This is a genomic window from Mesorhizobium sp. LCM 4577 (assembly GCF_001854795.2).
In the GTDB taxonomy this organism is placed as follows: Bacteria; Pseudomonadota; Alphaproteobacteria; order Rhizobiales; family Rhizobiaceae; genus Mesorhizobium; species Mesorhizobium plurifarium.
Genome location: NZ_MDDU01000035.1, coordinates 285,711 through 343,381 on the forward strand (window position 1 = coordinate 285,711; position 57,671 = coordinate 343,381).

The 57,671-nt window shown below is 65.0% G+C and carries 46 protein-coding genes and 1 riboswitch (2 of these 47 cut by a window edge); of the genes, 26 read left to right on the forward strand and 20 right to left on the reverse strand.

The features are described from left to right. The 13 genes from LCM4577_RS26255 to LCM4577_RS26315 form a co-directional block, all read left to right on the forward strand. Positions 1 to 474 carry the 3' portion of an APC family permease gene (locus tag LCM4577_RS26255; protein ID WP_040990879.1) on the forward strand. The gene continues 933 nt to the left of window position 1, outside the view, so the window shows 474 of its 1,407 coding nt (coding positions 934-1,407); the start codon falls outside the window, past its left edge; its stop codon occupies positions 472 to 474. A gap of 46 nt (positions 475 to 520) precedes the next feature. Continuing rightward, entirely contained in the window at positions 521 to 1,210 is a 690-nt protein-coding gene (locus LCM4577_RS26260; RefSeq protein ID WP_071035397.1) for a hypothetical protein, read from the forward strand. Further along, the gene (locus LCM4577_RS26265; RefSeq protein WP_071074099.1) at positions 1,207 to 1,536 is read left to right on the forward strand and encodes a hypothetical protein; all 330 of its coding nucleotides are present in this window, start codon (positions 1,207 to 1,209) and stop codon (positions 1,534 to 1,536) included. Before LCM4577_RS26260 ends, LCM4577_RS26265 begins: the two co-directional genes overlap by 4 nt. Positions 1,537 to 1,620: 84 nt before the next feature. After that, positions 1,621 to 2,517, forward strand: a complete 897-nt coding sequence (locus LCM4577_RS26270) for a glutamine amidotransferase family protein (protein ID WP_071074100.1) — start codon at positions 1,621 to 1,623, stop codon at positions 2,515 to 2,517. 4 nt (positions 2,518 to 2,521) lie between these two features. Beyond that, positions 2,522 to 3,253 carry a GXGXG domain-containing protein gene (locus LCM4577_RS26275; RefSeq protein WP_040990872.1) on the forward strand — a complete coding sequence of 244 codons (732 nt, stop codon included), beginning with the start codon at positions 2,522 to 2,524 and terminating at the stop codon, positions 3,251 to 3,253. An 8-nt stretch (positions 3,254 to 3,261) separates the two neighbouring features. After that, entirely contained in the window at positions 3,262 to 4,590 is a 1,329-nt protein-coding gene (locus tag LCM4577_RS26280; protein ID WP_071035393.1) for an FMN-binding glutamate synthase family protein, read from the forward strand. Between the two features lie 36 nt (positions 4,591 to 4,626). Beyond that, the gene (glnT, locus tag LCM4577_RS26285; RefSeq protein ID WP_071074101.1) at positions 4,627 to 5,934 is read left to right on the forward strand and encodes a type III glutamate--ammonia ligase; all 1,308 of its coding nucleotides are present in this window, start codon (positions 4,627 to 4,629) and stop codon (positions 5,932 to 5,934) included. 38 nt (positions 5,935 to 5,972) lie between these two features. Next, positions 5,973 to 7,226, forward strand: coding sequence for a sarcosine oxidase subunit beta family protein (locus LCM4577_RS26290; RefSeq protein ID WP_071035391.1), 1,254 nt, complete (start codon positions 5,973 to 5,975; stop codon positions 7,224 to 7,226). 67 nt (positions 7,227 to 7,293) lie between these two features. Beyond that, on the forward strand, positions 7,294 to 7,569 hold the full coding sequence (locus LCM4577_RS26295) for a sarcosine oxidase subunit delta (protein WP_041009024.1): 276 nt from the start codon (positions 7,294 to 7,296) through the stop codon (positions 7,567 to 7,569). Next, a complete protein-coding gene (locus LCM4577_RS26300; RefSeq protein ID WP_071074102.1) occupies positions 7,569 to 10,550 on the forward strand; it encodes a sarcosine oxidase subunit alpha in 2,982 nt (993 codons plus the stop codon). Before LCM4577_RS26295 ends, LCM4577_RS26300 begins: the two co-directional genes overlap by 1 nt. Beyond that, positions 10,543 to 11,166, forward strand: a complete 624-nt coding sequence (locus LCM4577_RS26305) for a sarcosine oxidase subunit gamma (RefSeq protein ID WP_071074174.1) — start codon at positions 10,543 to 10,545, stop codon at positions 11,164 to 11,166. Before LCM4577_RS26300 ends, LCM4577_RS26305 begins: the two co-directional genes overlap by 8 nt. A 279-nt stretch (positions 11,167 to 11,445) precedes the next feature. Then, entirely contained in the window at positions 11,446 to 13,815 is a 2,370-nt protein-coding gene (locus LCM4577_RS26310) for a DUF1989 domain-containing protein (RefSeq protein ID WP_071074103.1), read from the forward strand. 240 nt (positions 13,816 to 14,055) lie between these two features. Next, positions 14,056 to 15,765 (forward strand): APC family permease, encoded by a 1,710-nt coding sequence (locus LCM4577_RS26315; protein ID WP_040988552.1) that lies wholly within the window; start codon positions 14,056 to 14,058, stop codon positions 15,763 to 15,765. Between the two features lie 53 nt (positions 15,766 to 15,818). Here LCM4577_RS26315 and LCM4577_RS26320 read toward each other — a convergent pair whose 3' ends face one another. From LCM4577_RS26320 to LCM4577_RS26340, 5 genes are all read right to left on the reverse strand, one after another. Further along, on the reverse strand, positions 15,819 to 17,168 hold the full coding sequence (locus tag LCM4577_RS26320) for an LLM class flavin-dependent oxidoreductase (RefSeq protein WP_071074104.1): 1,350 nt from the start codon (positions 17,166 to 17,168) through the stop codon (positions 15,819 to 15,821). A 195-nt stretch (positions 17,169 to 17,363) separates the two neighbouring features. Further along, a complete protein-coding gene (locus LCM4577_RS26325) occupies positions 17,364 to 20,510 on the reverse strand; it encodes an efflux RND transporter permease subunit (RefSeq protein ID WP_071074105.1) in 3,147 nt (1,048 codons plus the stop codon). A gap of 309 nt (positions 20,511 to 20,819) precedes the next feature. Next, positions 20,820 to 21,953, reverse strand: coding sequence for an efflux RND transporter periplasmic adaptor subunit (locus tag LCM4577_RS26330; RefSeq protein WP_371410080.1), 1,134 nt, complete (start codon positions 21,951 to 21,953; stop codon positions 20,820 to 20,822). Positions 21,954 to 22,038: 85 nt separating this feature from the next. Further along, positions 22,039 to 22,644 (reverse strand): TetR family transcriptional regulator, encoded by a 606-nt coding sequence (locus LCM4577_RS26335; RefSeq protein ID WP_040988547.1) that lies wholly within the window; start codon positions 22,642 to 22,644, stop codon positions 22,039 to 22,041. Positions 22,645 to 23,086: 442 nt separating this feature from the next. Beyond that, entirely contained in the window at positions 23,087 to 24,727 is a 1,641-nt protein-coding gene (locus tag LCM4577_RS26340) for an acyl-CoA synthetase (RefSeq protein ID WP_071074106.1), read from the reverse strand. A 202-nt stretch (positions 24,728 to 24,929) separates the two neighbouring features. Between LCM4577_RS26340 and LCM4577_RS26345 the strand changes: the two genes are divergently transcribed. The 3 genes from LCM4577_RS26345 (at position 24,930) to LCM4577_RS26355 (ending at position 29,308) form a co-directional block, all read left to right on the forward strand. Continuing rightward, the gene (locus LCM4577_RS26345; RefSeq protein ID WP_071074107.1) at positions 24,930 to 25,895 is read left to right on the forward strand and encodes a sugar-binding transcriptional regulator; all 966 of its coding nucleotides are present in this window, start codon (positions 24,930 to 24,932) and stop codon (positions 25,893 to 25,895) included. A gap of 81 nt (positions 25,896 to 25,976) precedes the next feature. Further along, the gene (locus LCM4577_RS26350; protein WP_071074108.1) at positions 25,977 to 28,031 is read left to right on the forward strand and encodes a bifunctional aldolase/short-chain dehydrogenase; all 2,055 of its coding nucleotides are present in this window, start codon (positions 25,977 to 25,979) and stop codon (positions 28,029 to 28,031) included. Between the two features lie 212 nt (positions 28,032 to 28,243). Next, the gene (locus tag LCM4577_RS26355; protein ID WP_071074109.1) at positions 28,244 to 29,308 is read left to right on the forward strand and encodes a D-alanine--D-alanine ligase family protein; all 1,065 of its coding nucleotides are present in this window, start codon (positions 28,244 to 28,246) and stop codon (positions 29,306 to 29,308) included. 13 nt (positions 29,309 to 29,321) lie between these two features. On the opposite strand, the gene LCM4577_RS26360 is transcribed toward LCM4577_RS26355, so the two are convergent. Next, entirely contained in the window at positions 29,322 to 30,827 is a 1,506-nt protein-coding gene (locus LCM4577_RS26360) for a winged helix-turn-helix domain-containing tetratricopeptide repeat protein (protein ID WP_071074110.1), read from the reverse strand. A gap of 235 nt (positions 30,828 to 31,062) precedes the next feature. Here LCM4577_RS26360 and LCM4577_RS26365 point away from each other — a divergent pair, with 235 nt between their 5' ends. Further along, positions 31,063 to 31,302, forward strand: a complete 240-nt coding sequence (locus tag LCM4577_RS26365) for a DUF1127 domain-containing protein (RefSeq protein WP_116390176.1) — start codon at positions 31,063 to 31,065, stop codon at positions 31,300 to 31,302. Between the two features lie 75 nt (positions 31,303 to 31,377). Here the strand turns inward: LCM4577_RS26365 and LCM4577_RS26370 are convergent, their stop codons facing one another. The 3 genes from LCM4577_RS26370 to LCM4577_RS26380 form a co-directional block, all read right to left on the reverse strand. Beyond that, the gene (locus LCM4577_RS26370) at positions 31,378 to 32,430 is read right to left on the reverse strand and encodes a substrate-binding domain-containing protein (RefSeq protein WP_040988534.1); all 1,053 of its coding nucleotides are present in this window, start codon (positions 32,428 to 32,430) and stop codon (positions 31,378 to 31,380) included. Positions 32,431 to 32,469: 39 nt separating this feature from the next. After that, positions 32,470 to 33,465 carry an ABC transporter permease gene (locus tag LCM4577_RS26375; protein ID WP_040988532.1) on the reverse strand — a complete coding sequence of 332 codons (996 nt, stop codon included), beginning with the start codon at positions 33,463 to 33,465 and terminating at the stop codon, positions 32,470 to 32,472. Between the two features lie 78 nt (positions 33,466 to 33,543). Then, positions 33,544 to 35,055 carry a sugar ABC transporter ATP-binding protein gene (locus LCM4577_RS26380; RefSeq protein ID WP_071074111.1) on the reverse strand — a complete coding sequence of 504 codons (1,512 nt, stop codon included), beginning with the start codon at positions 35,053 to 35,055 and terminating at the stop codon, positions 33,544 to 33,546. A 137-nt stretch (positions 35,056 to 35,192) separates the two neighbouring features. Between LCM4577_RS26380 and mtnK the strand changes: the two genes are divergently transcribed. The 7 genes from mtnK to LCM4577_RS26415 all read left to right on the forward strand — a co-directional run bounded on the left by mtnK (position 35,193) and on the right by LCM4577_RS26415 (position 44,779). Further along, the gene (gene mtnK, locus LCM4577_RS26385) at positions 35,193 to 36,461 is read left to right on the forward strand and encodes an S-methyl-5-thioribose kinase (RefSeq protein ID WP_071074112.1); all 1,269 of its coding nucleotides are present in this window, start codon (positions 35,193 to 35,195) and stop codon (positions 36,459 to 36,461) included. Further along, positions 36,458 to 37,552, forward strand: coding sequence for an S-methyl-5-thioribose-1-phosphate isomerase (gene mtnA / locus LCM4577_RS26390; RefSeq protein ID WP_071035374.1), 1,095 nt, complete (start codon positions 36,458 to 36,460; stop codon positions 37,550 to 37,552). Before mtnK ends, mtnA begins: the two co-directional genes overlap by 4 nt. 302 nt (positions 37,553 to 37,854) lie before the next feature. Next, a riboswitch (FMN riboswitch) is annotated at positions 37,855 to 37,999 on the forward strand. 80 nt (positions 38,000 to 38,079) lie between these two features. Further along, the gene (locus tag LCM4577_RS26395; protein ID WP_071035373.1) at positions 38,080 to 38,547 is read left to right on the forward strand and encodes a 6,7-dimethyl-8-ribityllumazine synthase; all 468 of its coding nucleotides are present in this window, start codon (positions 38,080 to 38,082) and stop codon (positions 38,545 to 38,547) included. A gap of 159 nt (positions 38,548 to 38,706) precedes the next feature. Then, positions 38,707 to 39,771 carry a class II fructose-bisphosphate aldolase gene (fba, locus tag LCM4577_RS26400; RefSeq protein ID WP_041005077.1) on the forward strand — a complete coding sequence of 355 codons (1,065 nt, stop codon included), beginning with the start codon at positions 38,707 to 38,709 and terminating at the stop codon, positions 39,769 to 39,771. Between the two features lie 135 nt (positions 39,772 to 39,906). Then, a complete protein-coding gene (locus tag LCM4577_RS26405; protein ID WP_041009007.1) occupies positions 39,907 to 40,065 on the forward strand; it encodes a hypothetical protein in 159 nt (52 codons plus the stop codon). A 117-nt stretch (positions 40,066 to 40,182) separates the two neighbouring features. Further along, positions 40,183 to 40,908: an MgtC/SapB family protein gene (locus LCM4577_RS26410; RefSeq protein WP_071074113.1), complete on the forward strand. Its 726-nt coding sequence runs from the start codon at positions 40,183 to 40,185 to the stop codon at positions 40,906 to 40,908. A 466-nt stretch (positions 40,909 to 41,374) separates the two neighbouring features. Next, positions 41,375 to 44,779 carry an acyl-[ACP]--phospholipid O-acyltransferase gene (locus LCM4577_RS26415; RefSeq protein ID WP_071074114.1) on the forward strand — a complete coding sequence of 1,135 codons (3,405 nt, stop codon included), beginning with the start codon at positions 41,375 to 41,377 and terminating at the stop codon, positions 44,777 to 44,779. Between the two features lie 75 nt (positions 44,780 to 44,854). Here the strand turns inward: LCM4577_RS26415 and LCM4577_RS26420 are convergent, their stop codons facing one another. From LCM4577_RS26420 to LCM4577_RS26470, 11 genes are all read right to left on the reverse strand, one after another. Continuing rightward, the gene (locus LCM4577_RS26420) at positions 44,855 to 45,814 is read right to left on the reverse strand and encodes a dihydrodipicolinate synthase family protein (RefSeq protein ID WP_041009134.1); all 960 of its coding nucleotides are present in this window, start codon (positions 45,812 to 45,814) and stop codon (positions 44,855 to 44,857) included. Positions 45,815 to 46,045: 231 nt separating this feature from the next. Then, a complete protein-coding gene (locus tag LCM4577_RS26425) occupies positions 46,046 to 46,996 on the reverse strand; it encodes an ABC transporter substrate-binding protein (RefSeq protein ID WP_071035370.1) in 951 nt (316 codons plus the stop codon). A gap of 37 nt (positions 46,997 to 47,033) precedes the next feature. Then, positions 47,034 to 48,086 (reverse strand): ABC transporter permease, encoded by a 1,053-nt coding sequence (locus LCM4577_RS26430; RefSeq protein WP_083354860.1) that lies wholly within the window; start codon positions 48,084 to 48,086, stop codon positions 47,034 to 47,036. After that, entirely contained in the window at positions 48,083 to 48,853 is a 771-nt protein-coding gene (locus LCM4577_RS26435) for an ATP-binding cassette domain-containing protein (RefSeq protein ID WP_071074115.1), read from the reverse strand. The genes LCM4577_RS26430 and LCM4577_RS26435 overlap by 4 nt, the downstream gene beginning before the upstream one ends. Continuing rightward, complete coding sequence (locus LCM4577_RS26440; protein ID WP_071074116.1) at positions 48,850 to 49,155, reverse strand: hypothetical protein; 306 nt, start codon at positions 49,153 to 49,155, stop codon at positions 48,850 to 48,852. The genes LCM4577_RS26435 and LCM4577_RS26440 overlap by 4 nt, the downstream gene beginning before the upstream one ends. Beyond that, the gene (locus LCM4577_RS26445; protein WP_071074117.1) at positions 49,152 to 49,886 is read right to left on the reverse strand and encodes a hypothetical protein; all 735 of its coding nucleotides are present in this window, start codon (positions 49,884 to 49,886) and stop codon (positions 49,152 to 49,154) included. The genes LCM4577_RS26440 and LCM4577_RS26445 overlap by 4 nt, the downstream gene beginning before the upstream one ends. Further along, positions 49,883 to 50,734 carry a BtpA/SgcQ family protein gene (locus LCM4577_RS26450; RefSeq protein ID WP_071074118.1) on the reverse strand — a complete coding sequence of 284 codons (852 nt, stop codon included), beginning with the start codon at positions 50,732 to 50,734 and terminating at the stop codon, positions 49,883 to 49,885. Before LCM4577_RS26450 ends, LCM4577_RS26445 begins: the two co-directional genes overlap by 4 nt. 32 nt (positions 50,735 to 50,766) lie before the next feature. Further along, a complete protein-coding gene (locus tag LCM4577_RS26455) occupies positions 50,767 to 51,660 on the reverse strand; it encodes a carbohydrate kinase family protein (RefSeq protein ID WP_071035365.1) in 894 nt (297 codons plus the stop codon). After that, positions 51,657 to 52,406, reverse strand: coding sequence for a GntR family transcriptional regulator (locus tag LCM4577_RS26460; protein ID WP_083354861.1), 750 nt, complete (start codon positions 52,404 to 52,406; stop codon positions 51,657 to 51,659). The genes LCM4577_RS26455 and LCM4577_RS26460 overlap by 4 nt, the downstream gene beginning before the upstream one ends. 214 nt (positions 52,407 to 52,620) lie before the next feature. Further along, entirely contained in the window at positions 52,621 to 54,111 is a 1,491-nt protein-coding gene (locus LCM4577_RS26465) for an aldehyde dehydrogenase (RefSeq protein ID WP_071035363.1), read from the reverse strand. Between the two features lie 64 nt (positions 54,112 to 54,175). Then, positions 54,176 to 55,633, reverse strand: a complete 1,458-nt coding sequence (locus LCM4577_RS26470; RefSeq protein ID WP_198540318.1) for an APC family permease — start codon at positions 55,631 to 55,633, stop codon at positions 54,176 to 54,178. Between the two features lie 158 nt (positions 55,634 to 55,791). Between LCM4577_RS26470 and LCM4577_RS26475 the strand changes: the two genes are divergently transcribed. Together LCM4577_RS26475 and LCM4577_RS26480 are read left to right on the forward strand one after the other, a co-directional pair. After that, entirely contained in the window at positions 55,792 to 56,556 is a 765-nt protein-coding gene (locus LCM4577_RS26475; protein WP_071035361.1) for an IclR family transcriptional regulator, read from the forward strand. 30 nt (positions 56,557 to 56,586) lie between these two features. Further along, a protein-coding gene (locus tag LCM4577_RS26480) for a Tm-1-like ATP-binding domain-containing protein (RefSeq protein WP_083354862.1) crosses the window boundary here: on the forward strand, positions 56,587 to 57,671 show its 5' portion. 175 nt of this gene lie beyond the right edge of the window; the window shows 1,085 of its 1,260 coding nt (coding positions 1-1,085); it begins with the start codon at positions 56,587 to 56,589; the stop codon falls past the right edge of the window.

The following is a 57,671-nucleotide window of genomic DNA, read 5'->3' on the forward strand; positions in this document are numbered from 1 at the left end:
AACGACGCGGCGCGCGCCTGGTTCTCGCTCGGCCGCGACCGCTACCTGCCGAGCTGGTTCTCGGCGGTGCATCCGAGGTATCGCACGCCCTATCGCTCGATCCTGTTCCTGCTGCCGATCGCGCTGGCCTTCGCCTTCATCGCCGACCTCAACCAGGCGATCACCTTCTCGATCCTGTCGGGCGTGCTGCAATACACTTTCATGAGCATCAACATCATGATGTTCCGCAGGAAGTGGCCATTGGGCACGATCCGTCGCGGCTACACGCATCCCTTCCATCCGCTGCCGGCGATCGTGCTGTTCTGCCTGTGCATGGTGACGTTCTTCGCCATCTTCCTCGGCTTCGGCTCGCAGCTGATCGCGATGACGGTGTTCTACTTCCTGATCTCGCTGTGGTTCCACTTCTACCGCTACAAGTTCGTGCGGCGCGGCGACCAGTTCTCCATGCCGTGGCCGAAGCCGCAGGGTTATTGAGTGGAGTGAAGGCCCGCCTGTCGACGGCGGGCCATGGCGTGTCGAAATGTCGGAACTGACATCAGTATTGCTTGCCGGGGCGATCGCATTGGGGGTCGCCGGCCATATTGCCTGGCTGGCGCGCGCCGGCCGCAACAGGGCGAAGGCGGCCTTGGCCGCCGATATGGCGAGCGTCCGCAGCGTCGTTCCCGATGCCGCCGACATTTCCGACGGCACGGCCGGCGTCGTCACCTGGGCCGGCTCCTGGAACGGTCAGCGCGTTCAGCTGCGCACCATCGTCGACACGCTGGCGACGCGAAAGCTGCCGACGCGCTGGCTCAGCGTTTCGATCACCGAGCCGGTCGCGGTGCCGGGTGTCTTCGACATGATGATGCGGCCGAATTCGGCGACGACATTTTCCAATTTCGATCATCTTGCGCACACGCTGCCGAAAGTGCTGGGCTTTCCCGCCGATGCGGTGCTCAAGACGGACCGCAAAGGCGTCGCGTTCCCGCAGGATCTGATCGCCACGCACACCGACATCTTTGCCGAAAGCCGCGCCAAGGAATTGCTGATCACGCCAAAGGGCGTGCGCATCGTGTGGCGGCTGGCCGAGGCCGAGCGCGCGCGCTACGGCGTGTTCCGGCAGGCCGCCTTCGGCGATGCCGGGATCGATCCGGCCTTGATCAAACGGTTGCTCGAGGCGGCCTCGACGCTTCGCCAAGCCATCAACCGGCGCGAAAGGCGGGCGGCATGAGCGACGGAACCGCCACCCCTGCCCCGATAAATCCCTATTTCGTGCTCGGCGCCGCGATCGTTTTGCCGGCAAGCGGCCACGTCATGCTCGGCGTGCCGGCGCGCGGCCTGCAGTTCCTTTTCTTCATGGTGATCCTCGGCTGGATAACGACCAAGATGGCGCCGGCCGACGCCAGCTTCATCGGCCGCCATGCCGGCGGCTTCCTGATCTATGCCTTCTCGATCCTCGACGCCTATCGGCTTGCGCGCATCCGCCATGCGATCTGGGTTCACAAGGCGCGTCCGGACAGCGATAGTGCCGACGGCAATGCGTCGCCCAATATATAACGACAGGAAAATTTCTTTCATACCATTGAATTTGGCAAACTCATTGGGTACATCATCAGAGAGCAAAAAACGCTGGAGGCTGGCATGTGCGGGATCGTCGGACTTTTCTTGAAGGACAAGGCGCTGGAGCCGAAGCTCGGCGCCATGCTGTCGGAGATGCTGGTGTCGCTCAGCGACCGCGGGCCCGACAGCGCCGGCATCGCCATCTACGGCGCGGCCACCGGCAATGAAGCCAAGATCACCGTGCAGTCGCCGAAGCCCGATCGCGATTTCCGCGGCCTCGACGCCGAGCTCGCCAAGGCGATCGGCGCACCGGTGAGCGTCGCGGTCAAGTCCACGCATGCGGTGATCCGGACCACGCCGGACAAGGTCGACGCCGCGCGCGAGACGCTGCAGACGCTCCGGCCCGACATCCGCGTCATGGGCGCTGGCGAGGCGGTGGAGATCTACAAGGAAGTCGGCCTGCCCGAGGCCGTCGTCGAACGCTTCGGCGTGCGCGCGATGACCGGCACGCATGGCATCGGCCACACCCGCATGGCGACGGAATCGGCGGTGACGACGATGGGAGCGCATCCCTTCTCGACCGGCGCCGATCAGTGCCTGGTGCACAATGGCTCGCTCYCCAACCACAACAATGTGCGCCGCGAGCTGATCCGCGACGRCATGACCTTCGAGACCGAGAACGACACGGAAGTGGCGGCCGCCTATCTCTCCAACCGGATGGCGCATGGCAAGAATCTCGGCGAGGCGCTGGAAGGCACGCTCTCCGACCTCGACGGCTTCTTCACCTTCGTCGTCGGCACCAAGAACGGCTTCGGCGTGGTGCGCGACCCGATCGCCTGCAAGCCGGCCGTCATGGCCGAGACCGACCAGTATGTCGCCTTCGGCTCTGAATATCGTGCGCTCACCAAGCTGCCCGGCATAGACAATGCGAGGGTCTGGGAACCGGAGCCCGCAACCGTCTATTTCTGGGAGCATTGAATTCATGCCTGCAACACCCATGCCGAAGGCGCAGCGCGAGCAAGGCCATGCGAGGGTCTTCGACCTCGGCCAACAGTCTTTGCGCGAGCTGAACCAGGCTCTGCACAATCTCGCCCCCGGCTCGAACGAGACGGCCTGGGAAGTGCTCAATCCGAAGGGCAGCCATTCCGTCGCCGTCGGCGTCGACCAGCCGGTCAGCATCGATGTGCGCGGCAGCGTCGGCTATTACTGCGCCGGCATGAATGACGGCGCGACGATCACCGTGCACGGCTCGGCCGGTCCCGGCGTCGGCGAGAACATGATGTCGGGCTCGATCGTCATCAAGGGCGATGCCAGCCAGTATGCCGGCGCCACCGGCCGCGGCGGCCTGCTGGTCATCGAGGGCAACGCCTCGTCGCGCTGCGGCATCTCGATGAAGGGCATCGACATCGTCGTGCGCGGCAATATCGGCCACATGTCAGCCTTCATGGCGCAGTCCGGCAATCTGGTGGTGCTGGGCGATGCTGGCGATGCCTTGGGCGACTCCATCTACGAGGCGCGGCTCTTCGTGCGCGGCAAGGTCGAGAGCCTCGGCGCCGACTGCATCGCCAAGGAGATGCGGCCCGAGCATATCGAACTCTTGCAGGGCCTGCTCGACCGCGCCGGCATCAGCGACGTGAAGCCATCGGAATTCAAGCGCTACGGCTCGGCGCGCAAGCTCTACAATTTCAACATCGACAACGCCGACGCGTATTGAGGACAGAAATGGCCTATCACAATCCTCCGACGACGCCGCGCAAATCCGCGACCTTCGACGACTACACGCTTTCCGAAATCCGCCGCGCGGCCGCGACCGGCATCTATGACATCCGCGGCGCCGGCGCGAAGCGCAAGGTTCCGCATTTCGACGACCTCCTGTTCCTCGGCGCCTCGATCTCGCGTTATCCGCTCGAAGGTTATCGCGAGCGCTGCGACACGAACGTGGTGCTGGGGTCGCGCCACGCCAAGAAGCCGATCGAGCTGAAGATCCCGATCACCATTGCCGGCATGAGCTTCGGCTCGCTCTCCGGCCCCGCCAAGGAGGCGCTCGGGCGCGGCGCCACGCTTTCCGGCACCTCGACCACGACGGGCGACGGCGGCATGACCGAGGAGGAGCGCGGTCATTCCAAGACGCTGGTCTATCAGTACCTGCCCTCGCGCTACGGCATGAACCCGCGCGACCTGCGCCGCGCCGACGCCATCGAGGTGGTCGTCGGCCAGGGCGCCAAGCCCGGCGGCGGCGGCATGCTGCTCGGACAAAAGATTTCCGATCGCGTCGCCGAGATGCGCACGCTGCCCAAGGGAATCGACCAGCGCTCGGCCTCGCGCCATCCCGACTGGACCGGGCCGGACGATCTCGAGATCAAGATCCTCGAACTGCGCGAGATCACCGACTGGGAAAAGCCGATCTATGTCAAGGTCGGCGGCGCCCGCCCCTATTACGACACCGCGCTCGCGGTGAAGGCCGGCGCCGACGTCGTCGTGGTCGACGGCATGCAGGGCGGCACGGCCGCGACCCAGGAAGTGTTCATCGAGAATGTCGGCCAGCCGACGCTTGCCTGCATCAGGCCGGCGGTGCAGGCGCTGCAGGACCTCGGCATGCACCGCAAGGTGCAGCTGATCGTCTCCGGCGGCATCCGCAACGGCGCCGATGTCGCCAAGGCGCTGGCGCTCGGCGTCGACGCGGTGTCGATCGGCACGGCGGCCCTCGTCGCGCTGGGCGACAACGATCCGCGCTGGGAGGCGGACTACAACGCACTCGGCACCACCGCTGGCGCCTATGACGACTGGCACGAAGGCAAGGACCCGGCCGGCATCACCACCCAGGACCCCGAATTGATGAAGCGGGTCGACCCGATCGCGGCCGGACGGCGGCTGGCGAACTACCTCAAGGTGATGACGCTGGAAGCGCAAACGATTGCCCGCGCCTGCGGCAAGAACAGCCTTCACAATCTCGAGCCCGAGGATCTCGTCGCGCTCTCGATCGAAGCCGCCGCCATGGCCGGCGTGCCTTTGGCCGGCACCAACTGGATACCGGGGAAGAACGGCTTCTAAGACAGACTTCCAAGACCACATAAGCGAGGAACTATAATGGGGAACGATCTCGCCGCATTCGCCAAGGAGAACGGCGTCAAATACTTCATGATCTCCTACACCGACCTGTTCAGCGGGCAGCGCGCCAAGCTGGTGCCGGCGCAGGCGATCGCCGACATGCAGAAGGACGGTGCGGGCTTCGCCGGTTTCGCGACCTGGCTCGACCTGACGCCGGCGCATCCGGACATGCTGGCGGTGCCGGACCCGGATTCGGTCATCCAATTGCCGTGGAAGAAAGACGTCGCCTGGGTGGCCGCCACCTGCGTGATGGACGACAAGCTCGTCGACCAGGCGCCGCGCAACACGCTGAAGCGGGTGATCGACGAAGCCGCCCGCGACGGCATGCATGTCAAGACCGGCGTCGAGGCCGAGTTCTTCCTGATCTCGCCCGACGGCAGCGCCATTTCCGACCAGTACGACACGGCCTCGAAGCCCTGCTATGACCAGCAGGCGGTGATGCGCCGCTATGACGTGATCGCCGAGATTTGCGACCACATGCTGGCGCTTGGTTGGGGCCCGTACCAGAACGATCATGAGGACGCCAACGGCCAGTTCGAGATGAACTGGACCTTCGATCACGCGCTGGCGACCGCGGACAAGCATTCCTTCTTCAAGTTCATGGTCAAGTCGATCGCGGAAAAGCACGGTCTGCGCGCGACGTTCATGCCCAAGCCCTTCCAGGGCCTTACCGGCAATGGCTGCCATGCGCATATCTCGGTGTGGGACGAGACCGGCAGGACCAATGTCTTTGCCGACAATTCGGAAGAGCTCGGCCTGTCCGCCAAGGGCAGGAACTTCCTCGGCGGCATCATGAAGCATGCCTCCGCGCTTGCCGCGATCACCAACCCGACGGTGAATTCCTACAAGCGCATCAACGCGCCGCGCACCATTTCGGGCGCGACCTGGGCGCCGAACACGGTGACCTGGACCGGCAACAACCGCACCCATATGGTGCGCGTGCCCGGACCCGGCCGTTTCGAATTGCGTCTGCCCGACGGCGCCGCCAATCCCTACCTCCTGCAGGCGGTGATCATCGCCGCCGGCCTCGACGGCATCCGCTCCAAGGCCGACCCCGGCAAGCGCTACGACATCGACATGTATCAGTTCGGGCATACGGTGACGGATGCGCCGAAACTGCCGCTCAACCTGCTCGACGCGCTGCGCGAGTTCGACAACGACAAATCGCTCAAGGCGGCGCTGGGTGAGGAATTTTCGTCGGCATACCTAAAGCTGAAGCAGCAGGAATGGAATTCCTATGCTTCGCACTTCACGCAGTGGGAGCGCGACCACACGCTGGATATCTGAAATCCAGCGTTGCGGGTGAGCGGCCTCGGAATGACGCAATGAAATATTCGATCTTCTCGCTCGCCCGCGCCGCTCTTTCCGGCCACAAGAACTGGCAGCCCACCTGGCGCGACGCGGCGCCCAAGGACCGCTACGACGTGGTCATCATCGGCGGCGGCGGGCACGGCCTCGCCACCGCCTGGTTCCTGGCCAGCGAGTTCGGCATCCGCAACGTCGCTGTGTTGGAAAAAGGCTGGATCGGCTCCGGCAATGCCGGTCGCAACACCACCATCATCCGCTCCAATTACGGCCTGCCCGGCAACACCGGCTTCTACGAATTGTCGATGAAGCTGTGGGAGCGGATGGAGCAGGACCTCAATTACAACGCGATGGTCAGCCAGCGCGGCGTCATCAACCTCTACCATTCCGACGCGCAGCGCGACGCCTTCGCCCGGCGCGGCAACACCATGCGCATCAACGGCATCGACGCCGAGTTGCTCGACCAGGCAGCGCTCAGGAAGATGCTGCCGTTCCTGAACTTCGACAACGCACGCTTCCCCGTGCAGGGCGGGCTGCTGCAGCGGCGCGGCGGCACGGCTCGGCATGACGCCGTGGTCTGGGGCTACGCGCATGCGGCGAGCGCGCTCGGCGTCGACATCATCCAAAATTGCGAGGTCACCGGCTTCACGCGCGACGCCAACGGCAAGGTGACCGGCGTCGAGACCTCGCGCGGCAAGATCGGCGCCGGCAAGGTCGGCATGGCGGTGGCGGGTTCTTCCTCGCGTGTCGCGGCGATGGCCGGGCTGCGGCTACCGATCGAAAGCCATGTGCTGCAGGCCTTCGTCTCCGAAGCCATCAAGCCGCTGATCCCCGGTGTCATGACGTTCGGCGCCGGGCATTTCTATGTCAGCCAGTCCGACAAGGGCGGGCTGGTCTTCGGCGGCGACATCGACGGCTACAATTCCTATGCCCAGCGTGGCAATCTGCCAGTGATGGAAGATGTCTGCGAAGGCGGCATGGCGCTGATCCCGATGATCGGCCGCGTGCGGCTGTTGCGCCAGTGGGGCGGCATCATGGACATGTCGATGGACGGCACGCCGATCATCGACAAGAGCCCGGTCGATGGCCTCTACATCAATGCCGGCTGGTGCTATGGCGGCTTCAAGGCGACGCCCGGCTCGGGTTTCGTCTTTGCCCATCTCATCGCCCGCGATCAATCGCACAAGGAGGCAGCCCGCTTCCGCCTCGACCGCTTCCAGCGCGGCGCCATGATCGACGAGAAGGGCCAGGGCGCCCAACCGAACCTCCATTAGGGATAAAGCATGACGTTCTCCAAGAACCGCTTCACACTTTTTGGCATCATGCTCTGAAGACCCAGCCATGCGCATAGTCTGTCCCTTCTGCGGCGAACGCGAACTCGGCGAGTTCACCTATCTCGGCGACGCCAAGCCGCAACGTCCCGCGGCCGATGCCGGCGAGGACGCGGTCTACGACTACGTCTATTTGCGCGACAACGTCGCCGGCCCGATGAGCGAGCACTGGTACCATGGCGGCGGCTGCCGGGCCTGGCTGAAGGTCACGCGCAACACGCTGACGCATGAGATTTCGGCCGTCGAGCCGGCGGCTGGCGCCGGCGCCGCCAAGGTTGGTGCGTGATGCGCGGCAATCAGGCAAACCGGCTGAACGATGGCGGTCTCATCGACCGCTCGGCACCGCTCAACTTCCGCTTCGACGGCAAGGCTTTCTCGGGCTTCGAGGGCGACACGCTTGCCTCCGCGCTGGTCGCCAACGGCGTCAAGCTCGTCGGCCGCTCGTTCAAATATCACCGTCCGCGCGGCATCCTGACCGCCGGCTCCGAAGAGCCCAACGCGCTGGTCGAACTGCGCAGCGGCGCCAGGCGCGAGCCGAACACCAAGGCGACGACGGCCGAGCTCTATGAGGGCCTCGAAGCCGCCAGCCAGAACCGCTGGCCGTCGCTCAATTTCGACGTCATGTCGGTCAACCAGCTGTTCGCGCCGATCTTCGTCGCCGGCTTCTACTACAAGACCTTCATGTGGCCGGCGAAGTTCTGGGAAGCGATCTACGAGCCGGCGATCCGCCGCGCCGCGGGCCTCGGCCGCGCGGCCGGCGTTCCCGATCCGGACCACTATGACAAGGCCTGGGCGCATTGCGACGTGGTGATCGCGGGTTCCGGCCCGGCTGGCCTGGCGGCTGCCCTTGCCGCGGGACGCAGCGGCGCGCGCGTCATCCTTTGCGAGGAGGATTTTGTCCTCGGCGGGCGCCTGCTCGCGGATGGCGGCACGATCGACGGATTGTCGGCCGCCGAATGGGTTGCGCGCACGGTCGCGGAACTTGAGGCATTGCCCGATGTGCGCATCATGACGCGCACGACTTTATTCGGTGTCTATGACGGCGGCACCTTTGGTGCGATCGAGCGCGTCAACGACCATCTGCCGGCGCCGCCTGAGCATCAGGTGCGCCAGCGCCTATGGCGGATCGTCGCCAAGCGCTGTGTCGTCGCGGCCGGCGCGATCGAACGTCCGATCGTCTTTGCCGGCAACGACACGCCCGGCGTTATGATGGCTTCGGCCATGCGCAGCTACATCAACCGCTACGCCGCCACGCCGGCGAGACGCATCGCGCTCTTCACCAACAACGAGGATGGCTGGCGGACAGCGGAAACGGCGATCGCCGCTGGCCTTCAGATCGCCGCCGTGATCGACGCGCGGCCGGACGTTTCGCCGGCTCATCGCTCGCTCGCCAGCAAGGGCGGCTTCCCCGTGCTGCACGGCTCCGTCAGCGGCGTCGATGGCGGCAAGGGCGGGGTGCGCAAGATTTCCGTCTCGCTGACCGGTGGCGCCCGCGCCGAGGTCGAGGCCGACGGCCTTGCCGTCTCGGGCGGCTGGAACCCGGCGGTCGGCCTCACCTCCTACCATCGCGGCCGGCCGAAATGGCGTGACGACATCGCTGCCTTCGTGCCGGACGGCGCGCCGCCCGGCATGGTGGCGGCGGGCGCTGCCAACGGCGCCTTCGGGCTTGGGGCGTGCCTACGCGAAGGGTTTGAGGCCGGCGCCACTGCTGCGCGCGATGCCGGACGCAGCGGCAGTACGGGCTCGATGCCGGCCGCAGATGACGCGGCTTTCTCGCTTGCGCCGCTCTGGCATGTCGCAGGCAAGGGCAAGGCCTTTGTCGACCAGCAACACGACGTCACCGCCTCCGATGTCGAATTGGCGCAGCGCGAGGGCTTTCAATCGGTCGAGCATCTGAAACGCTACACGACGCTCGGCATGGCGACCGACCAAGGCAAGACCTCGAATGTCACCGGTCTCGCCATCATGGCCGCCGTCAGCGGCAAGTCGATTCCGGAGACGGGCACGACGATCTACCGGCCGCCTTACGTGCCGGTCGCCATCGGCGCCTTCGCCGGCCACCACCGCGACGAAAATTTCCATGCGACCCGGCTGACGCCGTCGCATCACTGGGCCGCCGAACAGGGCGCGATCTTCGTCGACACGGGTCTCTGGAAACGCGCGCAATGGTATCCGCGCGCCGGCGAGAAGGACTGGCTGGAATCGGTAACCCGCGAGGTCAAGGCGGTGCGGAGCGGCGTCGGTTTCTGCGATGTCTCGACACTTGGCAAGATCGACGTGCATGGGCCCGATGCCGGCGCCTTCCTCGACCGCGTCTACATCAATGCTTTCTCCAGCCTCGCCGTCGGCAAGGCGCGCTACGGGCTGATGCTGCGCGAGGACGGCATCGTCTATGACGATGGCACGACCTCGCGTCTGGCCGAAGACCACTATTTCCTCACCACCACGACGGCCAAGGCCGGGCTGGTGATGCAACATTTGGAATTCTGCCGTCAGGTGCTGTTCCCCGAGCTCGACGTGCAGTTGACCTCGGTTTCGGACCAATGGGCACAGTTCTCGATCGCCGGGCCGAAGACCCGCGATCTCTTGAAGGAGATCGTCGATCCGGCCGAGGACTTATCGAACGAAGGCTTCCCGTTCATGGGCGCGCGYGAGGTCAAGCTGCGCGGCGGCCTAAAGGCAAGGCTGTTCCGCATCTCCTTTTCCGGCGAGATGGCGTTCGAGATTTCGGTGCCGGCGCGCTACGGCGAGGCGATGGCGCGCAATCTGATGATTGCGGGAAAACCGTTCGGCGTCACGCCTTACGGCACCGAAGCGCTCGGCGTGATGCGCATCGAAAAGGGCCATGTCGCCGGGCCGGAGCTCAACGGCACGACGACGGCGGCCGATCTCGGCCTCGGCAAGATGATGTCGACCAAGAAGGATTTCATCGGCCGCGTCATGGCCGGCCGCGAGGCGCTGGTGGCGCCGAACCGGCAGGTGGTCGTCGGCATCAAGCCGACCGACAAGGCGCGGCGCCTGCGCTCCGGCGCGCATATCATCCCGAAGGGCGAGACCCCCGGCCCCGACAACGACCAGGGCTATGTCACCTCGGTCTGCTTCTCGCCGGTGCTCGACCAGTGGATCGGGCTCGGCCTCGTCGAGCGCGGCCGCGAGCGCATCGGCGAGATCGTGCGCGCGCATGATCCGCTGCGCGGCGAGGACTACGATGTCGAGCTCTGCAATTCCGTCTTCTACGATCCGGATGGAGGGCGCCAGCGTGGCTGATTTTTCCTGGGACATCCGCAGCCCGCTCGACCGCGCGCTGGTCGCCGGCGCCTATGGGGCGCCCGGCGACGCCGGTGTGGCGCTGACCGAGATCCGCAATTTCGATCTCGTGCAGGTCATGGCGCGGCGCGGCAAGGCCGGCGAGATGATAGCGGCCGCGAAGGCGCGCTTCGGTGTTGCCGCGCCGGAGACGCCCAAGGCGACCGGCACGTCGGACGCGTCGCTGATCTGGTCGGGACCGGACCAGTTCCTTGTGCTGTCCAAGGGCGGCAAGCATTCAATCGAGGCGCTTGCCCCTGGCTTTGCCGGTTCGGCTTCGCTTTCCGACCAATCGCACGCGCGGGCGTTGATCAGCATCTCCGGCGATAAGGCCCGCGCCATGCTCGCCAAGCTGTCGTCGATCGATCTGCATGCCGATGCGTCCGCGGTCGGCGCGGCGGCGGCGACGTCGATGGATCACACGAGTGTCACGCTGTGGCGCGGCGTGGATCGCAACGGACAGGCGGTGTTCAACCTGCTGGTGTTCGCGACCTTCGCCGAGAGCCTGTGGCACACGATTCTGTATTCGGCCGCTGAGTATGGCGTGACGATCGGCCATTCCGAGGAACTGGCGTAGCCGCTGCGCCCTCTCCTTCTCCCCTTGTGGGAGAAGGTGGATCGGCGCGATAGCGCCGAGACGGATGAGGGGTGTTCCAGCGGAGTGAGACGCTGGCGAACTGGATAAGCGGCGCCGCCAAGCTGGAGCACACCTCATCCGTCGCCTTCGGCGACACCTTCTCCCACAAGGGGAGAAGGGGGAGCCAGAGCTTGCCAAACGCATTCCCCCTGCTATTCTCTCAGCGAAAATAATTTTACACACAGGCAAACTTGTTTCTCGCTCGGAGGAGGGTTTGAGATGAGCCAGTCGCCCTACCCCGCCGTCCTGTCCGGGCCGCCGCGTCCCAGCCTGATCCTGCGCCCCGGCGAGATCAGCCTGCCACCGGGCGTGGAACGCTATACCGTGCAGGGCAATGGCGCGGTGCTCATCGATGTCGAGGCCGGCGACAGCGTCAGCGTCGCCAATGTCGAGGGCGGGCAACCTTGCGAGCTGCTGGCCTGGGACACATCCGGCGCGACCGATCCCGGCATTTTCGGCGAGCGGTCGAACAGCAATGCCGCCGGCATCAAGACGCTGCTCGCCGAAGGCGACGACAGCCTCGCGGCGCTGCGTCTCAGCCTCGAGCGCCGCAAGGTTCAGCTCGACCAGCCGAAGGCCGTGCGCGTGTTCGGCGGCGCCACGCCGGCCGGCACCGAGCAGAGCTTTTCCGTGCAGCGCGACAGCGCGCTGCTGATCGCGGCACCGGGCGGACCGATGCTAGTGGACGGCCACAATACGGCGACGCCACTGACCGTCCTGGTGCGCCGCGCCACGATCCGGCTGAAGACAAGAGGGCAGCTTCCCGATCCGCTCGCCGATCCGGTGGTCGATCTTCGGGTGAAATCCGCGACCGCCGAATCCTATTTCGTCAAGGCCGGCGACTATCTGCAGATCATCGACGTCGACGGGCGGCAGTGCACCGACTTCCAGTGCTTTTCGGCGCGCAAGCTGGACAAGGGACGCGACCTGCCGCTGGACGTGACGACGACCCGCACGCTGATGGGCTCGGCCTATCCGATGCCCGGCCTGCATTCGAAATATTACGACCAGGACATGGAGCCGCTGGTCGAGGTTGTGCAGGACACGTGCGGCCGGCATGACGCCTTCGCGCTCGCCTGCGCCGCCAAATATTACGACGACATCGGTTATCCCGGCCACACCAACTGCTCGGAGAATTTCAACAAGGCGCTTTCCGACAAGGGCGTGACGTCCCGCGCCGGCTGGATGGCGATCAACTTCTTCTTCAACACGGCGATCGACGCGCACGGCGTGATGGTATCGGACGAGCCCTGGTCGCGGCCGGGCGACTATGTGCTCTTGCGCGCGCTGACCGACATCGTCTGCGTGTCCTCCGCCTGCCCGGACGACACCACGCCCGCCAATGGCTGGGACCTCACCGATATCCACGTGCGAACCTATTCCGGCCAGCACAAATTCTCGCGAGCGATCGCCAGACGCATGAAGCCCGACTCGGAACCGAAGATGACCCGCGAGACAGCCTTTCATTCGAGCTTTGCCAAGCACACGCGCGACTTCGTCGAATACAGGGGCTATTGGCTCGCCAATTCCTTCGCCAAGGAAGGACCGATCGCCGAATACTGGGCCTGCCGGCAGGACGCCGTGGTCATGGACCTGTCGCCGCTGCGCAAGTTCGAGGTCACCGGGCCGGATGCCGAAGCGCTGCTGCAATACACGCTGACCCGCGACGTCAAGAAGCTCGGCGTCGGCCAGGTCGTCTATACGGCGATGTGCTACGAGCATGGCGGCATGATCGACGACGGCACGCTGCTCAGGCTCGGCAAGGACAATTTTCGCTGGGTCGGCGGCGACGATCTTTCCGGCGAATGGCTGCGCGAGACGGCGAAAAAGCTTGGTCTCAACGTGCTGGTGCGCTCCTCCACCGACCAGATGCACAACATCGCCGTGCAGGGGCCGAAGAGCCGCGATATCTTGAAGGAAGTCGTGTGGACCTCGCCGGCGCAGCCTTCGATCGGCGAGCTCGAATGGTTCCGCTTCGCGGTCGCGCGCATCGGCGGCGGCAACGGCGTCCCGGTCGTGGTCTCGCGCACCGGCTATACGGGCGAGCTTGGCTACGAGATCTGGTGCCACCCGCGCGACGCCGAAAAAGTGTTCGACGCCATCTGGGAGGCCGGCCAGCCGCACGGGCTGAAGCCCATGGGCCTGCAGGCGCTCGACATGGTGCGCATCGAGGCGGGACTGATCTTCGCCGGTTACGAGTTCTCCGACCAGACCGATCCGTTCGAGGCCGGCATCGGCTTCACCGTGCCGCTCAAGACCAAGGCCGACGACTTCATCGGCCGCGACGCGCTGATCCGGCGCAAGGAACACCCGCAGCACAAGCTTGTCGGCCTCGACATCGACGCCAACATCCCGGTCGGCCATGGCGACTGCGTCCATGTCGGCCGCGCCCAGATCGGCGTCGTCACGTCGGGCATGCGCTCGCCGCTGCTCGGCAAGACCATCGCGCTGGCAAGGCTCGACGTCACCCATGCCGAGATCGGCACGGAGGTCGAGATCGGCAAGTTGGATGGCCACGCCAAGCGGCTGCCCGCGCGCGTCGTGGCCTTCGCGCATTACGATCCGCAGAAGACCAAGCCACGTTCCTGATAGCCGCAACCCTTGCCTTCTCCCCTCGCGGGAGAAGGCAAGAGCCAATGTTTCGCAAGCGTGATGTGCATGACATCCACAAAACGCTTGACGCGAAAGCGCGTCGGATCAATCTTCACTCTTAAGAAAAAAATACGACTGAGTGGAAACACGACAGTCGAACCATAGTGGCCGGGGAGCAAGCTTCGCAACAGCCGAAGCGTCGCCGGCGGGGAACAGAAAAAAGGGGAAGACAACCATATGAGCACGATAAGCACGGCCCTCGAGCAGCCTGCCGAAAGCAAGCTGCTCAGGCATATCGACTGGCGTGGCGCCTTCTGGGTGGCAAGCGGCGTTCCGGCACTGGTCCTGTTCTCGATCGGCGGCATTGCCGGCACGACCGGAAAGCTCGCCTTCCTGATCTGGACGGTGTCCATGATCATGGGCTTCCTGCAGTCCTTCACCTATGCGGAGATCGCCGGCCTGTTCCCGAACAAGTCGGGCGGCGCCTCGATCTACGGCGCCACGGCCTGGCTGCGCTACTCGAAATTCATCGCGCCGCTGTCGGTCTGGTGCAACTGGTTCGCCTGGACGCCGGTGCTGTCGCTCGGCTGCTCGATCGCCGCCGCTTATATCCTCAACGCGCTGGCGCCGGTGCCGATCTTCACCGAGACCTCGCCGGAAGTGGTCGCCTATATCGCCGCGCATGCCGGGACGGCGCCCGCCGACGCGATCGCCGCGGTGACCGCCGCCGCGACGCCGGCGATCCGCACATGGTCGCTGTGGGGTCACACGCTCGGTCCGGTGTCCTTCACCTTCAACGCGACCTTCTTCATCGGCGCCGTGCTGATGCTGGTCATCTTCTCGATCCAGCATCGCGGCATCCTCGGCACGGCCAATGTGCAGAAATATATCGGCCTCTTGGTTATCGTCCCGATGCTGATCGTCGGCGTCGTGCCGATCTTCACCGGCCAGATCGACTGGGCGAATTTCTCGCCGCTGGTGCCGCTGGCGGCCGCCTACGCACCCGACCCAGGCTCCTGGAACATTGCCGGCTGGACGCTGGCGCTCGGCGGCATGTTCATCGCCGCATGGTCGACCTACGGTTTCGAGACCGCCGTCTGCTACACGTCGGAATTCAAGAACCCCGGCACCGACACCTTCAAGGCGATCTTCTACTCCGGCCTGCTCTGCATGCTGCTCTTCATCCTGGTGCCCTTCACCTTCCAGGGCGTGCTGGGGCTCAACGGCATGCTGGCGACGCCGATCGTCGACGGCTCGGGCGTCGCCGACGCGCTGGCCGGCATGGTCGGCGGCGGCAAGCTGATCCACAGCCTGCTGGTCATGCTGATGATCCTGGCGCTGGTGCTCTGCATCATGACGGCGATGGCCGGCTCGTCACGCACGCTCTACCAGGGTTCGGTCGACGGCTGGCTGCCGCGCTATCTCAGCCATGTCAACGAGCACGGCGCGCCGACGCGGGCGATGTGGACCGACCTCTGCTTCAACCTGATCGTGCTGGCGATAGCCTCGGCCGACGCGACGAGCTTCTTCTTCATCCTCGCCGTGTCGAACTGCGGCTACATCATCTTCAATTTCCTCAACCTCAACGCCGGCTGGATCCATCGCATCGACAACGGCCACATCAACCGTCCTTGGAAGGCGCCGACCTGGCTGCTCGGCATCGGCGCCATCTTCGCCTATGTCAACGCGATCTTCATGGGCGCCGGCGCCAAGGTGTGGAACCCGATGGCGCTGTGGGCCGGCCTGATCACGGCCGCCTTGATCATTCCGGTGTTCTGCTTCCGTCACTACATCCAGGACGGCGGCAAATTCCCAGAGCACATGCTGGCCGACCTCGGCATGGCGGGAGCCGACCTCTCGGTCAAGAAGGCGGGCATGCTGCCTTACCTGACGCTGATTGCAGGCGTGGTGGTGATGCTGATCGCCAACTGGGTGTTCGTCATCTGACACGGCAACCTGAAAGGAAACGGGCGCGCTCCGGCGCGCCCGTTTCATTTGGATCAGCCCGCCTTGCGGACCGCCGCTTCTTCGAAGAACCGGTTCGGCGGCCGCTTCAGGCCGAGATTCTCGCGCAGCGTCGATCCTTCATACTCACGTCTGAATATCCCGCGCCGCTGCAGCTCGGGCACCACCTTTTCGGCGAAATCATCGAGCCCGGCGGGCAGATAGGGAAACATGACATTGAAGCCATCTGAGCCTTCGGTGAGCAGCCATTCCTCCATCTCGTCGGCAATGGACTTGGCGCTGCCGACGAAGGCCAGGCCCGAATAGCCGCCGAGCCGCTGGGCGAGCTGGCGAACAGTGAGGCTCTCTTTTCTCGCCAACTCGATGACGCGCTCGCGGCTGCTTTTCGAGGCATTGGTGTCCGGCACGTCCGGCAGCGGACCGTCGGGATCGAAGCCGGAGGCATCGTGGCCGAGCGCGATCGACAGCGAGGCGATGCCGCTCTCGTAGTAGACGAGGCTGTCGAGCTTGGCGCGTTTGGCTCGAGCCTCCTCGACGCTATCGCCGACGACCACAAAGGCTCCAGGCAGGATCTTGATATCGTCGCGCGAACGGCCGAGCTTTTCCGCACGGCCCTTCACGTCGGCAAGGAAGCGCTGGCCAGACGCCAGGTCGGGTGGCGCTGCGAAGATCACCTCGGCCGTCTCGGCGGCCAGCTGCCGTCCGGCCTCGGACGCGCCGGCTTGGACGATGACCGGCCAGCCCTGCACCGGCCGCGCGATGTTGAGCGGACCGCGTACCGACAGATGCTCGCCCTTGTGGTCGAGCACATGCAGTTTCGATGTATCGAAGTAGAGCCCGCTGTCCGCATCGCGGATGAAGGCGTCGTCGGCAAAACTGTCCCACAGCCCGGTAACGACATCGTAGAATTCGCGCGCCCGGTGGTAGCGCTGGTCATGCTCGACATGATCATCGAGACCGAAGTTAAGCGCCGCGTCCGGGTTGGAGGTCGTCACGATGTTCCAGCCGGCGCGGCCGCCGCTGATATGGTCGAGCGAGGCGAAGCGGCGGGCAATGTGATAGGGCGCGTCGAAGGTGGTCGATGCGGTCGCGACAAGGCCGATATGATCGGTGACGGCGGCGAGCGCCGACAGCAGCGTGAACGGCTCGAAGGATGTCACCGTGTGGCTGCGCCGCAGCGCCTCGATCGGCATGTTGAGCACGGCCAGGTGGTCGGCCATGAAGAAGGCGTCGAACTTCGCGGCCTCGAGCGTTTGCGCAAAACGCTTCAGATGCGCGAAGTTGAAATTGGCGTCGGGATAAGCGCCCGGATAGCGCCAGGCGCCGGTGTGAAGACTGACGGGGCGCATGAAGGCACCGAGTCGCAATTGCCGTTTTTCTGACATGGGGAATGATCCAGCGATGACGAGCGTTGCCGCTCCGGTATCGGCGCAGGATCGGCCCGCATCGCGCCGCTGAAAAGGAATTCTGTTTTACCGAAGCGTTGCCGCCGAGCATTTTCGCCCGGGCGGATCCTTGATGCAGATCATCCGCCGCCGGCTTTCGCCGGCGGCGGATGGTCCAGGTTGCCACGTCTATTTCTATTCAGCAGCCAGTGCCAGTTGCGGCCGTTCGATGCCTTTGGCCGGCTCGGGCGCCTCCTCGTCGGTCTTGGCCTTCTTCGGTGCGCGGCCGAAGAACAGGGCGTAGCCGGCCGGCAGCACCAGGATGGTGAGCACCGTGGCGACCAGGATGCCACCCATCATGGCGTAGGCGAGCGGTCCCCAGAAGACGGCGCGCGAGATCGGGATCAGCGCCAGCACGGCGGTGAGCGCGGTCAGCATGATCGGCCGGAAGCGGCGCACGGCGGCACCGACGATCGCCTCCGATCGCTCCATGCCGGCAGCGATATCCTGGTCTATCTGGTCGACCAGGATGATCGAGTTGCGCATGATGATGCCGAGCAGCGCGATGACGCCGAGGATGGCGACGAAGCCGAACGGCGCGCCGCTGATCAAGAGCGCCGCGGCGGCGCCGATGATGCCGAGCGGACCCGTAGCCAGCACCAGCATCGACTTGCCGAAATGCTGCAGTTGGACCATCAGCAGCACGACGATGATGGCGAGCATGATCGGCGCCTTGGCCGCGATCGAAGCCTGGCTCTCGGCCGAGTCCTCGGCACCGCCCTGGATCTCGATCTTGTAGCCGGGCGCAAGGCCGGCGCGCAGGTCCTTCATGTCGTTGTACATCTTGGTGACGACGTCGTTCGACTGCACGCCGTCCGGCAGCGTGGCACGCACGCTGATGGTCGGCAGGCGGTCGCGCCGCCATTCGATGCCCTGCTCCATGACAGGCACGACCTTGGCCACCTGCGAGAGCGGCACCGAGCCGCCGAAATCGGTCGGGATATAGACGGAGTCGACCGAGGACAAGAGATGACGCGTCGCCTCCGGCTCGCGGGCGACGATCGAGACCGTCTCCTCGCCGTCGCGGAAGTCGTCGAGCGGCGCGCCGGACATGGTGGCCTGCAGCATCTGGCGGATGCGCTGCGAGGTGACGCCAAGGGCGCGAGCACGATCCTGGTCGATCACCAGCTTCATCGCCGGCACCGGCTCCAGCCAGTCGTCATGGATGGCGCCGAGCAGCGGATTGGCCTGGAACCTCGCCTTCACCTCGTCGGCGATGCGGCGCACCTCCTGGCGGTCCGGGCCCATGATGCGCATCTGCACCGGCCAGCCGGTCGGCGGACCCAGGAAGAGGCGGTCGACCTTGCCGCGGATCGAGGGGAAGTCCTGCGCCAGGATCCTGCGCATCTTGACGATCAGCCGCTCGCGCGCCGGCTCGTCCTTGGCCATGACCAGGAGCTGGGCGAAGTTGGGATTGCGGAGCTGCTGGTCGAGCGGCAGGAAGAAGCGCGGCGCGCCTTCGCCGATATAGGTGGCGATGAAGCGCTTGTCGGGATCGTCCGCCATCCTGCCTTCGAACGCCTTGGCCTGCTTCTCGACCTCCTTGATCGAGGTGCCTTCCGGCAGCCAGAGATCGACCAGGATTTCCGGACGCGAGGATTGCGGGAAGAAGTTCTGCGGGATGAACTGGAAGGCCCACAGGCTGGTGGCGAAGGTGACCAGCGTCATCACCAGCACAATGATGCGGTGGCGCWCGGCCCAGGTGACCGTCGCGCGCAGCCGCCGGTAGAAGCTGGTGTCAAAGACATCATGATGGGTGCCGGCATGTTTGCGCTGCTTGAGGATCATGTAGCCGAGCCACGGCGTGAAATAGACCGCCACGAACCACGACACAACCAACGCGATGCCGACGACATAAAACAGCGTGCGCACATATTCGCCTGCTGTCGATGCGGCGAAGCCGACGGGGATGAAGCCCGCCGTGGTGATCAGCGTGCCGGTCAGCATCGGGAAGGCGGTCGAGGTGTAGGCGAAGCTCGCCGCCTCGATCTTGACCAGCCCCTCCTCGAGCTTTCGCTCCATCATCTCGACGACGATCATGGCGTCGTCGACCAACAGGCCGAGCGCAATGATCAAGGCGCCGAGCGAGATGCGCTGCAGGTCGATGCCGATCTCGTACATGATGGCGAAGGTGGCGGCGAGCACCAGCGGGATGGCGATGGCGATCACCAGGCCGGAGCGCCAGCCGATCGACAGGAAGGAGACGACGAGCACGATGAGCAGCGCTTCGCCGAGCGCCTCCATGAATTCGTTGACGGCATCCTTGACGACCTGAGGCTGGTCGGAGATCTGGTCGACCGAAACGCCATAGGGCAGCCCCGCCTCGAAGCGCTGGTAGGTCGCCTCGACATCCTTGCCGACATCCCTGACGTTGAAGCCCTTGGCCATGACGACGCCGAGCTGGACGCTCTCATGGCCGTTGAAGAGGTATTTGTTGTCGTAAGGATCCTGGAGACCGGAGGTGACGGTGGCGATATCGCCGAGGCGCGTCACCTGGTTGCCGGAGCGAAGCCTCAGTTCGCGGATGTCGGCGGCCCTGGTGACGTCGCCCTCGACCGAGATGCGCACCGAGCGCAGGCCGGTGTCAACGGAGCCCGCCGGATCGACGGCGTTCTGCCCTTTCACGGCGTTCTGCAGGTCGAGGATGGTCAGGCCACGCTCGGCCAACGCCTTGGACGAGACGTCGATATAGATCTTCTCCGGCTGGTCGCCGATGATGACTGCCTTCTCGACGCCAGGCGTCGTCAACAGCATGTCGCGCGCCTGGATGGCGAACTTCTTCAGCTCCGGATAGGTGAAGCCGTCGCCGCTGATCGAATGCAGCGTGATGAAAGTGTCGCCGAACTCGTCGTTGAAGTAGGGACCGAGCAGGCCTTGCGGCAATTCGTTGGAAATGTCGCCGACCTTCTTGCGCACCTGATAGAAGGCGTCCTTCACCTCCTCGGCATTGGTGTCGCCCTTGACCTGGAGCGTGATGATGGCGCTGCCGGCGCGCGTGTAGGAGCGCACGAAATCGAGATGCGGCGTCTCCTGCAGTTTGCGCTCGATCTTGTTGACGACCTGGTCTTCCATGTCCTGGATCGAGGCGCCGGGCCAGACCGCCTGCACCACCATGACACGGAAGGTGAAGTCCGGGTCTTCCTTCTGGCCCATGCGCATCAGGCCGAGCGCGCCGGCCAGGATGATCAGCCCGAACAGGAAGCGGGCGATGCTCGGATGTCCGATCGCCCAGCGCGAGAGGTTGAAGGGCCGCTTTTCAGTGCTGCTGTCCGTCGTGGTCATGGCACAAGTCCAGTCCAATTGGCCGGCAATGCACGCCTGGCATTGCCCGTGAATTCTCGGTCGGGTTTCCGGGCGGCGAGACCCTCAAGCGGAGAGATTCGCAAATCGCGCTGGACGCGGCACTGCTGCGGGGGAAGCCAACATGCCGGCATCTCACGATCGGGCGTCCGCCGCCCGGAACCCATGCCCCACCCGGCTCGCGGCTCGACGCAGCGAGAGCGGGAAAGGCGTCTGTTGCGCCTGACTTCAGGTCTTAGTTCGATGCATGTCGTTGTCCCAAAACCGCTTCGCACTTTTGGGCGACAAGCATCAGTGCAGGCTACTCGTCGTCGCGACGTCACCCTCCGCCGAGGCGGATTGCTGGGCGTCGCCGGAAAGCTTGACCTTCAGGTTCTCGGTCATGAACTGGGTGCCGGCCGCGACCACGACGTCGCCCTGTTTCAGGCCATCGGCCACGGCGACACCGTCGGCGGTGAAGTTGGCGACCTTGATCGGGCGCGGATGCACCGTGTCGGAGGCGCGGTCGACCGTCCAGACGATCTGCTTGCCGTCCTTCTCGGTCATCGCCGTCAGCGGGATCGACACAAGTTGGGTCTTACTGCCAACGATCGCCTGGACGTTGGCGGTCATGCCGAGCAGCACGCGCGGATCGTTGGGCAGCGAGACGCGGACAGCGAAGGTGCGCGACTGCGGATCGGCGCTACCGGCGACCTCGCGGACCTTGCCGTCGAGAGTAAGCCCGTCGTCCGACCAGAAGCTCGCCTTGACCTCCTTGCCGGGCTTGAAGCCGGCAATGTCCATCTCCGGCACCGCGATCGACACTTCCTTCTCGCCGTCGACCGCGACGGTCATGACCGGTGTGCCGGCGGCGACCACCTGGCCGACATCGGCGGAGATGGCGGTGACGATGCCGTTCTTGCTGGCCTTCAGATCGGCGTATTGGACCTGGTTCTGCGCCTGGGCCAGCGTCGAGCGCGCGGCATCGCGGGTCGCCACAGCCTGGTCATAGGTCAGCCGCGCCTGGTCGAGCTGCGACTTCGGCGCGAAGTTCTTGGCGTAGAGCTGTTCGGCGCGCTTCCTGGCGAGGTCGACGGTCTCGACCTGGCGCTCGGCGGCGTCGAGGCTGGCCGCGGCGCTCTTCACCGACAATTCGTAGTCGGCAGGATCGATACGGGCGAGCACGTCGCCTTCATTCACATGCTGGCCGATATCGACCAGACGCTCGGTGACCTTGCCGGCGATGCGGAAGCCGAGATTCATCTCGGTGCGGGCGCGCACCGAACCGGAATAGTCGAGCTGGCGGGTGGTCTGCGCCTCGCCGATCTCGACCACCTTCACCGGCCGGACGATCTCCTGGACGACCTCGGCCTTCTCCTGGCTGCAGCCGGCAAGGCCGAGCGCTGCCGCGATGACGGCGGCGGTTGGGAGGCCGACGGCCGGCAGCCTGCGGAAGATGGAACTGGACAAAGACACCTTAGCACTCCCGAACTGGAGATGATTTGTCGAAACCGCGCCCGGCGGGCGACGGCTATTTCAAAGCTCTGATGGCGTAGTCGATTAGTTCGTCGGGCATCGCCCGGTTGGTCTTGGCAAGGCACTGCGCCACCATCTGCGGATGGCACAGAATGACCGTCGCGGCGCCGAAGCAGCGCGAGGCCGTCTCCGGATCCTGCTCCCTGAACTCGCCGGCCTCGATGCCCTCGCGGATCACCTCGGCATAGAGGTCGTGGATTCTGTTCACATGCGCATCGATGACGCCCCAGTCGCGCTCCAGCGCGACGATGACCATCTCATGCACCTTCTCCTGGTCGAGCATGACCTCCAGCGTCATCTTGTACTGGGCATGGATGTAGCGGCGCAGCCGCTCCTCGGCGCTGACCGGCAGGTGCATAATCTCGTAGGCCATCTTGTAGCTGGCGCCGAGCATGCGGCCGCAGACGGCCTGGTGGATTTCCACCTTGGAGGCGAAGAAGCGGTAGATGTTGGCCGGCGACATGCCGAGCTCGCGGGCAATGTCGGCGACGTTGGTCTTGCCGTAGCCGTAGTGGCGGAACAAGCGCTCGGCGCAGTCGAGAATGCGGGTCACATTCTCCTGTCTGGCGGGATCTGCCACGATGTTGGCGGCTTCGGACATGGCGCTTTCGTTTGATGAGTGACGAATTTTAATTTTCGTCAGTCGTAAAACGAAAGCGGCGGGGAGTCAACGCGAAATCGACGTACGCGTATAATTTGGTGACAGATGGTGACAGTTGCTAGGCCTTCAATCGGCGCTTCCGACTGGCAGCCGACACCGATGAGGTCGTCATCCTAGGGCGGAGCAAGGAGCGAAGCGACGCGCGCAGGCCCTAGGATCCATGCCGTGACGTAGACCRAAGAACGAAGGCAGATCAAGAAGTTACGACGATTGGGCTGCCCATTCGCCGCAAGCCATTTTCAACCGCCGGAGCGCGGCCGCAAGGTAACGGCATGGATCCTAGGGTTTCCGCGACGTCGCTGCGCGACTGCTCCACCCTAGGATGACGACGTCGCGGGCGCTGGCGCAAACTGTCGACGTCACGGCCATGTTGGGGCGAGAACTACGCCCCCTTCGCCATCTCCCTCAGCCGAAACTTCTGGATCTTCCCCGTCGAGGTCTTCGGGATCTCCGCGAACACCACCGCCTTCGGCACCTTGAAGCGCGCCAGCAGACCGCGGCAATGCTCGATGATCTCCRCCTCTGTCGCGGTCTTGCCGGGCTTCAGTTCGACATAGGCGACCGGCACCTCGCCCCATTTGTCGTCCGCGCGGGCAACCACACCGCAGGACGCGACCGAGGGATGCTTGTAGAGCGCGTCCTCGACCTCGATGGAGGAGATGTTCTCGCCGCCGGAAATGATGATGTCCTTCGAGCGGTCCTTGAGCTGGATGTAGCCGTCCGGGTGCATGACGCCGAGATCGCCGGAATGGAACCAGCCGCCGGCGAAGGCCTCGTCGGTCGCCTTCCTGTTCTTGAGGTACCCCTTCATGACGATGTTGCCGCGGAACATGACCTCGCCGATGGTCACGCCATCGGCCGGCGTCTCCACCATGGTCTCCGGGTTCATCACCGTCAGCCCTTCGAGCGCGGCATAGCGCACGCCCTGGCGCGCCTTCTTCGCCGTCCTGGGCCCCTTCTCCAGCGCGTCCCACTCATTGTGCCATTCGTTGACGACGGCCGGGCCGTAGGTCTCGGTCAGGCCGTAGAGATGGGTGACTGCGAAGCCGGCATCGGCCATGCCGGACAGCACGGCCTCAGGCGGCGGCGCCGCGGCGGTGTTGAAGGTAACGGTCTGCGGGAACTGGCGCTTGTCCTCGTCTTTCGCGTTGATCAGCACCGACATGACGATGGGCGCGCCGCAGAGATGGGTGACGCCATGGTCGGCGATGGCGTCATATATCGGCTTCGCCCGCACCCAGCGCAGGCAGACATGGGTGCCGGCCTGCACGGCCAAGGTCCAGGGGAAGCACCAGCCGTTGCAATGGAACATCGGCAGCGTCCAGAGATAGACCGCGTGCTTGGCCATGCCGGCATGGATGGTGTTGGTGTAGGCCATCAGCGCGGCACCACGATGATGATAGACGACGCCTTTCGGATTGCCGGTCGTGCCGGACGTGTAGTTGAGCGAGATGGCGTCCCACTCGTCATCCGGCATCGACCAGGCGTAAGTCTCGTCGCCTGCGGTGACGAAGTCCTCATAATCGAGCACGCCGATCCGGTCACCCTTCGGATAGGGAGCGTCGGTGGCATAATCGGGGTCATCATAGTCGATGACCAAGGGCTTGGCCTTGGCCAGCGCCAGAGCCTCCCTGACGACCCCCGAGAACTCGCGGTCGACGATCAGCACCTTCGAGTCGGCATGGTCGAGCTGGAAAGCGATGACGGCGGCGTCGAGACGGGTATTCAGCGAATGCAGCACCGCCTTCACCATCGGCACGCCAAAATGCGCTTCCAGCATCGGCGGCGTGTTGGAGAGCATCACGGTCACCGTGTCGCCCTTGCCGATGCCATGCTTGGCAAGCGCCGAGGCGAGCTTCAGCGAGCGGCGCCAGAAATCGCGATAGGTGATGCGCTGGCTGCCATGAATGATGGCTATGTGGTCGGGATAGGTCTTGGCCGCGCGCTGAAGATAAGTGAGCGGCGTCAGCGGCTGGTGGTTGGCGGCGTTCCTGTCGAGATCCTGTTCGTAGGGATTGGCCATCCCGTTCTCCCCAAAGTTCTTTTCGAACCTTCTAACCTCAGGTCCGCTGTCACGCTATCCCTTCGAATGGCTGAAAATGCTATGATCTGACCCCTTGACAGAACGGCGATCCACGTTGAGCCGTGCTGACAGGAAAGCGCCTCCGCTCACCCAAATTTGACTTTTGTCGAGAGCCGTGACTAATGTCAGCCGAGGAGGCGGCATGGCGATCAGACCGGCAGAACAGCTCATCCACAAGGCCGCCTGGCTTTACTATGCGCATGGCCTTCGCCAGGACGAAGTGGCGAGCCAGCTCAACATTTCACGCGCCTCGGTCGCCATGTATCTGCGCAAGGCGCGCGAGACCGGCATCGTCAACATCTCGACCTCGACGCAGCTCTTCACCGACGACGTCATGGCGCGCAAGGTTGAAGACGCCTTCGGGCTCGACGCCGTATGGATCGCGCCGGAAAACGCCTATCTGGCCGATCCCTCGACCGATATCGCGGTGCTGGCGGCAAGCGTCTTCCTCGAGCTGGTGAAGAAGGGCGACCGCATCGGCGTCGCCTGGGGCCGCACCGTCTACACCATCGCCGACATCATGTCCTTTGCCGACCTGCAGGACGTCACCGTGGTGCAGCTTTGCGGCAATCTCGGCGCGCCCTATTCCTACCGGCCCGACCAGTGCACGATGGAGATCGCGCGGCGGCTCAACGCCAAGGGCCTGAACTTCTATGCGCCGCTGGTGCTGTCGACGGAAGAGCTGGCGAAGAGCCTGCGCGCCGAGCCGGTGATCCGCGATCAACTGGCCGGCATCGCCGAATGCRATCTGGCGCTCTATTCCRTCGGCGCGGTCGATGMCGACAGTCATCTGGTGAAATGCGGCGCGCTGTCGCCGGCCGAGATGGAAGCGCTGCGCAGCCAGGGGGCGGCAGGCGTCATCGCCGGGCAGATCATCGACGCCACGGGCGAGGTGCTCGACTGCAGCTACAACCGGCGCGTCATCTCCGCCGAGCTCGCCTCGCTCCGCGCCATCGAGAAGCGGCTGATGGTGGTGCAGGAAGACACCAAGTTCGAACCGCTGCTTTCGGCCATCGCCGGCGGACTGTGCACGCATCTGGTGATCGGCGCGCATATGGCCGAGCGCCTGCTGCAGCACGCCGGCGAGGCAACCAAGAAGGCCTCTTAGAAATCCCCTCGCCGCTTCTGTCATACAGGCGTCGCGGCTTTCTGTTCATGAGCAAAAAAGACGAGTATCGGACGRATCGACATGAAGAATCTTTGGAATGACGCCGACGCGGAAAAGATGGTTGCCGATTATGCCAAGAAGGGGGTCGGCCGCGATCTTGCTCTGCGCGTCTATACGACCCGCCTGCTCGGCGGCGAGCCGCGGCYGGTGCTGCACGGCGGCGGCAACACATCCTGCAAGACCAAGGCCACCGATCTCGTCGGCGACGAATGGGACGTGCTGTGCGTCAAGGGCAGCGGCTGGGACATGGCGGTCATCGAGCCGCAAGGCCTGCCGGCGGTGAAGATGGGCGCGCTGCTCAAGGCGCGCTCTCTGGAAACGCTCGCCGACGAGGATATGGTGGCGCTGCAGCGTTCCAACCTCATCGACCCATCCTCGCCCAACCCGTCGGTCGAAACGCTGCTGCATGCCTTCCTGCCGCACAAGTTTGTCGACCACACGCATTCGACGGCGATCCTCGCCATTGTCGACCAGGAAGACAGCAAACCGCTGATCAAGGCCGTGTTCGGCGACAAGATGGGTTATGTGCCTTACATCAAGCCGGGCTTCGACCTCGCCAAGGTCGCGGCGGAAGTCTTCGACGCCGACCCCAGCGTCGAAGGCCTTATCCTCGACAAGCACGGCATCTTCACCTTCGGCGACGACGCCAGGCAGGCCTATGACCGCATGATCCACTATGTGACGATGGCCGAGGACTATGTCGCCAAAAACGGCAAGCCGCAGGCGCCCAAGGCCGCGCTGCCGGCAAAGCTCGCCAAGCCGAGCGACATCGCGCCAACGCTGCGCGGCGCCGTGGCCGTGGCGCGCGGCGAAGGCCGCTTCGACCGCATGATCAGCGACTTCCGCACATCGGACTCGATCGTCGATTTCATCAATTCGGCGAAGATCGCCGACTATGCCGGCCGCGGCGTCTCGACGCCGGATCTGTCGATCCGCATCAAGACCGGGCCGATGGCCGTGCCGGCGCCCGACGCCGACAAGCTCGGCCACTACAAGGCCGTGGTGCGCAGCCATGTCGAGGCCTTCGTCAAGGACTACACCGCCTATTTCGAGACCAATGACGCGCTGGACGACGTCAAGCGCACCATGCTCGACCCGATGCCGCGCCTGACGCTGGTGCCGGGGCTGGGCATGTTCGGCCATGGCCGCACGCTGAAGGATGCGAAGATCGCGTCGGATGTCGGCGAGATGTRGATCGAAGCGGTGCGCGGTGCGGAAGCCATCGGCAATTTCCATCCGCTCTCCAAGGCGGATCTCTTCCCGCTTGAATACTGGTCTCTCGAGCAAGCCAAGCTCGCCTCCAACAAGCCGAAGCCGCTGACCGGCCAGGTGGTGCTGATCACCGGCGGCGCCGGCGCCATCGGCGCCGCGACGGCAAAGCTGTTCGCCGCCAACGGCGCGCATGCCGTCATCGTCGATCTCGACGCCGCCAAGGCCGCGGAAGCGGCCAAGGCGGCCGGCAACAGCTCGATCGGCGTCGGCGCCGACATCACCAAGCCTGCGGAGATGCGCGCCGCCTTCGACAAGGCGGTCGCCGTCTATGGCGGCGTCGATATCCTGGTCTCCAATGCGGGCGCCGCCTGGGAAGGCCGTATCGGCGAACTGGATGACGCCACTTTGCGCAAGAGTTTCGAGCTCAACTTCTTCGCCCACCAGTCGGCGGCGCAGAACGCGGTGCGCATCATGCTGGAACAGGGCACCGGCGGCGTGCTGCTCTTCAACACCTCCAAGCAGGCGATCAATCCCGGCCCGAAATTCGGCGCCTACGGCATTCCGAAGGCGGCGACGCTGTTCCTGTCCAGGCAATACGCCCTGGACTACGGCGCCTATGGCATCCGCTCCAATGCGGTGAATGCCGACCGCATCCGCTCAGGTCTTCTGACCGACGCCATGATCGCCAGCCGTTCCGGCGCGCGCGGCGTATCGGAAAAGGAATACATGTCCGGCAATCTGCTCGGACAGGAAGTGACGGCCGACGACGTGGCGCAGGCCTTCCTGCATCAGGCGCTGGCCGAACGCACCACCGCCGACGTGACGACGGTGGACGGCGGCAACATCGCGGCGGCGCTGCGCTGACGAGTACCGTTGCAGCGGTTCGTCGTTTCACGAAAACGACGAACCGCCCTCCTCGTATTATCGCCTCTCAGAGCGGAGCGCCTTTCGCGCTTCTGCTGAAAAACTGCTGCAACCGGTCAAAGTCCCACTCCAATCCTCCGCTTACTACGGTTGAAGGGGATGTCTGGTGTTTCGCATGCGAGCTCCAACCCTGATCATTGGTGGAGTTGTCGATGCCCGCAAAAAGACTTCGTATCGCTGTGCTGTTCGGCGGGCGTTCCGCGGAGCATGAGGTGTCGCTGCTTTCGGCGGCCAACGTGATGGCCGCGCTGGACCTGGCGAAATACGATGCGGTCCCGATCTTCGTCACCCGCGAAGGGCAGTGGCTGCTGAGCCGCTTCGAAGACGGCGCGCTGGCGACGCCGTCGGCTGGCACACAGCTCTGCCTGGTGCCGGGCGGGCATGGGCGGATGCTGGCGATCCCTGCCGGCGGCGCACCCCACGACCTGCCCGCCCTCGACATCCTGTTTCCGGTGCTGCACGGCCTGCATGGCGAGGACGGCGCGGTGCAGGGAGCGGCCGAGGTGGCGCGCGTGCCGCTCGCCGGCTGCGGCATCCTCGGCTCGGCGACGGCGCTCGACAAGGACGTCGCCAAGCGGCTGCTGAAGGCGGCGGGCGTGCCTGTCGCCCGCTCGGTGACCATCGGTGAAGGTGCCGCGCCTTCACTCGCCGAACTGGAGGAGCAAATCGGCCTGCCGCTGTTCATCAAGCCGGCGCGGCAGGGCTCGTCGGTTGGTGTGGCAAAGGTCAATGGCAGCCAGGAATTCGATCGCGCGCTGTCAGAGGCGTTCCAGCACGACAGCAAGCTGCTGGCGGAGGAATTCGTTCGTGGACGCGAGATCGAGTTCAGCGTGCTGGAGAGCCCCACGGGCGAGCTCTTCGTCTCGCGTCCAGGMGAGATCGTGCCCGCGGAAAGCCACGGCTTCTACAACTACAATGCCAAATACATCGACGAGAACGGCGCGGCCCTGATCGTRCCGGCCGAGCTGCCGTTGGAGGTCGAGAGCGCCATGCGCGATATGGCCGCCAGGGCATTCCGGGCACTCGGCTGCGACGGCATGGCCCGTGTCGATTTCTTCCTGATGCCGGACATGAATTTCCTGATCAACGAGCTCAACACCATTCCCGGCTTCACCAACATCAGCATGTACGCCAAGGCGATGGCGGCCAGCGGCGTCAGCTACCCGGAGGTCATCGACCGCCTAGTGGCGCACGGGTTGGCGCGCGCCGGCCGTTGAGGTTATGCCGGCTTCACTCCGGCAGGCCGGCCTTGCGGAAGCCGTCGACGAAATGCTCAAGCGTCGCGTCGTCACGGAACGGCTCCGTGTCGACCCAGCGCTGCGTGGAGAAATGCGGATTGCCGACAAGGAACAGGGTAACCTCGGTGCGCGCCTCGTCCAGGCGGCCGAGCTGCGCCAGAGCTGCCGCCAGGAAACGGCGTGAGCTGGTGCGATAGGTCTCGTCGCGGCGCAGCGTCTCAACCGCGGCCTCGTAATCGCGGGCCGCATACTGCGCTTGGCCGAGTGTGAGATAGTACCAGCTCGGCGGAAATGGGTTCAGCCGGAACGCCTTGCGGATGTGCTCCAGGCCCTCGTCTATCCGCCCGCCCAGCACGTCGATATCGGATAATGTCGCCCAGATATCGGCCTCGTTCGGGTCGAGCTCGATCGCCTTGGCGAATTCCGCCTCGGACTGCTCGAAGTCGCGTTCATAGGCAAAAAGGTTCGCTAGAACCCAGCGGCAACCGGCATCGTTGGGGTCGATCGCCACGGCCTTGCGCGCCAACTCCAGGGCTGTGCTGCGAGCAGGCTCAAACGGCTCGCCCCAATGCACCCAGCTCATCCAGTAATTCATGGCGAGCCAGCGATAGGCCTCGGCGTAGTCGGGATCGAGTGCGATCGCGCGCGTCAGCATCAGATGCGCCTCGCGCGCCATCTGCGGCGACTCGTCGAACATCTTTCGCGCCCGCACGACGAGATCATAGGCTTCGAGGTTCTTCGGCCGGTTGCGCACCGGCGGCGCGCGCAGCCGCCCGAGCAGCGCCTCGACGATCTTGGCGGTCGCCTCATCCTGAACGGCGAAAATGTCTTCCAGGCCGCGATCGAACCGCTCCGCCCAGAGATGCTCGCCGCTCAGCGCATCGATCAGCTGCGCGTTGATCCGCACACGCCCGGCGGCGCGCCTGGCGCTGCCTTCCAGCAGATAGCGCACGCCGAGCTCGCCGGCGATAGCGCGCACGTCCATGGCCTTGCCCTTATAGGCAAACACCGAGTTGCGGGCGATGACGAACAGGCCCGGAATCCGCGAAAGATCGGTGATCAGGTCCTCGGTCAGGCCGTCGGCGAAAGAGTCCTGCTCGGGATCGTTGCTCAGATTGACGAAGGGCAGCACGGCGATCGACGGTTTGTCGGGCAACGGCAAGGTTTTGCGCGTGGCGCCGGACTGTTCGACGGTACCGGTGAAGCGATAGCCGACGCGCGGCACCGTCGCGATCCACTCGCCGCCACCGGTCGCCGGACCGAGCAGTTTCCTGAGTTGCGCGATCTGGACGGTGAGATTGCCTTCCTCGACGGCCGTGCCAGGCCAAGCCGCGTCCATCAGCTCGGCCTTGCCCAGGATCTCGCCCGGGCGCGCGACGAGCGCTTCGAGCAGCTTCAGCCCACGGTGACCTGCGGCAACGGGAACATCGCCCCGAAGCAGCGTTCCCGCGCCCGGGTCAAGCACGAACGGTCCAAAGGCAAAGCGCGATCGCTGCATGCGGCGATCTATAGAGCAATTCCAGGAAAAGTGTGAGCGCTTTTCCGCCTGGAATTGCGTAAAAACAAAGGGATAGAGCGTTTCGCCGTTTCCGTGAAACGGTGAAACGCTCAGATCGATTTGGAAGTTTTGAGAACTATTTGGGAGGGCTTAATTACGCCGCCGGCTGGCTGCGGCACACTGCTATCTCAATCAGACCACGGGTTTCCAAACCCTCTACTGCATGGAGGTTGCCATGAACGATATTCTTGCGACTTGCGCACCCCTGGCGGCGCGCCCAGCCGAGATCAAGAGCCGCCGGCGCTACAGCCTGGCGGCCTTGCGCAGCCTCATCGCGCTGCGCCGCGAACAGGCCTATTTCCGTTTCGAGCTCAAGCGGATCGCGACGGACAATCCGCATCTGATCGACGACATCGGGCTGACGAGGAAAGAGGTCGAGGCGGAGATCGCCAAACTGCCGTTCTGGCAGCGATGAGGCCCGGGGCGGCTCAGATAGAACGACAGAGAGCGGCCCACAGGACCGCTCTCTTCATTTGTGATGAGCTGAACCTTACTTGGCGTTCGGGTTCGGCATCCAGGCCGGCATCGCGACATCGGCATGGGCGAACTGCGGCAGCTTGGCCGACAGGTCTTCCATGTTCTTGATGTCCTTGTCGATCAGCTCCTTCTGGGTGATCAGCGTCGGCGGCACGATCACGTTGTGRCCGGGATCCTCGCCGGCGAGCAGTTGTGCCAGGGCGCGCACCGAGACCTGGCCGACGACAGCCGGGTTGGTGGCTGCGGTGGCGGCCCAGGCGCTGTCCGGCTCACGCATCGCGGCGATATCCGAGGTCGAGATATCGGCTGAATAGATCTTGATCTTCTTGTTCAGGCCGGCTTCGTCGACGGCGATCTTCACGCCCTTGGCGAACTCGTCATAGGGCGCGAACATCACGTTGATGTCGGGATGCGCCTGCAGAACCGAGCGCGCCTGGTTGGCGACCGAGTTGGCGATCGGATTGTCGAGCGTGCCGAACATGGCGACCTCGTTGATGCCCGAATACTTCTTCTTCACGTCCACCCAGGTCTCGTTACGGCGGTCGAGCGGGGCGATGCCGGCGACATAGACATAGCCTGCCTTCCAGCTTTCGCCGTTGTCCTTGACCGCCTGCTCGAGCGCGAGCCTGGCGAGGTCCTTGTCCGACTGCTCGATCTGCGGGATCTTCGGGTTCTCGACATTGACGTCGAAGGCGACGACCTTGATGCCTGCGTCGACCGCGCGCTGGGCGGCGTCCTTCATCGATTCCGTCAGGCCGTGCTGGATGATGATGCCCTGCACGCCGAGCGCGATCGCCTGGTCGACCATGTCGGCCTGGAGCGCTGCATCCTGGCGGCTGTCCAGCACGCGCAGGTCGACGCCGAGCGCCTTGGCCTGCGCCTCGACGCCCGAGAGATAGGCCTGGAAGAAGTCACCGGTCGACAGATACCGCACCAGCGCGATCTTGACGCCCGGCTTGTCGAACGGCGCCGGCTTGTCCGCCGCCAACGCCGTGCCCTGCATCAGCAGCGCCGCGCCGGCGAGGCCGAGCGCCGCCTTCCCCAAAAGTCTTCTTGTGATGCTCACTTCCTTTTCCTCCGTTTTGTCTCAATGCCCCGGTCGAAACTATCTCTTGCCCCTGCCGGAAAGGGCGAAGGTGAAGACAAGGGCGACGACGAGCACCGCGCCCTTGACGAAATCCTGCGTGTAATAGGGGGCGTTCATCATCGTCAGGCCTTGCAGCAGGACGCCGACGAACACCGCGCCGACGGCGGTGCCGAAGGCGTTGGGCTTGGCGGCGCCGAGCACCGCGTAGCCGATGAGCGCCGCGGCGACAGCGTCGAGCAGCAGATTATTACCCGAGGCGATATCGCCGCGTCCAAGCCGGGCGGCGAGCAAAATCCCGCCGATCGAGGCAAAAACTCCCGAAATGACGTAGGCCCAGATTTTGTATGCCTTGACAGGCGCGCCGGCGAGCTCGGCCGCCCTCTCGTTGGAGCCGACCGCATACATCATGCGGCCAAAGCGGGTGTATTCGAGGAAGAACCAGATCAGCAGCGCGAGCACGACGAGCACGACCACCGAGACCGGGATCAAGTTCGGGATGAAGAAGTCGATGCGGTGGCGGCCGAGCGCCAGGAAAGCTTCCGAAAACTTGCCGTTGGCGACCGAACCGTCGGGCATGGTCATGCCGGTGGCGATCGAGCGGCCTTCGGTCGGAATGCGCTGCAGGCCAAGCAGCAGGAACATCATGCCGAGCGTCGCCAGAAGATCGGGCACACGCATATAGACGATCAGCCAGCCATTGATCAGGCCGACAATGACGCCGATGACCAGGCAGGCGATGACGGCGACGATGGCGTTCTGCTCCAGTACGACCATGGCATAGGAAGCCGCCATCATGGCGCTGGTCGCGACCGAGCCGATCGACAGGTCGAAACCGCCGACGACCAGCGTCGCGGTGACGCCGAGCGCCAGCACGCCGGTGATGGCCACCGACTGGAAGATGAAGACGGCGCTCTGCGGCGAGGCGAAGCCATCGGCGGCGATCGCGAAATAGGCGATCAACCCGACCAGCAGGACGATGAAGCCGTAGCGGATGGCATAGTCACGCAATGTCATCGAACGCTCCCGCGCTGTTGCCCTCTCCGCCAAACTGGAACTCATGCCCGCACTCCAAGTCTCGTCATTCGCACGATCTCACGCAGCACTATTCAGCGGCCCGCCGGCCACTTCCGCCAGCAGCCGGTCGAGGTCGATGTCGCCGTTGCGGTGCTCGCCGACGACCGTGTGTTCCGACATCACCAGGATGCGGTCGGCGGTCTCCAGCGCCTCGTCGATCTCGGTGACGAAGATGAGCGTGGCGCGGCTGTCGGCGCTTGCCCTGAGCTTGGCGGCGATGTCGCGGCGCGCCGAAATGTCGACGCCCTGGAACGGCTCGTCGAGGATGAAGAGCCGCGAGGCCTGCGACATCCAGCGCGCCACCATCACCTTCTGCTGGTTGCCGCCGGACAGCGCCGACAGCTCGTCCTTCTCCGAGCGGCAGACGATGCCGAGCTCGTCGATCTGGCGGCGGGCGGCGACGCGCTCGGCGCGCTTCTTCATGACGCCGAAGCCCGACATGCGCTTGAGGAACGGCAGGCTGATGTTGCGCTCGATGTTGAAGCCGCCGACGATGYCGCTCGCTGCGCGGTCCTTAGCGACGAGGAAAGCTCCGGCCGCGATCGCCTCGCGCGCCGAGCCCGGCGCGTATGGCTTGCCATCCATATGCATGGTGCCGGCGAGCGGCCGGCGCACGCCGAACAGCGTTTCCGCCAAAGCCGTCTTGCCGACGCCGACAAGGCCGGTGATCGCCACCACCTCGCCGGCGCCGAGCGTCATCGAGATCGGCTTTGCTCCATGCGCGAGCTGCAGGCCTTCGGCGGTGAAAACCGCGCGCGCCGAGCTCCGGGCGACGACCCTGTCGAGGTGGATCTTGCGGCCGAGCATGGCATTGACCGCACCCTCATAGTCGAGCGGCTGCTTGTCGAAGACGCCGGAGACGACGCCGTCGCGCATCGACACGATGCGGTCGGCGAGACGCCTGATGTCGGACATGCGATGCGAAATATAGAGGATGGCGACGCCCTGCCCGCGCAGCCGGTCGATCAGCGAAAACAGCCGATCGGCTTCGGCGCTCGACAGCGAGGAGGTCGGCTCGTCGAGGATCAGAACCTTGGGCTGATGCGCCATGGCCCGCGCGATGGCGACCATCTGCCGATCGGCCAACGACAAGTCGCTGACGCGCGCCCTGAGGTCGAGGGCGAGCCCCATGCGGTCGGCAACCGCCCTCGCCTCAGCCCGGACATTGGCAGGTTTGAACAGCAACGACGCACCTTTGCCGCTCAGCCGGTCGAGCGTCAGATTGGTGGCGACATCGAGGTCGGCGACCACGCCGTCATTGATGTTCTGGTGCACGGTGACGACGCCGGCGCGGATGGCTTCGGCAGGGGTCTGCGGATCGAAGGCCTGGCCGGCGAGTTTCATCGAGCCGGCGCCACGTTCGTAGACGCCGCTGACGATCTTGACCAGGGTGGACTTGCCGGCGCCGTTGGCGCCCATCAGCACCGTCACCTCGCCCGCAAAGAGGTCGAGCGAGATGCCGCCAAGCACCTCGTTCTGGCCGAAGGATTTCCTCAGGCCCTCCACATGGAACACGGCATCTGCGCCCATCCATTCCTCCCGGATCGTGACGCTATGGGCTCATTCGGCAATTGTCAACACGATTGACATTTGCCAGTGAGCTTCCTAGCTTGGCCCCGCCGCCGTGGCTCCGCTATCGTCGGAAACCACGCGCAGGAGGGGAGAGCATGACCGGGAAGTTCGAAGCATTGTCGGTGGAAACGCTGCCGAAGCGCCTTGGCGGGACCGCGGCGCTGACCGGGCGCATCGGCAGGGACGCCAGCCGCTGGAAGGTTCAGGAGGTCGGAGACGGCAATCTCAACCTCGTCTTCATCGTCGAGGGCGACCAGGGCGCGGCAGTGGTCAAGCAGGCGCTGCCCTATGTGCGGCTGGTCGGCGACAGCTGGCCGCTGCCGCTCAAACGCTCCTTCTTCGAATACCATGCGCTGACGCGGCAAGAGCGCCGTGCGCCCGGCTCGGTGCCGGCGATCTACCATTTCGACGAGACCCAGGCGCTGATCGTCATGGAATATCTGGCGCCGCCGCACGTCATCCTGCGGCGCGCGCTGATCGACGGTCGCGAACTGCCTAACATCGCGCGCGACATCGGCCTGTTCATGGCCCGCACGCTGTTCCGTGGCTCGGATCTCTCGATGGTGACGAAAGAGCGCAAGGCCGWCCTCGCGCTGTTCGCCGACAATGTCGAGCTTTGCGACATCACCGAGAACCTGGTGTTCTCCGATCCCTATTTCGACGCCAAGATGAACCGCCACACCAGCCCGCAGCTCGACGGCCTGGTGGCGGAGCTGCGCGCCGACCGCGACCTCAAGGTCGAGGCGCAGCGGCTGAAGCATCTGTTCGCCGCCAATGCCGAGACGCTGCTGCATGGCGATTTGCATTCGGGCTCGATCATGGTGACGGACACAGAGACCCGGATGATCGATCCGGAGTTCGCCTTCTATGGCCCGATCGCCTTCGACGTCGGCATGTTGCTCGCCAATTTCTGGATGGCCTTCTTCTCGCAGCGCGGGCATGAGGAGAAGGGCAGCCGGGACTCGATGCGTGCCTATCTGCTCGGCGTCACAGCTGAGACCTGGGCCACCTTCCGCGCCGAGTTCGCCCATCTGTGGCGGACCGAGCGCAGCGGCATCCTCTACCAGAGAAGCCTGTTCGAGGATCAGGGCGACATGCTCGGCTCAGAACAGGCGCTCGACCACATGCTGCATTCCATCTGGACCGACCTGCTCGGCTTTGCCGGCATCGAGGTGCACCGGCGCATCCTGGGCCTCGCCCACAATGCCGATTTCGAGACCATTGCCGATCAAGACCTGCGCGCCAGATGTGAGGCCAAGGCTTTGCGCTTCGGCCGCCATATCGCCGTCAACCGGCGCCAGATCCACAGCATCGACGAGGTCAACAATCTCGCCGCGCTGATCGAACAGGAGAAGAGCCTTTGAACGTCGGCGAACGCCACTACCGCACCATCTGGCTCAGCGACGACAAGCGGTCGGTCGAGATCATCGACCAGCGCTGGCTGCCGCATGAGTTCCGCATCGAGAGGATCGAAACGGTCGCCGGCATCGCCACCGCGATCCGCGACATGTGGGTGCGCGGCGCGCCGCTGATCGGCGTCACCGCTGCCTATGGCGTCGCCATCCAGATGCAGGACGACCCGTCGGACGAAGCGCTCGACGCGGTGTGGGAGAAGCTTCACAAGACTCGGCCGACGGCGATCAACCTGCGCTGGGCGCTGGACGAGATGCGGCGCTTCCTGAAGCCCTTGGCACCGGCAGAGCGCGCGGAGGCTGCCTACCGGCGCGCCGCCGAGATCGCCGACGAGGATGTCGATCTGAACCGCGCCATCGGCGAGAACGGTCTTGCCATCATCAAGGAGATCGCGGCGCGCAAGCAGCCGGGCGAAACGGTCAACATCCTCACCCATTGCAATGCCGGCTGGCTGGCGACCGTCGACTACGGCACCGCCACCGCGCCGATCTATCTGGCGACCGAGGCCGGCATTCCGGTGCATGTCTATGTCGACGAGACCAGGCCGCGCAACCAGGGCGCCCAGCTAACCGCCTGGGAGATGGCCGGCCACGGCGTGCCGCACACGCTGATCGTCGACAATGCCGGTGGCCACCTGATGCAGCATGGCGACATCGACATGGTGATCGTCGGCACCGACCGCACCACCGCCAATGGCGACGTCTGCAACAAGATCGGCACCTATCTGAAGGCGCTGGCCGCCGCCGACAACGACGTGCCCTTCTACGTCGCGCTGCCCTCGCCCACCATCGACTGGACCGTGGCCGACGGGCTGAAGGAAATCCCGATCGAGGAGCGCTCCGGCGACGAGGTTTCGCTGGTGTGGGGCAAGACGGCGGACGGCAAGGTCGCGCAGGTGCGCGTCTCGCCCGATGCGACGCCGGCGGCGAACCCCGCCTTCGACGTGACGCCGGCGCGGTTGGTGACCGGGCTGATCACCGAGCGCGGCGTTGCCAAGGCCTCGCGCGAGGGGCTGAAGGCGATGTTTCCGGAGCGCGGGTGACGGCTGAGAAGTCCGGCAGGACAGAGGGGGCGCGAAGTATCGCGGCGTCGCAGGATCAAGGTTCCTCGCCCCACGAAAGTGGGGAGAGGTGGCTCGGCGAAGCCGAGACGGAGAGGGGAGCACCCTACGAAGGCCCCTCTCCGTCCGCTTCGCGGACACCTCTCCCCGCCTTCGGCGGGGCGAGGAACCCAAGCATAGATACGTTGGCGGGACAGCGCCGCCCCTGCCGGGCATCCCTACAAGGGAAGGATTGGCCAATCGCCAATTGACAGCGCCATTCTGCCCTTCCATAAAACCCGCGTTAATGTTCTCAGGGCGGGGTGAAAGTCCCCACCGGCGGTAAGAGCCTCGGCTCAAGCCCGCGAGCGCCTCCCGGTAACAGGAGGGTCAGCAGATCCGGTGCGATTCCGGGGCCGACGGTTACAGTCCGGATGGAAGAGAACGATCGCTAAAAGACGGTCCGCTCGCGCGGGCCGCGTTTTTGCGTCGTGCGTCCTGATTCTGGTTCGAAACGGAAGGAAGGACCCATGAATCAGCATTTTCTCAAAGACCATACTGCTCGTCGTGTCGCCGTCATCCGGGCGCGTTGGCATGCCGACATCGTCGACCAATGCGTGACGGCGTTCGAGGCGGAGCTCGCCGCGCTTGGCGGCTTTGCCGTCGAGATCTTCGACGTGCCGGGCGCCTACGAGATCCCGCTGCACGCCAAGACGCTTGCCGAGACGGGTCGCTATGCCGCGATCCTCGGCACCGCCTTCGTCGTCAATGGCGGCATCTACCGGCACGACTTCGTGGCGGGCGCCGTCATCGACGGCATGATGGACGTGCAGCTCGTGACCGGCGTGCCGGTGCTGTCGGCGGTGCTGACGCCGCACAACTACCATGACAGCGCCGAGCATCACCGCTTCTTCCACGAGCATTTCACCGTGAAGGGCAAGGAAGCGGCGAAGGCCTGCGTCGAAATCCTCGCCGCGCGCGCACGCATCGCGGCTTGAACCGCTTCGCGCGCGGCCGTATCCGATACTAAACCGATTTGGATTCCAGGGTCGCAACGAGAGTGGTTGCGGTCCGTCGGAAATCCGGCCAGAAGCAAGTCGGTCGGTCACACCCGGCCGTAGTGAATTGTGCCTGCAACCAGATACGGAGACTATTCGTTGGCTCGCATCACACTGAGACAATTGCTCGACCATGCCGCCGAACACGGCTACGGCGTGCCTGCTTTCAACATGAACAATATGGAACAGGGGCTCGCCATCATGGAGGCGGCCGAGGAGACCAAGTCGCCGGTCATCCTGCAGGCCAGCCGCGGTGCGCGCGCCTACGCCAATGACGTGGTGCTGGCCAAGCTGATCGACGCTCTGGTCGAGATCCATCCCGACATTCCGGTCTGCATGCATCTCGACCACGGCAACAACGAAGCGACCTGCGTCACCGCGATCCAGTACGGCTTCACCTCGGTGATGATGGACGGCTCGCTGAAGGAGGACGGAAAGTCGCCGGCCGACTATGCCTATAATTCCGGAATCACGCGGCGCGTCGTCGACATGGCGCATTGGGGCGGTGTTTCGGTGGAAGGCGAGATCGGCGTGCTCGGCTCGCTGGAGAGCGGCGGCGGCGAGCAGGAGGACGGTCACGGCGTCGAGGGCGCGATCAGCCACGATCAGTTGCTGACCGATCCGGTACAGGCCGAGCAGTTCGTGCGCGACACGCATGTCGACGCGCTGGCGGTCGCCATGGGCACCAGCCACGGCGCCTACAAATTCTCGCGCAAGCCGGACGGCGCGGTGCTGGCGATGAACGTGATCGAGGAGATCCACCGCCGCCTGCCCAACATGCATCTCGTCATGCACGGCTCGTCCTCGGTGCCGGAGGAGCTGCAGGAGATCATCAACAAATATGGCGGCCAGATGAAGCCGACCTGGGGCGTGCCGGTGGAAGAGATCCAGCGCGGCATCAAGCATGGCGTGCGCAAGATCAACATCGACACCGACAACCGCATGGCGCTGACCGGCGCGATCCGCAAGGTGCTAACGGAGAACCCGTCGGAGTTCGATCCGCGCAAATATCTGACGCCGGCCATGGCTGCGATGAAGAAGCTCTGCAAGGAGCGCTTCGAGCAGTTCGGCACCGCCGGCAATGCGCCGAAGATCAAGCCGATCCCGCTGGCCGACATGGCCAAGCGCTACAAGTCGGGCAGCCTCGACCCGAAATTCGGCTGAGCCGATCACTCCCCGCGACCGGTTCGATCCCCCGGTCGCGGATATCCGCCTTGCCGAAACGCGGCGGAACTTCACGCCGACAAATCGGTTCCTGCTCAGACACCTTCCACACCCATCGAAAGGAAGGAGCAGGTCATGAGCAAGGAGCGCGACGACGAAGGGCCGGTCTTCTCCGGCCAGAATGCCCGGCAGGGCGAGATCATCCTGCGCACGCGCGCTCAGCGCATCATCTTCATCGCGGGGCTGGTGGGCATCGTGGTTCTGGCGCTGGTGGTCAGCCTCGCCGCCCATTGAAGGTGGTTGTCGACCGCGGAAACCCGAGCTTGGGCCAAGGAACCATCACCGGCTCCGCCAGTTGAACGTCGCAGACGAAACTGAGGCGCGGCGACCTTTCAGCGCCCCATCGGGACCATGTTCGAGACGCTTTGCTGCGACATGCCGYTTCACCCGACCTGGCCGGACCTTGTCGGGCGGCTGCTGGTCACACTGCTGGCAGGGTTTCTCATCGGTTTGAATCGCGAGGCGCGCGGCCACTCCGCCGGGCTGCGCACGACCATACTGGTCGGCCTGGCGGCCTGCGTTGCCATGGTCCAGGCCAACATGCTTCTCGATGTCTCCGGCAAAGGGCCGGATTCCTTCGTACGCATGGACGTCATGCGTTTCGCGCTCGGCGTGCTCACCGGCGTCGGCTTCATCGGCGGCGGCGCGATCCTGCGGCGGGGCGATCTCGTCACCGGCGTCACCACCGCCGCCACGATGTGGATCATGACGATGATCGGCCTTGCCTTCGGCGGCGGCCAGTACGGCCTCGGCGCGATTGCGACGGTACTGACTCTGGTCACGCTGCAGGGGTTGAAATGGGTCGACCTCAAGATTTCGCGCGAGCACAAGGCGATGCTTTCGGTCTCATGGCCGAACAGCTCGCCGCCCGACCTCCATGGAATGATACGGACACTCGGCTACGATGCCCGCCTCGTCGRCATCGAGCATGACGCCATCGGCAACCGTTTCGTGTTTTGCTTCCAAATCCGTTGGAAGCAGCCGGATGCGGACCAGCCTTCAACCGACGTGCTGGGCGTGGTCGCCGAGCATTGCACGGTTGAGCGGTTCGAGGTGATCGGCGAAAAGCCCATGTGAGCAGGGTTCACCTGCCTCCTTCCGCGCTGGTGTGGACCGCCGCCGGAGAACAAGCCCAGCACTTCCATACCAGCCTGCTCGCTTTGTTGACCATGCCTCGAGCGGTGTGAACGTCGTTCATTTTTCTCTTGAACGTCGTTCACGATGTGCTATGGTGCGATCGTGAACGCCGTTCAAAGTAATGTATCCGGCCTGAAACAGACCGGCGCCGATCCGGCTTAACGCTGAAACGAAAGGATCATATCGATGCCCGCCGACAGCCAAGCCCGCAAACAGTCTAGTGCCTGGAAGGCCTGGAGACCGGTCGCGGACGACCGATTCCATGCACCAAGAACAAGAAACAAATGGACTGGGTTCGATCGCAGTAACGAAGCTTAACCGCTTCCCGATAAACAAGGCTCAAACCGCGCAAGTGTCCGCTCAGTCCAATCGGATTGCCGGCCGGACTTGCCCAATGGAAATTGCCATGAACACCCATCTGATGATGTCGCGGCGCTTCGCGCCTCTCTTCTGGACGCAATTCCTCTCGGCCTTCAACGACAATTTCCTGAAGAACACGCTGGTGTTCCTCATTCTCTTCACGCTGGCGAAGGATCAGGCCGCGTCGCTGGTGACGCTGGCCGGCGCCATCTTCATGGCCCCCTTCCTGCTGCTTTCGGCGCTGGGCGGCGAGATCGCCGACCGCTTCGACAAGGCGCTCATCGCACGTCGGCTGAAATTCATCGAGATCGCCGCGGCTGCCGTCGCCGTCGCCGGCATCGCGCTGTCCTCGATCCCGGTGCTGATGACGGCGCTCTTGATGTTCGGCATCATCTCGGCGCTGTTCGGACCGATCAAATACGGCATCCTGCCCGATCATCTCGAGCGCAAGGAACTGCCCAAGGCCAATGCCTGGATCGAGTCAGCCACCTTCGCGGCGATCCTCGGCGGCACCATCGCCGGGGGCGTCGTTTCCGCCGACGGCATCGGGGTTGCCGTGTTCGGGCCGATCATGATGGCGCTGGCCGTCGGTTGCTGGTTCGTTAGCCGCTACATTCCTGCCACCGGCTCGGCCGCTCCCAACCTCACCATCGACAAGAACATCTTCCGCTCGACCTGGCGGCAGGTCGCCGACTTGCGCACCGACATGCGCATCTGGCGCGCCGGCCTGATGACCTCCTGGTTCTGGCTGGTCGGCGCCATCGTGCTTTCGATCTTGCCAGCGATGATCAAGGATTCGCTTGGCGGCAACGAGATCGCGGTCACCGCCTATCTTGCGGTCTTCGCCGTCTCCATCGCCATCGGCTCGGCCATCGCCGCCTGGATGTCGCAGGGCCGCATGGTGCTGCTGCCCGCGCCGGTCGGTACCGCGCTGATGGCGCTGTTCGGCCTGCATCTCGCATGGACCATCGGCAGCATGCAGCCTTCGCCGACAGCCGCCAGCCTTTCGTCCTTCTTCGCCGGACCGAACACCATCCGTGTGGCCATCGACCTCGCCGGCATGGCCATTGCCGCCGCATTCCTGGTGGTGCCGACCTTCGCCGCCGTGCAGGCCTGGTCGCCGGAAGCGCGCCGCGCCCGCGTCGTCGCGGCGGTCAGCATCGTCAATGCCGGCTTCATGACTGTCGGCGGCATCCTTGTCGCGGCCATCCAGGCGGCGGGCGTCTCGATCGCGGGCATCCTGTTCGGCCTCGTCGTCGCCAACGCGATTGCCGCCTGGCTGATGCTGAAATTCCTGCCGACAAACCCGTTCCGCGACTTCGTCTCGATCCTGTTCCGCGCCTTCCTGCGGCTGGAGGTCGAAGGGCTCGACAATCTCAAGGCGGCCGGCAAGGCGCCGATCCTGGCGCTCAACCATGTCAGCTTCCTCGACGGCCCGCTGGCGCTGACGCTCACCGACGAGGAGCCGGTCTTCGCCATCGACTACACGATCGCGCAGGCCTGGTGGATGAAGCCGTTCATGAAGCTTGCGCGTGCGCTGCCGCTCAATCCGGCGAAGCCGATGTCGACCCGCACGCTGATCAAGATCGTGCAGGGCGGCGATCCGCTGGTCATCTTCCCGGAAGGCCGCATCACCGTCACCGGCGGCCTCATGAAGGTCTATGACGGCGCCGCCATGGTCGCCGACAAGACCGGCTCGATGGTGGTGCCGGTGCGCATCGAAGGGCTGGAGAAGAGCTACTTCTCGCGGCTCTCCTCGCAGCATGTGCGCCGCCGCTTGTTCCCGAAGGTCAAGGTGACCATCCTGGAACCGGTGAAGCTCGAAGTCGCGCAGGAATTGAAGGGGCGCCAGCGGCGCGCCGCGGCGGGTTCCGCGCTCTATCAGGTGATGTCGGACCTCGTCTTCCGCACCCAGGACATCGGCAAGACGGTGCTTGAGAAGATCATCGAGACGGCCAATGAGCGCGGCTTGAAGGAGCTTGCCGTGCAGGATCCTGTCACGGGTTCGCTGAGCTACGGCAAGTTGCTGACCGCCGCCGCAGTGCTCGGCGAGAAGTTCGAGCATCTCTATGCGGGACAAGAGACGCTGGGGATCATGCTGCCCAACGCCAACGGCTCCTGCGCGACGCTGCTCGGCGTCATGTCGGCCGGCAAGGTGCCGGCGATGATCAACTTCACCGCCGGTGCCGCCAACATCCTGTCGGCCTGCAGGGCCGCCGAGGTGCGCACCGTGCTCACCTCCCGGGCCTTCGTCGAACAAGCAAAGCTCGGGCCGGTGGTGGAGGAGATCGGCCGCTCGGTCGACATCGTCTGGCTCGACGACCTGCGGGCCACGATCGGCCTCAAGGACAAGCTGCTCGGCCTGTTGCGCAAGACGACGCCGCGAGTGGCGCGCAAGGCGGACGATCCGGCAGCGATCCTGTTCACCTCCGGCTCGGAAGGCACGCCCAAGGGCGTGGTGCTCACCCACCGCAACATCCTGGCCAATGCCGCGCAGGCCGCCTCGCGCATCGACTTCCATTCGGGCGACAAGGTGTTCAACGTGCTGCCGATCTTCCACTCCTTCGGYATGACGGCGGGCACGGTGCTGCCGCTGATCTCCGGCGTGCCGGTCTATTTCTACCCCTCGCCGCTGCACTACCGCATCGTGCCGGAACTGATCTACGGGTCGAACGCGACGATCATCTTCGGTACCGATACGTTCCTCTCCGGTTACGCCCGCACGGCGCATCCGTACGACTTCCGCTCGGTGCGCTACTGCTTCGCCGGCGCGGAACCGGTCAAGGCCGCCACGCGCACGACCTATATGGAGAAGTTCGGTCTGCGCATCCTGGAAGGCTATGGCGTGACCGAGACCGCGCCGGTGATCGCCATCAACACGCCGATGTACAACAAATCGGGCAGCGTCGGCAAAATCATGCCCGGCATGGAATATCGCCTCGAGCCGGTCCCCGGCGTCGACGAAGGCGGCCGGCTCTTCGTGCGCGGACCGAACGTCATGGCCGGCTATCTGCGCGCCGAGAATCCGGGCGTCATCGAGCCGCTGGAAAACGGCTGGCACGACACCGGCGACGTCGTCACGGTCGACGACGCCGGCTTCATCTCGATCCGCGGCCGCGCCAAGCGCTTCGCCAAGATCGGCGGCGAGATGGTTTCTCTTGCCGCGGTCGAGGCGCTGGCGGGCGAACTGTGGAAAGGCTCGCTGTCGGCCGTCGCCACGATGCCCGACGCGCGCAAGGGCGAGAAGCTGATCCTGATCACGGAGGCGTCCGGCGCCACCCGCGCCGACTTCCTGGCCTTCGCCAAAGCGAACGGCGCCATGGACCTGATGGTGCCGGCCGAAGTGCGCATCGTGCCGAAAGTGCCGGTGCTCGGTTCCGGCAAGCTCGACTTCGCCGGCGTGACCAGGATGGTGCGCGGCGAGGAAGAACTGAAGGTCAAGGCCGCCTGACCTGAATGTATGAACAGGCCCGCGGCAAGCGCGGGCCTGTTCGCCTCAGCCGGCGGGTCCGGCCGAGATATCAGCTCAGGCCGCGTATCGTGCCATTGCGGGCTGCCTCGACCATTGCGCATACCAGCTGTCGAACAGCTTGAGCTGCTGCTCGGCATAGCCGCGCTGGCTGTCGCTCAAGGCGTCCGTCTCGTTGAAGTGCAGCCTGTATTCGGGGGCACCCTTCAGCACCATCATGTGCTTGAAATAGAGCACGAGGTCCGGACCCTCGTCGAAAGAGGACAGAACGGCCAAAGCCGCGTCCAGTTCCTGCGCCAGCCGGCGCGCTTCGGCGTCGCCCTTCGCCGCGGCCTGGCTGAGGCCCACCAGATGCAGCACTTCCTTGGGCAGCACATTGCCGATGCCGGTGATGGCGCCGGATGCGCCGCAATTGACGAAGCCATGGAAGACGGCGGTGTCGACGCCGATCATCAGCGCAACGTCGTCGTCGCGGCTGGTGATGTTTTCCGCCGCGTAGCGCAGATCTGCCGGGCCGCCAAACTCCTTGAAGCCGACAAGGTTCGGATGTTCGGCGCGCAGCGCGAAGAAGAGGTCGGCGCGCGTGGCAAAGCCGTAATAGGGACTGTTGTAGATGACGGCCGGCAGGTCGGGCGCGGCGGCAAGGATCGCCTTGAAATGATGGCGCTGCGCCGTCACCGACGGCCCGCGCGACAGAACGCGCGGGATCACCATCAGGCCGCGCGCGCCGACCTTTTGCGCATGCGCGGCATGCGCCACGGCGCTGGCGGTGTTGACGGCGCCCGTGCCGACGATCACCGGGACGCCGGCCTTCACCAGGCGCTCGACGCCTTCCATGCGCAGCGCGTCGGTCAAGAGCGGCCAGTCGCCCATGGAGCCGCAATAGACGACGGCCGACATGCCGGCGGCGATCAGCTCGCGTCCCTTGCGCACCAGAGCGTCGAAGTCGGGAAGGCGGTCATCGGTGCAGGGCGTCATCAGCGCCGGCATGCAGCCGGAAAAAACACTGGCGGTCATTTTCGAAGTCTCCTTGAGGCAGGCATGCAGATTGGCCAGTTTGGCCCGACACAGCACCGCTTGCCAAGCGGATAGTCGAGGTCAGATCGCATCTGCCGGGAGGCCGTCGAGGAAAGCCAGGCGATCCGATGAGCTTCACCACCGGCTTCCGGTCCCGCCCAGCCGCGGAGGCGAGCCCTCGCGATCATCGCGGAGGTCGCCGTCCGAACCGGGCGGAGCGGCCGTTTCAGATCATTCGCAATCGCCCTTGTATTCGTATTTCTCGGCGGCGGCCGTGTCGCCGGCCTTGATCGTGACGATCTCGGTCAGCGTCGTCTTGTCGAGCGATCCGCCGCCGATCAGCTTGGCCGCGGCCTCCATCGCCACCTCGCCTTCCTGCTTGGGGTTCTGGGCGATAAGGGCGTGTATGGTCCCGTTCTTGAACGCGTTGACCTCGGCCGTGGCGGCGTCATAGGCCACGACCTTCACCTTGCCCGCCGCACCCGCCTGCTTCAGCCCGGTGATGGCGCCGATGGCACCCTGGTCGTTGGTCGAGAAGACGCCCGCGAGATCGGGGTGGGCCGAGAGCGTCGAGGTGATGATCTCGGCCGCCTTCTGCGGATCGTCGCTCTGATATTGCGGCCCGAGATATTCGATGCCGGGATATTTCTTGAGCCCTTCCTCGAAGCCGGTGGTACGCGCATCCTGGGCGGCGGAACCGGGTGGCTGCGTGATGACGAGGACCTTGCCCTTGCCGCCGAGCAACGTGTTCATCGCGTCGGCGCCAAGCTTGCCGCCCGCCTCATTGTCGGTGAGGATCTGGGTCTGGACGAACGAGCTGTCGCCGATCGTCTGGTCGACGGTGATCACCTTGGTGCCGCGATCGCTCAACTGCTTCATCGGCGCGATCAGCGCCTGCATATCGGTTGGGACGATTGCCGCGACGGCCGGCCCGGTCGCCGTGACGGCGTTCACGACCGGCACCTGCGAATCCGCCGCGAACTGATCGGGCGCCGAGACCGTCAGGTCCAGCCCGAGCTCCTTGGCCTTGGCCTTCGCCCCGCAGGCGAGCGCCTGGTAGAAGGGGCTGCCCTTGACACCCAGCACCAACGCCACCGATTTTTCGGCGGTATTTCCAGGGCTCGCGCAGACCGATGCGGCCAGGGCGGCGGTTGCAAAAAGCAGATATTTCTTCTTCGTCATTTTTATTCTCCTCTGGTTGTTGGAAGGCACTTTTTTCTCAACCGCGTTCTCGCGCGCGGCGTTTGAGCTGGTCGATCCAGACGGCGARGATGAGCACGGCGCCCATCGCCACCGTCTGCCAGAACGGGGGGATGCCGAGGATCACGAAGCCGTTGAGCAATACGATCGGGATGAACACGCCGATCACTGTCCCGGCGATGCTGCCAATGCCGCCAAAGAGGCTGGTGCCGCCAAGGACGACGGCCGAGATCGTGGAAAGATTGTCCATCGCGTGGCCGCCGATCGTGGTCGTGGAGAAACGGGCAATCGACATCATCGCGGCGAGCCCCGCGAGCGCTCCGGACAAGACGTAGATCTGGACGATGCGGGACCTGAGCTTGATGCCGGATCGGCGGGAGGCTTCCGCATTCGAGCCGACGGCGAACACGTGCAGGCCAAAGCGTGTGAGATGCAGGACGATTGCCGCGACAATGGTGACGATGACAGCGATGATCACCAGGACCGGCACGCCGGCGATCGTTCCCGCGCCGATCTCGCTCACCAGCAGTTCCGGGACGGCGCGCACATCGAYGCCGCCGGTCAGGATCTGGGCAAAGCCCAGCGCCATGCCGAGCGAGCCGAGCGTCACGATGAGCGCCGGGATGCGGGCGAAGGCGACGAGGAACCCGTTCAGCGCCCCCCAGCCGGCGCCGCTGACGAGAGCGACGACGAGGCCGGCGCCAATGACACCCCAGCCACCGTCGGTCGTGCCATAGGTGCCGCCGGGCGTGCCCGACAGCCAGAGCATCACCTGCGCGGAGGTCACCGAGGAGAAGACCAGGACCGCCCCCACCGACAGATCGATGCCTGCCGAAGCGATGACAAAGGTCTGGCCTATCGAGAGCACGAGCAGGATGGCCGCGTTCACGGCCAGCATGGTGAGATTGTAGGAAGAGCCGAACTGCTCGGGCCGCATGACCGAGAAGATGACGATCAGGCCAAACAGCAGGAGAAATATCCAGCCTCCGCCGATCAGCCTGCTCAACCGCTCCGCGCCTGTTTCGCGTTCGGTGCCATCGCCGCCCGCGGCTTTAGCGTTGAGCCGGATCATTGAACCACGTCCCCTGCATCGGTGCCGCTGGTCATGGCGGTCACCAGGCTTTCGACGGTCGCCGCCCTGGTTTCGAAGCGGGCGACCCGCTTGCCAAGCCGCAGCACCTCGACCCTGTCCGCGATCTCGAGAACCTGCGGCATGTTGTGGCTGATCAGGACCACGGCGATGCCCTGGTCGCGCACCTGCCGGATGAGGTCGAGGACACGGGCCGTCTGCTGCACGCCAAGTGCTGCGGTCGGCTCGTCCATGAAGATGATCTTGTCTGCCCACAACGCCGCACGTGCGATCGCGACGGACTGACGTTGGCCGCCCGAAAGTGCCGAAACCGGCACGCCCGGCGATCTGAGATGCACGCTGAGCCTTGCGAATTGATCGGCCGCGCGTCGCCGCATTTCGCGCCGGTTGAGAAAACCGAGTTGTCCGAGCAGTCCGGCCCGCATGATCTCGCGGCCGAGGAAGAGATTGTCGGAAGCGGCGAGTTCGGGCGCGAGCGCCAGATCCTGATAGACGGTCGCAATGCCCAGTTGCTGCGCGGTCGACGGACTGTCGAAGGAAACCTCGCGTCCGTCGATGAGGATGCGGCCTTCGTCCGGACGATCGGCGCCCGACAATATCTTGACCAGGGTCGACTTGCCGGCGCCGTTGTCGCCGATGAGGGCGCAGATCTCACCCGGATAGACGGCGAAGTTCGCTCCGTCGAGCGCATGAACGTGCCCGAACCGACGTCGGATGTTTTGCGCCTCGAGGAGCGGGATCGTGCTCACGGCGCCGATTCCGCGGCCAGGCCGATATTGTTGGAGAAGGCGAACCACTCGTTGTAGGCCGCCGCCGTCAGCCGCGACCAATGATCGAAGGCGGCCTCGGCGTCGGGAAAGCGCCAGATCTCGACCGTCTCGAAATCGTGCTGTCCGCGCACATGATAATTGCCGACAAATGCGGCGCCGGCCTTGCCCGAGGCGGCTGACACCTCCGCCCAGGCCTTCCTTCGCGCCGCCTGCTCGGCTTCGCTCAGCCCGTACCAATGCGGGCGAGGCCGCGCATAGTGGATCCAGATGCTTTCCGTCATGATATTCCTCCTGGGGCGCCGGCAAGCAGCTCGGTGAGCGGACGCCGCCGCCCGAGCAAATGCCTGGACGTCGTGAACTTGAAATCGGCCGCGCGCTCATGACCGCGGATCGCGGCGTCGACGGTTTCGGGGCGATCGGATTCCCAGACGCCGAGATGATGCCAGGAACTGGCCCAGTCCAGGCGGTGGCGCCCGGCGATGTTGACGTTGAAGGAGAGATCGCCCTGGAACGCGACATCGCATTCGGCGTCATAGTCGCGGCGGGTTTCGGCGGATGCCGCCGCCCAGGCGTCGTTCCATTCCCAGAGCGCGAAGAAACCCCATTTGCGGTCGATCGCCGGTCCGATCCCGTTCACGGCGGCGAACTCCCGCGGGCCGACCAGCCATTGCGTGGCAAAGCGCCGAGACCATCCGGCGCTCTCCAGCCGCACCGTGCCCCGCAGCGCCGCAGAGATCGTCGGCGCCTCGAACACGCCGACGACATCGGCGTCATGGGCGAAACCGGTCTCGAACGCGGTAGGCGCGGTCTTCTCGGACGGGTCGACCATGGCCCGCAGCGAGAGGAGCCATCCCTCGGCCTCCAATTCGCCAAGCACCGCGCCTATGGCGGCAAGGTGCCCTGCATCGAAAACGCCAGGCAGCCTTGGCTGGGATTTGGCGATGAACAGCACGACGCAGCGCTCGCTGGCCGCCGCCGAAAAGACGTCGGTCGCTTTGGTAAGCAGGGTCATCCGCCGCTCCTCAGCCGCGAGACGGCGGCGACCAGTCGCTCGACGCGGGCCGGATCGACAGGGTTCCACCAGACCCCGTCGCGCTTCAGCCACTGGCCAATGATGGCGCCGTCGGCAACCTCGAAGAGGCTCGGAACCTGATCCGGGTTGAGACCGGATCCGACAATGACGGGCAGCGTCGTGCCGCTCCTCACCTCCTGGACCTCGCGCGGCTCGGTCGGAGACCCGGTGCGCGTGCCGGTGGCGATGAGAACGTCGGCGTCGAACCATTCGGCGTCGGTCGCTTGTTCAGGAATGCTGCGATCGGCCGTGATCGCGTGCGCGCCGAATTTGACATGGACATCCGCGAAGATGCGGACATCGGTCGCGCCGATTGCCGAGCGGTAGCGCATCGCCTCCGGCGCCGGGCCGTTCAGGAAACCCTCATTGGCGACATAGGCGTTGACCCACTGGTTTGCCCTGACCCAGCGGGCGCCGACCGCCTTGGCGACCGCGAGCGCCGGAACCACGCCGTTGGCGACGCAGGTGATGCCGATCGGCGTGTCGACGGCGCCTCTTACCTCCAGGCACGCGGCCGTCAGGGCGGCCACGGTCTCGGGACCGATGTTTTCGGGCCTGCGAAACGGCATGTCGCTGGCATTCTCGATGATGATGCCGTCGATCCCGCCCGCCGACAGGGTGCGCGCGTCGGCGACAGCGGCGGCATAGATGTCGCGCATCGGCTGACCCTGATAACGGGGCGCGCCCGGCAGGGCCTGCAGATGGATGACGCCGATGATCGGCTTCCTGACCTGGAACAATTCTTCCAGGGCATTGATCTTGGGGGGGAGGACTTGCGTCGCTTTCATTGCTGGCTCTCTGTTGCGTCGTCCGGCGGTCGTCAGGCCTGGATTATCAGGCCGGGCAGATCCTGCCGTCTGGGATAGGATGATTGCGATCCGAGCCGGGCGCAGCTCAGCGTGGCCGCGGCGACGGCAGTCTCAAGCGCTGCTTCGGGCGCCGTGCCGCGCAATCGTTCGGCGATGAACCAGCCGGCCAGGCAGTCGCCGGCGCCGGTGGTGTCGACGACAGGGCCTCGCGGCGCCGCGATATCCAGATGCCCTTCCGCCCGATGCAGCGTCGCGCCGTCGGCGCCTCGTGTCTGAACGACCGTCTTGGCGCCCATCGCCAGCAAGCGCTCGATCGAATTGCCGCCGATGGCGGCCATGGAACGGCCATTGCAAAAGACAACCGCGGCACCGGCGATGAAATCGCGCATGAGATCTATCCCGTCGGGAAAGGTGGAAGGCTCCAGGTCGAGCGACCAGGGCAGCGCCCGCGCCCGGCAGCGGTCGATCAGCGCGGCGGCGGCGGAGCGGTCGTAGACGGCGGTATGGATCCAACCGGTGTCGTCAAGCGAAAGCGCCTCGATCTGCAGCCGTTGCGGGTACATCGAGACGCCGGGATAAAGCAGCAGGCGTTTCTCGCCATGAGGCTCCAGCAGGACGACAACCCGGCAAGTCATGCCGGGATAGACATGCCATGCGATTTCGGCGCCGGTCGTCTCCAACTGATCGACCAGCGCCCGCCCGACGACATCGTCGCCGACGCCGACGGCAAGCCGAACCGGAGTCCCAGCCAGGGCGCAAGCCACCGCCGCATTGGCGGCCACGCCGCCGGGCGATTCGATCGCCGTGGCCGCGTGCACTTTCTCATCGGGCTCCGGTATGTGCGACACGGTCATCGTCAGGTCGAAACTGACATCGCCGACGAACAGCGCGGCTCGACCCGTCATTGCCGCACCAGATCGACGCGGAAACGGTAGCGGTCGGCGCGATAGTGCATGACCGCGTATTCGATGGGCGCGCCGTCGGCTGCATGCGACCGCCTCCGGGCAACCAGCAGCGGCGCGCCGACGGCAATGTCCAGGCTCTCGGCGAGTTTCCTCGTCGCTGTCGCCGCCTCGATCAGCTCCTGCCCGCCGGCGATCCTGGCGCCGTGGTTGCGCTCGAGCCAGGTGTAGAGCGATCCGACGTCGAGGTCCCTGCTGCTCGGCGTATGCGAATTGAGCACCGCCGGCGATATCCAGGATTCCGACATCCCTATCGGCCAACCGTCGGCCTTGAGYAGACGATCGATGCGGAAGGCGCGGGTCTTGCGGTCTATGCCGAGCGCCTCGGCCACTTCCGCCGTGGGCAGGGCATAGTCGGCGCTTCGCGTCACATAGGATGGCTGCAAGCCCCGGCGAAGCATGTCTTCGGAGAAGCTCGACAGCAGATTAAGCGGCTGCTCGACCCGCGACGTCAGCACGATCGATCCCTTGCCGGAGCGGCGGCTGATCAACCCCTCCTGCTCGAGACGGTCGAGCGAGGCGCGCGCCGTCGTCCGGCTCACGCCGAAGCGCTCGTTCAACCGCGCTTCCGACGGCAAGGCATCGCCGGGCCTGAACTCGCCGCGCTCGATCGCCGCGCGCAGCCGGTCCGCGATTTGGAACCAGAGCGGCAAAGGCCCCTGGTCGAGATCGTTCATGTCCCACGTCATGGACACATCGTACGAACGTCATGACATTTGAGTCGAGTCTTTTTTCGGCCCCCGCTCAAGAATCCGTAAAACGGGCAGGCAAATCGGGTTGCGGCGGCCGGGACCAACAAGGCAGCCGGAGCGTTTCCGCCAACGACAGGAGTGCCTCGAAGCGAGCCGCGCAAGCGGCCGCCTGTTTAAGTCGTGTGGACGTGCAAAGTCAGGCGCTGGCGCTTCACCCCAGCGAAATCCACGCCGTCTTGAGGTCGGTGTATTTCTCGATGGCGTGGAGGGACTTGTCGCGGCCGAAGCCGGACTGCTTGAAGCCGCCGAGCGGCACGGTGACGTCGGCGCCGCCGTAGGTGTTGACGTGGACGACGCCGGCATTGATGGCGCGCACCATACGGTGGGCGGTCGACAGGTTCGAGGTCCATACGGCCGAGGCGAGCCCATAGACGGTCGCGTTGGCGAGCCGCACCGCCTCCTCCTCCGTCTCGAAGCGCATGACACCGAGCACCGGCCCGAACACCTCCTCGCGGGCGAGCTGCATCGTCTCAGTCACGTTCTCGAAGATCGTCGGCGCCATGTAGCTGCCGCCGGTCCCGGCCAGGATGCGTTCGCCGCCGGTGACGAGACGGGCGCCCTCCTCCACGGCCTTGGCGACGAAGCCGAGATTCTTGGTCAGCTGCTCGGCGCTCGACACCGCGCCGATATCGCTGCCAAGGTCGAGCGGGTCGCCGACCTTCAGCTTGGTGGTTGCCTTGAGGAGCTCGTCCATGAAGCGGTCATAGACCGAGGCCTGGACCAGCAGCCGCGAGCCGGCGACGCAGACCTGTCCGGAATTGCGGAAGATGCCGTTGGCCGAAACGACCGCCGCCTGCTTCAAATCAGGCGCATCGGCAAAGACGATGTTGGGCGACTTGCCGCCAAGCTCGAGGAACACGCGTTTGAGGTTGGAGCGCGCGGCATATTCGAGCAGGCGGCGACCGACCGGGCCGGAGCCGGTGAAGGCGATCGCGTCGACATCCATATGCAGGCCGAGCGCCTCGCCGGCGACCGAGCCGCGCCCGGTGACGACATTGAAGACGCCTTCCGGCAAGCCGGCCTCGACGGCCAGTTCCGCCAGCCGCAGCAAAGTGAGCGAGGCGATCTCCGGCGGCTTGACGACGATGGAATTGCCGGCGGCCAAGGCCGGCGCGATCTTCCAGGCGCCGATCATCAGCGGGAAGTTCCACGGCACGATGACGCCGACGACGCCGAGCGGTTCCTTGTGGATGAGGCCGAGCACGTTGTCGGCCGTCGGCGCGATCTCGCCATATACCTTGTCGATCGCCTCGGCATAGTAGCGGATGGTGCCGGCGGCAGACAGCGGCTCGGCCTTGTAGGCCATGCCGATTTCGGTGCCGTTGTCGCGCACGCCGAGCACGGCCAGTTCCAGCGCGTGCTTTTCGACCAACTCGGCAAATTTCGTAAGCACCTTCTTGCGCAAGGCGGGCGCCGCACGCGACCAGGAGCCCTTGGCGAAGGCCTTGCGCGCCGAGGCTACGGCGCGGTCGACGTCGGCGACGCCGCCATCGGCGATGCGGGCGAAGGGGCGGCCGTCGATCGGCGAGATCACCTCAAGGCTGGCGCCGCTCTGCGCATCCACCGGGGCTCCATCGATGAACAGACGCCGCGCGCCGACCTCCGTTTTGCGCAGCGTGTCGATGGTGTCCTGGTTGATCATTACGAGTTTGCTCCTAAGGCAATTTGAAGGGGCGGCACGAGCGCCGCCCCTTGTTTATTGTTCCTCAATCCTTCAGCGGCTGGCCGAGCCGTTCGAAGGCCGCCGGATCCCTGCCCCGCAAGGCGCCTGCCAGCAGCACGCCGACCACGGCGGCGATCAATACCAACGCCGGCAGGAACACGCCGAGGAAGCCGCCCGCGCCCGACAGGCTGCCGAAGTTGATGACGATGAGGTAGATGATGACGGCGAAAGCGATGAAGGTCAGCGCCGGCAGGATCGTGGTCTTCAGCCCATTCTCCTGATTGGACGGATTGGCGCGGAAGTACATCACCACGGCCAGCGAGGCCACCGCCATCATCACGATGACGCCAAGCGTGGCGACGTTGGTGAGCCACGAAAACAGCGCCAGCACCGGATCAAGGCCGAGCACGGCGAAAAGCCCCACGACGACCGCCGCGAGCACGCTCTGGATGACCGAAGCGACATGCGGGCTCTGATGYGCCGAATGCGTGACCCCGATCGTCTGCGGCAGAAGCTTCTCGCGGCCGGCGACATAGATGTAACGGGCGACCGCGTTGTGGAACGCCAGCACGCCTGCGAACAGGCTCGAGACGAACAGGATGCTCATGGCGTGGGTGAGCAGCGTTCCGGCGTAACGGTCGGAGAGGCCGAACAGGAAAGTGGTCGGATCCTGCAGCGCCTGCAGCGACGGCACCAGCTTGTCAACGCCGGCGCCGACCGCCATCAGCCAGGCGGTGACCATGTAGAACAGGCCGATCAGGATGACGGAGAAATAGGTGGCGCGCGGAATGGTCACCTTGGGGTCGCGCGCCTCCTCGGCATAGATCGTCGTCGCCTCGAAGCCGATGAAGGCGGCGAAGCAGAACAGGATGGCGATCGCCGGCGCGCCGCTGGTGATCTGGCTCCAGCTGAAGGGCGCGGCCGACAGGCCGCTGTCGCCGCCGGTCTTGAGGATGGTGAGGTCGAGGATCAGCACGACGACATATTCGGCAAGCACCAGCACCGTCAGGATCTTGGCCGAGAGGTCGACCTGGCGGTAACCGAGCACGGCGACGATGGCGATGGCGATGAAGCTCCACACCCACCAGGGCAGATTGATGCCCCAGCCGGCGAAAAGGCCGGCGGTGGCGGCGCCCAGCAGGCCCATGACGCCGATCTGCATGGCGTTGTAGGAGAGGATGGCGATCAGCGCGACGGCGCCGCCGGCGAGGCCGCCAAGGCCGCGCGCGGCATAGGCGTAGAAGGCGCCGGCATTGCCGATGTGGCGCGACATGGCGACATAGCCGACCGCGAACAGGAGCAGCAAAAGCGTCACGATCAGATAGGTGCCGGCAAAGCCGGCGCCGTTACCCATCAGCATGCCGAGCGGCGTGCCGCCGGCGACGGCCGTGAGCGGCGCAGCGGCCGAGATCACCATGAAGGTGATGGCGCCGACGCCAAGGCTGTTCTTCCTCAGCCGGTTCAGTTCACCGGCTTCAAGTGTGGTCATTTTTCCCTCCATTCCGCGCTGCGGAAACCAAGTGTCCCTGAGATGCCGAGGGCCTTCTGAGAGGGCCGATATGCATTTCATTATCTGCAACGGCATTTCGATATTAGACTTGCAAAGGAATCGACTTGCTGTCAAGTTAATTCGCACGTTAAGTATCTGAGGGAGACGCGATGAGCACGGTTGCCAAAGCCATTTCGCTGCTGGAGGTGCTGGGCAGCGGCGCGCCCGAGGCGGCGCTTGCCGACATTGCCAAGGTTGCGGGCTTCGACAAGGCGACGACGCGCCGGTTGCTGGTTTCGCTCATCGCGCAAGGTCTGATCGACCAGGACGAGACGACGCGCTTCTACCGGCTCGGCGCCGGCCTGACGCGGTTGGCGCTGATGCGCGAGGCGCAGTTTCCGTTCCTGCGCATGGCGGCGCCGGTGGTCGAGGCGCTGGCGGCGGAAACCGGCGAAACCGTGCATCTTTCCGAGTACTCAAAGCGTGGTCTGATCACCCTTCAAGTCATCGAATCAACCAAGGCCAACCGCGTCAGCGTGCARCCCGGCGATGTGCTGCCGATGCATGCGACGGCCTCCGGCATCGCCTTCCTGGCCTTTACCGAGGAGCGCATCCGCGAAGGCATTCTCGCAGGGCCGCTGTCGGCGTTCACGCCCCATACGATCGACAATGTGGAGACGCTCGTCGAGCATGTCGCCGCAGCCCGCGCCCGCGGCCATTCGACCGGCTCGCAAGGCTATGAGGAAGGCGTGCTCAGCGTGGCCTCCGCAATCCTCGGCGCCGATGGTTTCGCCATCGGCACCATCGCCATCGCCGCCCCCAGGGTGCGCATCCACAAAGGCGACATCGAGCGCCACGGCGCGAGCGTCGCCGCGGCGGCGCGCGAGATCGGCGAGCGGCTGTTCGGCCGCCTGCCTGGCCAGAAGCGGGCGTAACAGCCAACAAGAGACTGCAGGGAGATTGATGTGGAGGAGAAACGCCGAATCCTGGTTATCGGCACCGGCGACACCAAGGCCGACGAGCTTCTGTTCATGCGCGAGCGCATCGAGGCCGTCGGCGGCGTTGCCGTGATGATGGATGTCAGCGTGCTTGGCGATCCGCCCTACAGGCCAGAGCACGACCGGCATGCCGTGGCCAAGGCCGCCGATACGACGATCGAGGCGATCATCGCCAGCGGCGACGAGAATTCGGCGATGACCTTGATGGCGCTTGGTGCCTCGCGGCTCGCCCGCTCGCTGCACGACAAGGGCGAGATCGAGGGCTTCATCGCCTTGGGCGGCTCGATGGGCACCGACCTTGCGCTCGATGTGGCGCTGGCGCTGCCGCTCGGCGTGCCGAAATTCGTCGTCTCGACGATCGCATATTCGCACCTCGTGCCGCCGGAGCGCATCGCCACCGACCTGATGATGATCCTGTGGGCAGGCGGCCTCTATGGGCTCAACAGCGCCTGCAAGGCGGTGCTGTCGCAGGCTTGCGGCGCCGTGGTCGGCGCCGCGCGGGCTGTCGTCAAACCCGACGAATCCAGGCCATGCATCGGCATGAGCTCGCTGGGCAAAAGCTGCCTGCAATACATGGTGACCTTGAAGCCGGAGCTGGAAAAGCGCGGCTATGAGGTCATCGTCTTCCACACCACCGGCATGGGCGGACGGGCGCTGGAGGCGATCGCGGCGCAGAAAGGTTTTGTCGCCGTGCTCGACTTCAGCCTGCAGGAGCTCGCCAACCAGCTCACCGRCTCGGTGGTGAATTCGGGCGCCGACCGGCTGGAGAATGCCGGGCGGCAAGGCATCCCGCAGATCGTCGCGCCCGGCGCCATCGACATGGTGGATTTCCCGACCTGGCAGGCCGTGCCGTCGCGCTTCACCGAGCGGCCCTATCACGCGCATAACCGGCTGCTTGCCTCGGTCACCTCCGATGGCGCGACGCGCCAGGAGATCGCGCGCGCCATCGGCGAGAAGCTTGCCGCGGCGACCGGCCCGACCGCCTTCATCCTACCCGCCGGCGGCATCCAGCAATGGGATCAGAAGGGCGAACCGCTCTACGAACCCGACGC

Coding starts and splice junctions, on each gene's coding strand:
- LCM4577_RS26465 (WP_071035363.1), bottom strand. CDS start 54,111: ATGATCAACCAGGACACCATCGACACGCTGCGCAAAACGGAGGTCGGC.
- LCM4577_RS26275 (WP_040990872.1), top strand. CDS start 2,522: ATGCCTGCAACACCCATGCCGAAGGCGCAGCGCGAGCAAGGCCATGCG.
- LCM4577_RS26405 (WP_041009007.1), top strand. CDS start 39,907: ATGAGCAAGGAGCGCGACGACGAAGGGCCGGTCTTCTCCGGCCAGAAT.
- LCM4577_RS26315 (WP_040988552.1), top strand. CDS start 14,056: ATGAGCACGATAAGCACGGCCCTCGAGCAGCCTGCCGAAAGCAAGCTG.
- LCM4577_RS26265 (WP_071074099.1), top strand. CDS start 1,207: ATGAGCGACGGAACCGCCACCCCTGCCCCGATAAATCCCTATTTCGTG.
- LCM4577_RS26455 (WP_071035365.1), bottom strand. CDS start 51,660: ATGACGGGTCGAGCCGCGCTGTTCGTCGGCGATGTCAGTTTCGACCTG.
- LCM4577_RS26320 (WP_071074104.1), bottom strand. CDS start 17,168: ATGTCAGAAAAACGGCAATTGCGACTCGGTGCCTTCATGCGCCCCGTC.
- LCM4577_RS26425 (WP_071035370.1), bottom strand. CDS start 46,996: ATGACGAAGAAGAAATATCTGCTTTTTGCAACCGCCGCCCTGGCCGCA.
- LCM4577_RS26395 (WP_071035373.1), top strand. CDS start 38,080: ATGAATCAGCATTTTCTCAAAGACCATACTGCTCGTCGTGTCGCCGTC.
- LCM4577_RS26450 (WP_071074118.1), bottom strand. CDS start 50,734: ATGAAAGCGACGCAAGTCCTCCCCCCCAAGATCAATGCCCTGGAAGAA.
- LCM4577_RS26360 (WP_071074110.1), bottom strand. CDS start 30,827: ATGCAGCGATCGCGCTTTGCCTTTGGACCGTTCGTGCTTGACCCGGGC.
- LCM4577_RS26440 (WP_071074116.1), bottom strand. CDS start 49,155: ATGACGGAAAGCATCTGGATCCACTATGCGCGGCCTCGCCCGCATTGG.
- LCM4577_RS26445 (WP_071074117.1), bottom strand. CDS start 49,886: ATGACCCTGCTTACCAAAGCGACCGACGTCTTTTCGGCGGCGGCCAGC.
- LCM4577_RS26290 (WP_071035391.1), top strand. CDS start 5,973: ATGAAATATTCGATCTTCTCGCTCGCCCGCGCCGCTCTTTCCGGCCAC.
- LCM4577_RS26310 (WP_071074103.1), top strand. CDS start 11,446: ATGAGCCAGTCGCCCTACCCCGCCGTCCTGTCCGGGCCGCCGCGTCCC.
- LCM4577_RS26260 (WP_071035397.1), top strand. CDS start 521: ATGTCGGAACTGACATCAGTATTGCTTGCCGGGGCGATCGCATTGGGG.
- LCM4577_RS26375 (WP_040988532.1), bottom strand. CDS start 33,465: ATGACATTGCGTGACTATGCCATCCGCTACGGCTTCATCGTCCTGCTG.
- LCM4577_RS26295 (WP_041009024.1), top strand. CDS start 7,294: ATGCGCATAGTCTGTCCCTTCTGCGGCGAACGCGAACTCGGCGAGTTC.
- glnT (WP_071074101.1), top strand. CDS start 4,627: ATGGGGAACGATCTCGCCGCATTCGCCAAGGAGAACGGCGTCAAATAC.
- LCM4577_RS26365 (WP_116390176.1), top strand. CDS start 31,063: ATGAACGATATTCTTGCGACTTGCGCACCCCTGGCGGCGCGCCCAGCC.
- LCM4577_RS26280 (WP_071035393.1), top strand. CDS start 3,262: ATGGCCTATCACAATCCTCCGACGACGCCGCGCAAATCCGCGACCTTC.
- LCM4577_RS26420 (WP_041009134.1), bottom strand. CDS start 45,814: ATGACCGCCAGTGTTTTTTCCGGCTGCATGCCGGCGCTGATGACGCCC.
- LCM4577_RS26335 (WP_040988547.1), bottom strand. CDS start 22,644: ATGTCCGAAGCCGCCAACATCGTGGCAGATCCCGCCAGACAGGAGAAT.